The organism is Streptomyces albireticuli (genome assembly GCF_021228125.1).
GTDB classification, from domain to species: domain Bacteria; phylum Actinomycetota; class Actinomycetes; order Streptomycetales; family Streptomycetaceae; genus Streptomyces; species Streptomyces albireticuli.
The window spans coordinates 1-57,223 of the sequence record NZ_JAJQQS010000007.1 but is presented as its reverse complement, the minus strand read 5'-3'; the positions used below and the strand labels follow the sequence as shown (position 1 = coordinate 57,223).

Genomic DNA, 57,223 nt, shown 5'->3' with positions numbered 1-57,223 from the left:
CCGTGGCGTATGAGCACGGTGTGCCACGTGAGTACGAGTTGCGCGAGCACACTTACGCGGAATTGAAGGTGCGGGGGCTGGGAGCGCAGGCAGCCCAGCACACCATCAAGAAGGTCCGCGACGCCTACACCACCTTGAAGGCCGACACCAGGGCGGGGAACCTTGGCAAGAGGGGTTCCAAGCGCCGGATCAAAGCGGAGTCCAAGCCGGTCACCTTCCGGCCGAATGCTGCTCACCCCTATGACGACCGGTGTTTGTCGTGGCAGTACGACGCGCAGACGGTGTCCATCTGGACGACCGCCGGGCGCATGAAGAATGTCCGCTTCGCGTGCTCTGCCGACGCGCTCAAGATGCTGCGGGAGTGCCGGCAAGGCGAGTCCGACCTGATCGAGCGCGACGGTGTGTTCTACCTGGTTGCGGTGTGCGATGTTCCCGAGGTCGCCCCGTACGAGCCGGACGGTTTCGTTGGCGTGGATCTCGGTATCACCAACATTGCCACCACGTCCACCGGGTACCGGGCCGCCGGGCGCGGTCTGAACCGTTACCGCAAGCGGCAGCTCGAACTGCGCCGTAAGCTCCAGGCCAAGGGCACCAAGTCCGCCAGACGCTTGCTCAAGCGGCGCAACCGGCGGGAGCGGCGCCACGCCGCGAACCAGAACCACATCATCTCCAAGAAGATCGTTACCACCGCTGAACGCACCGGTCGCGGTATCGCACTCGAAGACTTGAGTGGGATTCGTGACCGGGTACGGCTCCGGAAGGACCAGCGGACCAAGCTGCACTCGTGGAGCTTCCACCAGCTCGCCGCCTTCACCGAGTACAAGGCGAAGCGGGCCGGGGTGCCGCTGGTGTACGTCGATCCCGCGTACACCAGTCGGCAATGCTCCGAGTGCGGTCACATCGACCGGAAGAACCGCGTCGATCAAGCAACGTTCGCCTGCCGGGCTTGCGGGGCCCTCATGCACGCGGACGATAATGCGTCCCACAACATCGGCCGCAAGGGTGAGGTTGCGTGGATCGCGGGGCGTGAGTCACGCGTCCCTGCCACCCCGTAGGGGTGCCTGGACGGAGGGGTTCCACCCAGCAGCCAGTTGGGCACTACCTCCAAGCCCGGTCCTTCAAGCCGGGCCAAGTTGACCGTTGCCTACGAGGAAAGGGAGTAGTGAGCCGGAGGCGGGATCACTGACCGCCGTTGATCTTGACTTCCTTGACGGCGCCGGCCTCGACGCCCCAGGTCTTGAGGACCTTTTCGTACGCACCGTTCTTGATGATCGCCTCAAGGGCGGCCTTGAGGGCGTCCCTCAGCTGGGTGTCGTCCTTGCTTACGGCGATGCCGTAGGGATTCGCCGCCACCTGGTCACCGATGATCTCGAAGTCCTTGCCGCCGCCGGAGGTGGCGGCCGCGTAGACCGCGGACGGGAAGTCGCTGGAGACGGCGTCCACACCACCGGCCTTCAGCCGGGTCTGGGCCTCCAGGTCGTTGTCGTAGGCCTCGATGGAGATCGGGTCCTTGTCGGACTCCTCGCACTTCTTGCTCTCGCCCTTGGCGAAGTTGTCCGAGACGGTGCCGCGCTGGACGCCGATCTTCTTCCCGCAGAGGTCTTCCCAGCCCTTGATCCCCTTGGTGTCGCCCTTCTTGGTGTAGAGCGACGCGCCGGCCGAGAAGTAGTCGATGAAATCGACGCCCTCGCTCGCCTTCTTGCCCGTCTTCGGGTCGATGCCCTCCTGCCGCTCCTTGGTGTCCGTCATCGCGGACATCGCGATGTCGTAACGCTTCGATCGCATTCCGGTCAGCAGGGCGTCGAAGACGCTGTTGTTGAACTCCAGCTTCACGCCGAGTTCCTTGCTGAGCGCGGCACCCAGGTCGAGATCGACGCCGACGTTCTTGCCGTTCTTCTTGAATTCGATGGGCGGGTACGCGATGTCGGACCCGACCTTGATGACCTTCGAGGCCTGGATCCGCTTGGGGAGCTTGTCGAAGAGCGGGGCGTTGGCGCCCTGCGGGGCGCCGGCGGACTCGTCACCGGTGCCGGGCTTGTCGCGCATATCGCCACAGCCGGACAGCAGCAGGGCGCCGGCGACCGCGATCGCGCCGGCGGCGGCCAAACGACTCCTGGCGGCAGCCGTGCGACGGGTGGTGCTTGCGGTCATTGCTGGTTCCTCCTGCGATCGAGGGGGTGGCCGACGGGATCGGACTGCAATTCACACAGGTCACACGAGGTCACGAGCACACATCGGCGGGCGCCGCGACCTCGTGTGATTGGGGCATCTTGCCATCTGGACTGCACCGTTCGGGGGGCTGTCTATGTCAAAATCGGATAACGGGTGATCCCCGTGCCGTACCGGCCCGCTTCGTACTACCGGACTTCGGCGCGCCTCTCCGGTACGAGACGCAAGTCACGCACCTCTTGTCTCACTCCATGGACTTCCGGCACCAGTTGACACGCTTTTGACGTGCATGTGTGGGTGCCGTGACCCGCGGCGGCGTAACTCACTCGTCGGCCGTAGCGCTCATCCGGTAGAAAGACCAGTCACACCCCGCACCCGGGGATCAGGGCACTTGTGCGCTTGTGCCCGGCGGCCCGCTACCTCGGGCGGCTACCCTCGACGGAAATCGACAAAGGGGTCAATGAAGTGGCAGCGGAGATTGTGAATCCTCGCGGCGAACGTGGTGCGGACGAAGCTCAGGACGAGCTCTTCGATCCGGCCTTCGCGTTGCACCGTGGCGGCAAGATGGCGATCGAGGCGACGGTGCCCGTGCGCGACCGGGACGACCTGTCCCTCGCCTACACGCCAGGTGTCGCGAAGGTGTGCAGCGCCATCGCGGAGCAGCCGGATCTGGTGCACGACTACACCTGGAAGTCCCAGGTCGTGGCGGTCGTGACGGACGGCAGCGCGGTGCTCGGCCTCGGGGACATCGGTCCCGAGGCGTCCCTGCCCGTGATGGAGGGCAAGGCCATCCTCTTCAAGCAGTTCGGCGGCGTGGACGCGGTGCCGATCGCGCTCGACTGCCGGGAGGTCGACGACATCGTCGACACCGTCGCCCGCCTCGCGCCGTCCTTCGGCGGCGTCAACCTGGAGGACATCTCCGCGCCGCGCTGCTTCGAGGTCGAGCGCCGGCTCCAGGAGCGGCTGGACATCCCGGTCTTCCACGACGACCAGCACGGCACGGCCGTGGTCACCCTGGCCGCGCTTCGCAACGCCGCGAAGCTCACCGGCCGCTCGCTGGGCCGGCTGCGCGCCGTGATCTCCGGCGCGGGCGCGGCCGGTGTGGCCATCGCCAAGATCCTGGTGGAGGCCGGCATCGGCGACGTGGCGGTCTGCGACCGCAAGGGCATCGTGTCCGAGGGCCGCGAGGACCTCAACCCGGTCAAGCGCGAGCTCGCCGGCTTCACCAACAAGGCCGGACTCAGCGGCCCGTTGGAGAAGGCGCTCGACGGCGCGGACGTGTTCATCGGCGTCTCCGGCGGCACCGTCCCGGAGGAGGCCGTGGCCACCATGGCGAAGGACGCGCTGATCTTCGCGATGGCCAACCCGACGCCGGAGATCCACCCGGACGTCGCCCACAAGTACGCGGCCGTCGTCGCCACGGGCCGCAGCGACTTCCCGAACCAGATCAACAACGTCCTCGCCTTCCCGGGCATCTTCGCGGGCGCCCTCCAGGTGCGGGCGTCGCGGATCACCGAGGGCATGAAGCTCGCCGCGGCGGAGGCGCTGGCGGCGGTCGTCGCGGACGAGCTGAGCGCGGAGTGCGTGATTCCGTCGCCGTTCGACGAGCGGGTCGCTCCGGCGGTGACGGCGGCTGTGGCGGCGGCGGCTCGGGCGGAGGGGGTCGCGCGGCGCTAGGTCTGTAGCGGCGTGCGGATCCGTGGGGTCCGCCGGGGCGGTTGCCGTCCTGGCGGGCCCCGCGCCGTTCTTGGGTGCGGGTGCGGGTGCGGGTGCGGGTGGGGGTGGGGTGCCGCTGCGTGAGGCCTTTCCCCAGCCCCGCCCCTTCCCGAAACCGGGGCTCCGCCCCGGACCCCGGTCCTCAAGCGCCGGACGGGCTGGATTTTCCAGCCCGTCCGGCGCTTGAGGACACTCGGGAAGGGGCGGGTAGGGGAAAAAGCCCCGCGCAGCGGCCCCTACCCCACCCGCCGCCAGAACACGTCATGCACCCCGTTCACATCCCCCGGCACCAAATTGCCCCCGGAGCTCCCGAACACCACCACCCGCCCCGCCAGATCCACCGACCCCCCACTCGCATCCCCGTCGTCCTGCGCCCCGTCCGGAGCCAGGTTCAGCCGCTCCACGGCCCCCGTGCGCAGGTCGCGTGCGAAGAGGTCCTGGTGGCCGTTGGTGTCGCCCGGGACCAGGTTCGTCGCCGTGGACGTGAAGTACGCCGTCCGGCCGTCGGCGCTCATGACCGCGCCGTCGTAGGAGCCCTCGTCCGCCTGGGAGCCGTCGGGGGCGACGCTGAGGCGGAGGGTGCGGCCGGTGCGCAGGTCCTTAGCGAAGACGTCCGTCTTCCCGTTGGTGTCGCCCGGCACGATCGAGGCCGAGACCGAGGAGTAGAGCGCGTACCGCCCGTCGGGGCTGAGCGCGATGCTCCCCGTGGCCGCCACGGCCCCGCCGTCGAGGGCCTGGGCGCCCCGCTGGGTGCGGCCGGTGCGCAGCTCGTGGACGTAGAACGCGCGGGCTCTCGGATGCGGCGCCAGGAGCCGGCCCCCCTCGTCCGGCTCGGGGACCAGCCGGGCCGCGCTCTTGAAGCCGACCGTGCCGCCGTCCGCGCTGATCACCGGGGAGGCGGAGAAGCCGTCCGCCTGGGAGCCGTCGGCGGCGACGCTCACCCGCCGGACGGTGCCCCGTACCCGGTCCTGGACGAAGACGTCCGCCACCTCGTTGGTGTCGCCCGGCACCAGGTCGCTCCGCGTCGACGCGAAGGCGACGAACCGCCCGTCGGCGCTGATGGACGGGTCGCGGTTGCCGGCCCGCGTCCCCGCCGCGTTGGTGAGCAGGGCATCCGTCCGGCCGGTCCGGCGGTCGCGGACGAAGACGTCGAGACCGCCCGCCGGGTTCTGGCCCGGCGCGAGGTTCCCGGCCTCCGAGGTGAAGACGACATACCGGCCGTCCCCGCTGATCGAGGCGTTGTACGAGGGCCCGTCGGCCCGGGTCCCGTCGGTGGCGACGCTCACCTGCTCCAGCGCGCCCGAACGCAGGTCCTTCACGTAGACGTTGCGGAGGTCGGGCTTCCCGGGCACCAGATTGGTGGCCCGGGACTCGAACACGGCGAACCGGCCGTCGGCGCTGACGCTCCCGACGAGCGACTCGCCGTCCGCCCACGTCCCGTCGGTGGCCGCGCTCACCACGCTCGTACGCCCCGGGCGCGCCGTACCGGCGGCGGACGTACCGGCGGACGTACCGGCGGCCGCGGCCGCCGTAGCGGGCAAGGCCGCCGCGACACAGCTTCCTAAGATCGCCACCACGGCGGTGACGCGTCCGGAGCGACGCATGGATCTCCCCCCTCGGGAACGAGCCCGTACGACACCGGTGCGACACGTGTGCGGGCCCGGAAAGCCAACCCGCCCACCGGGCGCCCGGTCAACGCGGAAGCGCACTCTCCGCCGCGGATACGGCCGTTGCCGGAGGGGCCCGTGGACACCCCGGTGACCGACGCGGCGCGTGTCACACCGGTGCCTGGTTCCGCCCCGCGCGTCCCGGGTCTAGGTTCGGATCATGTTCGCCGCCTATGCCGTACGCACCGACCGTGACCAGCCGCTCGAAGGACTCGAGTTGGGCCAGCGCCCCGAGCCCGAGGCGCCGCCCGGGTGGACGGTCGTCAACGTCAAGGCGGCGTCCCTCAACCACCACGACCTGTGGTCGCTGCGCGGCGTCGGCCTCTCCGACGAGGCGCTCCCGATGATCCTCGGCTGTGACGCGGCGGGCCTCGACGAGGACGGCAACGAGGTCGTCGTCCACTCCGTCATCGGCCAGAGCGGCCACGGCGTGGGCCCGCGCGAGCAGCGCTCCATCCTCACCGAGCGCTATCAGGGCACCTTCGCCGAGCGCGTCGCCGTCCCCGCGTGGAACGTGCTGCCCAAGCCGAAGGAGCTGTCCTTCGAGGAGGCGGCCTGTCTGCCGACCGCCTGGCTGACGGCGTACCGGATGCTGTTCACCAACGCGGGCGTCCGCCCCGGGCGGAGCGTCCTCGTCCAGGGCGCCGGCGGCGGGGTCGCCACCGCAGCGATCGCCCTGGGCGCCGCGGCCGGGCTGCGGGTCTTCGCCACCAGCCGGGACGAGGTCAAGCGCCGGCGCGCGGTCGAACTCGGCGCCGAGGGGGCCTACGAGCCGGGGGCGCGGCTGCCGCACCGCGTCGACGCCGTGATCGAGACCGTGGGCGCCGCCACCTGGTCGCACTCGGTCAAGTCCCTCAAGCCCGGCGGCACCCTGGTGATCTCCGGGGCCACCAGCGGCTCCAACCCGCCCGCCGCGGAGCTCAACCGCATCTTCTTCCTGGAGCTGAAGGTCGTCGGCTCGACCATGGGCACCAAGGACGAGCTCGCGGACCTGCTCTCCTTCTGCGCCGCCACCGGCGTACGACCCGTGATCGACTCCGTCCTGCCGCTCGACCGGGCGCGCGAGGGCCTTGAGAAGATGGCCGGTGGCGACCTGTTCGGCAAGGTCGTGCTGACGGTATGAACGGCGGATGCCTCCAAGACGCTTGCGCAAGGCGGCGCTGCTCGCCGTAGCCGCGGTCCTGGCACTCCTGGCACCGGGGGTACCGGCGGCGGCCCGTACGGACCACACGGCTCGTGCTGATCACACGGCCCGTACGGACCCGGGCATCCCGCCCCTCACCGACGACCGGGGCCGCGTCCTCACCGTCCGCGGCTGGAACCTCGCGGACAAGGAGCACCGCGGCGCCGACGCCCTCGCGGACATCACCGAGCGCTCGCTGCGCGACATGGCCGGGCGGGGCTTCGACCTCGCCCGGCTCGCGGTCTTCTGGGACGACCTGGAACCGCGGCCGGGACAGTACAGCGAGCGCTACCTCCGCAAGATCGAACGCGTGCTGGACTGGGCGCACGAGTACCGCGTGCGCGTCGTGATCGACGCCCACCAGGACGTCTACGGGCCCGCGTTCGGCACCCACCGCGGCATCCCCGCCTGGGCCACCCGCACCGACGGCCTGCCCTACCGGCCGCACCCCGACGACTGGTTCGCCGAGTACTTCGAGCCCGCCGTCCAGGCCGCGTTCGAACACCTCTACCAGGACGAGGACCTGCGGCGCGCCCAGGCCCGGATGTGGCAGGTCCTCGCGGGGCGGTTCGCGGACCATCCCGCCGTGTTCGGCTACGACCTGATCAACGAGCCGATGGGGCGGATGCGGGAGGGCGAGAGCATCCCGGACGCCGCCCGCCGCATCGAGTCCACGCGGATCACCCCGATGTACAACCGCCTCGCCGACGCGATCCGCCGCGTCGACCGCCGCCACCGGCTGTTCGTCGAACCCACCCCGGCCGCCGGCGAGGGCGTCCCCACCGGCCTCGGCCGTATCCACGACCCCAAGGTCGTCTACGCCCCGCACTTCTACAACGCGGCCATGGAGGCCGGGCGCGACTACGACCCGGCGGCGGGCTGGCTGCGCGCCTACGAGGCGGCCGTCGTCCACTACCCGCGCGCGATGCGGATCCCCCTCGTCGTCGGGGAGTGGGGGCCGATGAACAGCTCCCTGCCGAACATGGGCCGCTTCTACGAGGACGCCCTCACCTCCATGTCCCGCTACGCGAGCGGCTGGGCGAGCTGGCAGTGGTGCTACGGCGGCGGCTACTGCGCCCTCGACGCGCGGGGCCGCTACCAGCCCAACAAGGCCCGCACGGCGGAGCCGTACGCCCCCGCCGTGGCGGGCGCGGTACGGGACGCCTCGTACGACGCGCGGACGGGCGTCTACCGCCTGAGGTACACCCCGGCACGGCGCGGCCCGACGGAACTGACCCTGCCCCCGGCCCCCCGCGGCTGGCGCCTGACGACCGAGGGCCCGGCCCGCGCCGACACGACGGCGGTACGACCGGGGGAGCGCGGTGCGGTACGGGTGACGGCGGTGCCGGGGCGTGGCGAGGTCAGGGTGACGGCGGTGCCGGGGCGGGGCTGAGCGGCCGGGTCCCCGGTGTGAGGGTGGTGCGGGTGCCGGGGCCGCCCCGGCACCTGCCCGAGGCCTTCACGGGCCAGGGACCGAGCGGTCGGGGTCCGGCGGGCGCGGCGTCGCGGGCGCCGGCCGGGTGGGGCTCCCCCCGGCTCGTCTCGTGGTCACCGCGTCCTCGCCAGCACGCCGCAGTGGAAGGCGGCCGCCCGCGCCGGCGGAGCTGTCAGTGGGGTGCGGGGAGGCGGACGGGCCTTGGTGACCTGGGCGGGTGCGGCGCGTCGCCGGGTCCGCCCGTGGCCACCACGGCCCTCGCCCGCATGCCGTGGTGGAAGTCGGCCGCCTGTGCCGGTGGAGCTGACGCCCCGGCGGCCGGACGGGCCTCGGTGACCCGGGCGGGTGCGGCGCGTCGCCGGTGCCCCGCCCGGGAGCCCTCCCGGGCCCGGCGTCGGACGGTGCGGCCCCCGGCCGAGGTCCGCACCGCCCGTACGCCCCGGCGTCAGTCGCGCGGGGCGCGCAGTGCCGCGTCGATGCGGGCCGCCGCCTCCGCCAGGTGGCGGCGGGACTCGGCGAGCTGGGCCGGGGTCACTCCATGGTCGCGGGCCGTGTCGCGGATGCCGTCGCGGAAGCGGTCCAGCAGGCGGTCCAGGTCGCGGGCCGGGTCCTCGGAGGGGGCGGCCGGGGCCGTGGCCCAGTCCGGGGCGTGCCCGCCCGGACGCGGGCGCCCGGCGCCGGCCGTGTTCTCCCCGCTCTCCCCGTTGTTCTCCCCGTGCTCCCCGTTCTTGCCGCGCGGCTCGCGCGTCCCGTGGCCCGGGGCGTCCTTGCCCTCCGCGAGACGGCTGCCGAGGTCGCCCAGCTCCCGGGTCAGGACGCCGAAGCCCTCCGCGATGCCGGACGGCCAGCCCTCCTGGCGGACGTGCTCGCCGACCTCCCGCTGGACGCGCTCGGCGATCCGCAGGACCTCCTCGTAGGCCTCCTCGTGCGCCTGCTTGGCCTGGCGGCGGGCCTGCTGGGCGTCCTGGCGGGCGCGGCGGCTCTCCTCCTTCGCCCGCCGGGCCTGCTCCTTCCACTGCTCCTTGGCGCGTCTGAACTCCTCCTTCGCGCCCTGGAAGGGGTCGCCCCCCGGCGGCTCGGCGCGCGCCCGCCGGGCGTCCTCGCGCATGTCGCGGCGGAGGCCGTCCGCGGCTCCCCGGACGTCCTCGCGGATGTCGGAGGCGAGCGCGGAGACGGACTCGCGGATGTCCAGTTCGAGCTCGGCCAGCTCGCCCTGCCGGTCGGCGAGTTCGGCCCGGCCGGCGTCGGTGACGGAGTAGACCTTGCGGCCGCCCTCGGTGGCGTGCGTGACGAGGCCCTCGGCCTCCAGCTTGGCCAGCCGCGGGTAGACCGTCCCGGCCGACGGGGCGTAGAGCCCCTGGAAGCGCTCCTCCAGCAGCCTGATGATCTCGTAGCCGTGGCGCGGGGCCTCGTCGAGGAGCTTGAGCAGGTACAGCCGCAGCCGGCCGTGGGCGAAGACGGGGGGCATCAGAGGACCTTTCCCTGGGCGGGGACGTCGGCGGAGCCGGTGGGGGCGTCGGCGGGGCAGCCGGTGGGCGCACCGGCCGGGGCGCCGGCCGGGCCGTCGTACGGCCCGTCCGCGGTGTCCGGGCGGCGGAGCAGCGCGATCGCGCCCGTGACGGTGGCGACCCTGAGCTTCCCACTACCGGAGCCGAGCGTGCCGGTGACCTTCCGCGCGCCGAACCGGCCGCCGACGGCCAGCTCGTCGAAGGCGCAGGAGACCGCGCCGCCCATGGTGCTCGCCCGTACCTCCACGCCGGCGCCGGCCGGCAGCCGGACGGCGACCTCGCCGGCGACGCTGCCCAGGGCGACGTCCAGCCGCTCCGCGGCGGCCGCGGGGGAGTGGTCGACGACGACGGCGCCGGTGACCGTGTCGGCCTTGACGGTGCCGCTCGCGCTCTCGACCAGCGTGATGTCCCCGGAGACGGAGTCGAGGCGCAGGTCGCCGCGGAGGCCCTGGGCCTCCAGCCGCCCGGCCACGGTCTCGGCGCGCACCTCGCCGGTCAGCCCGACGAGCGTGGCGTCACCGGTGGCGCTCCGGATCTCCGTGCGGCCCGCGATGCCGGAGACGACGGCCTCCGCGGTGACGGTGCCGACCTCGACGCGGGTGGCGGCCGGGACGGTGAGCGTCACGGTGGCCGTGCGCTTCCTCGCGAGCCTGCCCGGGTCCCGGTCCAGGAGGTTCTTCCAGGACAGGTCCTCGTAGCCGACGGTGAGGGTGCCGTCCCGCAGCTCGACGGAGAGCGGCGGGCCGTCGAGCTCGGAGAGCCGGAGGGCCGCGGGGCCGGAGTCCGTGCCCACGACGTTGACCGTGCCACCGAGGATCCGCACGGCGAGGGCCGTGACCGGCTCCTCGAAGGTGAGCTGCTGCGGTGCGGACAGTGACCACTCCGACCGGACCTGCATGCCGGGCCTCCTTGCTCGTCGGGACGTGACCGGAAGCGTCCGGGGGACGCCCCGGGGGCGCCCGCGTCAGGCGTCCGCCCCCGACGCAACCTATCGCGTCTTACGGAAAACACGATATATCGCGGATGGGTGAAGTCAAGGGCCGCCCGTTTGGCATAGCGTGGACGCATGTCCTCCGCTAATGACCACAGCCGAGCGGCCGGGGTCCTGCTGCTCTGCCGGGCCGAGCCCGACCGCGTACGCCCCTCCGCGCAGCTCCTGAACGAACCCCTGCTTCTGGTACCGGCCGGTGAAGGATGGAGCGCGCTGATCCCCGGCGAGGACTCCTGGCGCTCCGAGGGCACCTCCCTGGCCGAGGCGACCGCGGGCTGGGCGCACGCCCTGGCCGTGGCCGAGTCCTGGCCCGTCGTCGGGCTGTGGTGGGACGCGAACGGCGCCGGGTTCGTGGTGGCGGCGGGGTTCCGCCGTACGGTCGGCTACCACTGGCTCACCGACGGCACCCCGGCCGGCGAGGAGTCCGTCATGGGCGCCCTGCGCTCGCGGCTCGGCCTCGACCCGGTGCTCGACGGCGCCGCCCTCGACGGGCTGACCCGCCCGGACTCCGACGCCGGGGCCGCCGCCCGGGTGCTCGGCCTGATCGCCGTCCTCTCCCGCACGGGCCTGACGCTGCCGCCGGGCCTCGCGCCCGGCGCGAGCGCCGCCCGGCTCCGGGCCGCCGCCGGGGTGCTCCCCGCCGCCGAGGCCGTCGACTGGCCGGGCTGGCGCCAGGCCGTACGGGCCGGGCTCGACGCCGCCGAACGCGGCACGCTCGGCGCGTGGACCCGAGGCCCCCGGGCCCGCGCCCTGGGCGCCGCCGAGCTCGCGGGCGGTCTCGCCCTGGCCTTCGGCGCCCGCCGAGCCGGGCGCCGGGGCTGGGCGGCCGTCGGCGCCGTGCTCGCCGCGGACGGCGCGCTGACCCTGGCCTACGACTGGTGGCGCGAGCGCACCTGAGAGTCCGAGGCCACCGCGCGGAGCGCGGAAGGGGGTCCGGGGGCTTGTCCCCGGTTACGGGAAGGGGCGGGGCCGGGGAAAGGCCGTCCGCAGGGCCCGGCCGCCCCCCGGCGTCTCAGAGGTCGTCGTCGTCCTCGTCGTCCAGCCGTGCCAGCCACGTCGCCAGCCGCTCCACCGGCACCTCGAAGTCCGGGTTCAGGTCGACGAAGGTGCGCAGCTGCTCGGCCACCCAGCCCAGCGTGACCTCCTCCTCGCCTCGCCGGTTCTCCAGCTCCTCGATGCCGCGGTCGGTGAAGTACAACGTGCTCTCCGTCAGGGGTAGTCAGGGTGTGCGGGGACAGTTTCGCAGGGCGCGGGACATACCCGCCCAGGATAGGCGGGCCTCGGCCACGGCCTCTCGCGGCCGTGCGGCCCGGGGCCGTCCCGCGCCCACGTGGTGGGGAACGGTGGGAAAAGGGGTCGGCCCCCGTCGCTTCCGCGACGGGGGCCGACCCCTTGGTCACCTCGTACGAGATCAGGCGTCGAAGACCTCGGCGACCAGTGCCTGCTGCTCCACCTGGTGGCGCTTGGCCGAGCCGACCGCCGGGGAGGAGGAGTGCGGCCGGGAGATCCGGCGCAGTCGCTCCCGGGCCGGGATGTCGGCACCGACGGCCAGGTCCAGGTGGTCGATCAGGTTGAGCGCGATGAACGGCCAGGCACCCTGGTTCGCCGGCTCCTCCTGCGCCCAGATGTACTTCTCGGCGCCGGAGTACTTGGCGATCTCCGCCTGGAGCTCGGCACCCGGCAGCGGGTACAGACGCTCGATGCGGACGATGGCCGTGTCGTTCGCGCCGCGCTTCTCCCGCTCGGCGATCAGGTCGTAGTAGACCTTGCCGGAGCAGAAGACGACCTTGCGGACGTCCGCCGTGGCGACGGTGTCGTCACCGATCACCGGACGGAACGCGCCGGTGGTGAACTCCTCCGCCTTCGACGCCGCGGCCTTCAGACGCAGCATCGACTTCGGGGTGAAGACGATCAGCGGCTTGTGGTGCGGGTTGTGGACCTGCCAGCGCAGCAGGTGGAAGTAGTTCGACGGCGACGTCGGCATGGCGACCGTCATGTTGTCCTGCGCGCAGAGCTGGAGGAAGCGCTCGACACGGGCCGAGGAGTGGTCCGGGCCCTGGCCCTCGTAGCCGTGCGGCAGCAGCAGGGTGACACCAGAGGTCTGGTTCCACTTCTGCTCGGAGGAGGAGATGAACTCGTCGATGATCGACTGGGCGCCGTTGACGAAGTCACCGAACTGGGCCTCCCACAGCACCAGCGCGTCCGGGCGGGCCAGGGAGTAGCCGTACTCGAAGCCCATCGCCGCGTACTCGCTGAGGAGCGAGTCGTAGACGTTGTAGCGCGCCTGGTCCTCGGACAGGTACAGCAGCGGGGTGTAGTCGTCGCCGGTCTCCCGGTCGACGAGCACCGCGTGCCGCTGGCCGAAGGTGCCGCGGCGGGAGTCCTGGCCGGCGAGCCGGACCGGGGTGCCCTCCATCAGCAGCGAACCGAAGGCCAGGGTCTCGCCCATGCCCCAGTCGATCGTGCCGTCCTCGACGCTGGCGGCGCGGCGCTGGAGCTGCGGCAGCAGGCGCGGGTGCACCGTGACGCCCTCGGGCAGGGTGACCTGGGACTCGGCGATCCGCTTGACGACCTCCTGGGAGATCGCGGTGTCCACGTGGACCGGGAAGCCGGTCTGCGGGGCCGGGACCTCCAGCGGGGCCGGGGCCGTGTCGGCCTGCCGGACCTCGATGAAGACCTTCTCCAGCTGGCCCTGGTAGTCCTGCAGCGCCTGCTCGGCCTCTTCCAGCGTGATGTCGCCACGACCGATGAGGGACTCGGTGTACAGCTTGCGCACCGAGCGCTTCTTGTCGATCAGGTCGTACATCAGCGGCTGGGTGAAGCCCGGGTTGTCGGACTCGTTGTGGCCGCGGCGGCGGTAGCAGATCAGGTCGATGACGACGTCCTTGTTGAACGCCTGGCGGAACTCGAAGGCGAGCCGCGCGACGCGGACCACGGCCTCCGGGTCGTCACCGTTCACATGGAAGATCGGCGCCTCGATCATCCGGGCGACGTCGGTGCAGTACATCGACGAGCGCGAGGACTCCGGCGGCGCGGTGAAGCCGACCTGGTTGTTGATGACGATGTGCACGGTGCCGCCGGTGCGGTAGCCGCGCAGCTGCGACATGTTCAGCGTCTCCGCGACCACGCCCTGGCCCGCGAAGGCCGCGTCGCCGTGCAGCTGGACGGGGAGGACCGTGAAGTCCGTGCCGGCCTTGCCGATGATGTCCTGCTTGGCGCGGGCGATGCCCTCGACGACCGGGTCGACGGTCTCCAGGTGCGAGGGGTTGGCGGCCAGCGAGACCTTGATCTGCTCGCCGTCCAGGCCCGTGAAGGTGCCCTCGGCGCCCAGGTGGTACTTCACGTCGCCGGAGCCGTGCATCGACTTCGGGTCGAGGTTGCCCTCGAACTCGCGGAAGATCTGCGCGTAGGACTTGCCGACGATGTTGGCGAGGACGTTGAGGCGGCCACGGTGGGCCATGCCGATGACGACCTCGTCCAGGCGCGACTCGGCGGCCGCGTCCAGCACCGCGTCGAGCAGCGGGATGACGGACTCGCCGCCCTCCAGCGAGAAGCGCTTCTGGCCGACGTACTTCGTCTGCAGGAAGGTCTCGAAGGCCTCGGCGGCGTTCAGCCGGCGCAGGATGCGCAGCTGCTCCTCGCGCTCCGGCTTGGAGTGGCCGCGCTCGACCCGGTCCTGGATCCACTTGCGCTGCTTCGGGTCCTGGATGTGCATGAACTCGATGCCGGTGGTGCGGCAGTACGAGTCGCGCAGCACGCCCAGGATGTCGCGCAGCTTCATCATCGCCTTGCCGGCGAAGCCGCCGACCGCGAACTCGCGCTCCAGGTCCCACAGGGTGAGGCCGTGCTCGGTGATGTCCAGGTCGGGGTGCTTGCGCTGGCGGTACTCCAGCGGGTCGGTGTCGGCCATGACGTGGCCGCGGACCCGGTAGGAGTGGATCAGCTCGAAGACCCGGGCGGCCTTGGTGACGTCGTCGTCGTGGGAGACGTCGATGTCGCGCAGCCAGCGGATCGGCTCGTACGGGATCCGCAGGGCCTTGAAGATCTCGTCGTAGAAGCCGTTCTCGCCCAGCAGCAGCTGGTTCATGACCCGCAGGAACTCGCCGGAGGCGGCGCCCTGGATCACGCGGTGGTCGTACGTCGAGGTCAGGGTCATGACCTTGGAGATGCCCAGCTTGTTCAGGGCGTCCTGCGAGGTGCCCTGGAACTCGGCGGGGTAGTCCATGGCGCCGACGCCGACGATGAGGCCCTGGCCGGGCATCAGGCGCGGCACGGAGTGCACGGTGCCGATGCCGCCGGGGTTCGTCAGCGAGGCGGTGACCCCGGTGAAGTCGTCCATCGTCAGCTTGCCGACGCGGGCGCGGCGGACGATGTCCTCGTAGGCCTGCCAGAACTCGAAGAAGTTCATGGTCTCGGCCTTCTTGATGGCCGCGACCACGAGCTGGCGGTCACCGTTCGGCTTGACGAGGTCGATCGCCAGGCCGAGGTTGACGTGCTCGGGCTTGACGAGCGTCGGCTTGCCGTCCTTCTCCGTGAAGGAGTGGTTCATCGACGGCATCAGCTTCAGCGCCTGCACCATGGCGAAGCCGATGAGGTGCGTGAAGGAGACCTTGCCACCGCGCGCGCGCTTGAGGTGGTTGTTGATGACGATGCGGTTGTCGAACAGCAGCTTCACCGGGACCGCGCGGACGGACGTGGCCGTCGGCAGCTCCAGGGAGGCGTTCATGTTCTTGGCGACGGCGGCCGAGGGGCCGCGCAGCGTCACGTACTCGGGGCCGGCGGGCGCCTCGGTGGCCGGGGCGGCCTTCTCCGGGGCCTTCGCGGCGGGCTTCGCCGGCGCGGCCGCGGCCGGCTTGGCGGGAGCCTGCCGCGGGGCGGCCGGGGCCTGGGCGGCCGGAGCGGCCTGGGCCGGAGCCGCCTGCGCGGGGGCGGCCGGGGCGGCGGCCGGAGCCGCCTGTGCCGGGGCGGGCGCGGCGGCGGGCCGGGCGGGCTGCGGGGGCGTGGCCCCCGTCAGCGCCGTCGGCGGCGCGGCCGCGGCCTGGCCGGGCTTGTAGTCGGCGAAGAAGTCCCACCAGGCTCGGTCGACCGAGTTCGGGTCCTGGAGGTACTGCTGGTAGATCTCGTCGACGAGCCACTCATTGGAGCCGAAGACATCGGCAGGGCTCTTGCCCTGCCCGTCCTGGCCGGTCGAGACGCTCGAGGTGTTGGGGGACTGTGGCGACACGGCGGCAACCGCCCTCTTCCGCTTCACAAGGTGATGGACAGCGGAAATAAAGGCTACGCCTGTCCGGCCGGTTGATGCAGGCCACCCGGGCCAGCAGTCGCGCAAGTCACATTCCTCGACGGGTTTCGAGGCATGACTTGGCGGGAAACACACCGGGTTCCGCTTGGTCCGGGGTGGGACCGAGGACATCAGGGTTCGCCGGAGCGGGCCCCACACTCCCTCGAATGTGTGCTTCCGCCATCGACCCTACGTCAACTTTGATCACGGGGCTTTCCCGGAAGAGTGACCTGTATGCGACAGCCCTGGGGGGATTCGGCCACCCCGATGCTGCCGCCGTGCAGATCCACCGCCCACCGGGCGATCGCCAGGCCCAGGCCCGTACCGCCGTCCGTGCCCGGCCCCTGCTGGCCCGAGCCGCCCCGGTTGAACCGCTCGAAGACCCGGTGCCGCTCCGCCTCCGGAATGCCCGGCCCCTCGTCCAGCACCTCCAGCGCCAGCGACTGCGCCCCCTCGCCCCGGCGCGCCCGCACCGTCACCCGCCCGTGCGGAGGGCTGTGCTTGACGGCGTTGTCCACGAGGTTCGCCACGACCTGGTGCAGCCGCTCCGCGTCCGCGTGCGCGGTCAGCTCCGGCGGCGACACGTCCAGGTGCAGATGGACGTCCTTGCGCGCGTTGGGGGAGGAGCCCGAGCCGTTGGCCATGCTCGTCTCCTTGAGCACCCCGGCCAGGTACGGCCACACCTCGAAGCGCCGGGCGTGCAGCGGCACCACCCCGTTGTCCAGCCGGGACAGGTCCAGGAGCTGCTCCACCAGCCGCCCCAGCCGCTCGGTCTGCCGCAGCGCCGTGCGCATGGTCTCCGGATCGGCCGCCGACACACCGTCCACCACGTTCTCCAGCACCGCCCGCAGCCCCGCGATCGGGGTGCGCAGCTCGTGCGAGACATTGGCCACGAGTTCCTTGCGGTGGGTGTCCACGGCCTCCAGGTCGGCCGCCATCCGGTTGAAGGCGTTGGCCAGGTCGCCGAACTCGTCCCGCCGTCCGGCCCCCACCCGGCGGGTGTAGTCACCCTGCGCCATCGACCGGGTGACCTCGGTCATCTCGTCCAGCGGCGCGGTCAGCCCGTGCGCCACGAACTGCGTTATCAGCAGCGAGGCGATGATCGAGAAGACCGTGATCACCCGGAGCTCGGTGGCCGAGTGGATCGCCACGAACACCAGGAACGTCGTTATCACCACCGAGCCGATGACCAGCGCGCCCAGCGCCGCCTTCACCGACCGGTAGGGATCCAGGGGCCGCAGCGCCTCCCAGACCCGGCCGCCCAGCCCCGCCGGGGCCACCGGCCGCTCACCGGCCCGCGCCCGGCCCTCGCCGGCCCGGCCGGGGCACGGACCCTGCCCGCCCCGCCGGTCGCCCCCGCGCTCGGCGCCGCAGCCGGTCATGCCGCCGGGGTCTCCAGCGCGTACCCGACGCCGTGGACCGTACGGATCCGCTCCGCGCCGATCTTCCGCCGGAGCGCCTTGATGTGGCTGTCCACGGTGCGGGTGCCGGAGGCGTCCGCCCAGTCCCACACCTCCGCGAGCAGCTGCTCGCGGGAGAGCACGGCCCGCGGCGTGTTCGCCAGACAGACCAGCAGGTCGAACTCGGTCGGCGTCAGGTGCACGTCCTCGCCGCGCACCCGCACCCGCCGCTGCGCGTGGTCGATCTCCAGCTCGCCCAGCCGCAGGATGCCGCTGCGCGGGGTGTGCGCGGCGAGCGCCGCCCGCTCCACCCGCCGCAGCAGCACATGCACCCGCGCGGCCAGCTCCCGCATGGAGAACGGCTTGGTCATGTAGTCGTCGGCGCCCACGCCCAGCCCGACGAGCATGTCCGTCTCGTCGTCGCGGGCCGTGAGCATCAGCACGGGCACCGGTCTCCTGGCCTGCACGCGCCGGCAGACCTCCAGGCCGTCGAAGCCCGGCAGCATCACGTCCAGGACCAGCAGGTCCGGCTGCCACGCCTCGGCGGTGTCCACCGCCGCGGGCCCGTCACCGGCCGTCCGCACCTGGAACCCCTCGGCCCGCAGCCGGGCCGCGATGGCGTCGACGATCGTCCGGTCGTCCTCGACGACCAGGACCCGGCGCTGGGCCCCCGCGGAGCCCGCGGCGCCGCTCGGGCTGATGTGTGTCTGCTCCATGCGCCCCGCCCCTAGCGTCTTCCCGTGTCGCTTCCCGGCCAGTCCCTTGCCACTGTGGCAAGCAGAGTACGGGCAGGTGGCGGGGGACGGCTACGCGGCACGGAGCGCGAGGTGGACGACGTCCGGGACGCCCCGGGCAACGGTGATCTCTTCGGTTCTTACCCCTTCGAACCCGGCATTCCGGAGGGCTTCCTCGAACTCCTCCGACGGTCGCGCGGACCATACGGCCAGCACTCCGCCGGGCGTCAGCCGCTCCCGGCACGCCGCGAGCCCGGCGGGGGAATAGAGGCCGCCGTTGTCCTCGGTGACCGTCCAGCCCGGCCCGTTGTCGATGTCCAGACAGAGCGCGTCGTACACCGCCGTGCCCGTTCGCACGTGCCCGACCAGGTCGGTGAGGAGGATCTCGGTGCGCGGGTCGGCGAACGCCGCCGCCGAGACCGCGCCCAGCGGTCCGGTCAGATGCCAGTCGACGACCGCGGGCTCCCGCTCCACGACCGTGATCCGCCCCCAGCGCGGCCCGGCCGCCGCCCGCGCCAGCGAGAAGCCGACCCCGAGCCCGCCGATCAGCACCGACGGGCGCTCCCGGCCCGGCGGCAGGGCGGCGAGCGCGGCGTCGACGAGGAGCCGCTCGGAGCGGCCGTCGGAGGTGTCCATCAGGAAGCAGCCGTTGGCGATGATCTCGTGGACGTCACCCCGACGGCGCAGCGCCACCTCGCCGTACGGGCCGTCGCGGCGGTCCAGGGTCACCGGGGGCTCCGGGGCCGGACGGGTGTTCCGGGCTTCCTGGGTGGTCATGGGCGGGCCTCCGGGTGATCGGATCGCTCGACGGACGCAAGGGGTGGAGCCGGGGTTGAGAGAGGTGACGGGAGTCACCAGGGGGAGGTGATTCGACGGACCTCCGTGGACTTTAATGTTGCGGGTGCGGGCGGCGCACCCGTGTTTGTCCCGGTGCGGCGCGAGTCGCTCGGGAGACGAGCGGGCCGCCCGCCGGAAACCCGTGGGGCACCGTGGGAAAGGGGTCTGGCCGAGTGAGTGTGGTGGACCCTCCCCGTGCCCCCGCCCCCGGCGCCCGGGAGCCCGGCAGGGCGCGCCGCCTGCGGTGGGCGCCCCGGCGTGCGGGTCGGTGTTCTCGGCCGTGGCGGCTGCTCCCGACGCCCACCGGCACGCCCTTCAGCTTCGTCTACGGCCTGATCCTCCTCGCCACCGCGCTCTACACCGAGTTCGGCGACGAGGCCACGGTCGACCAGCTGCTCCGCGACTCCAGCACCGACGCCGCCAACCTCGCCGACCGGCCGCTCGTCGTCCTCGTCGCGAGCGCCCTGTGGGTCGCGGGCGGCTTCTACTCCGCTTACGGCGTCCTCTTCGCCTTCGTCGTCAGCGCCCTGGAGCGCCGGGTCGGCGCCGCGCGCACCGCCGGTGTCTTCCTCCTCGGCCATGTGCTGGCCACCCTCGCCACCGAGCTGCCCGTGGCCGGGGCGGTGGCCGCGGGCCGGCTGCCGGAGGCCTCGCTGCACCGCCTCGACTACGGCATCAGCTTCGGTGTGATGGCCTGCATAGGCGCGCTGGGCGTGCTGCTGTCCCGCAGGGCGGCCTGGGCCGTCGTCGGCCCGGCCGCCCTGGCGTGCGCCCAGGACCTCGTCGAGCTCGCCGACCCCCTCGCCAGCTGGGGCCACCCCATCGCCCTGCTCACCGGCATGGCCTGCCGCCCGCTCCTCCGCGACGGGCGGGAGACCGGGCGGGAGGGGCAGGAGGTGCCGGAGCCGGCCGGCCGCTCAGCGGACGGTGCCGTCCCAGGCCCACTCCACGCGCCGGCCGTGCCCGGGCAGCGTGCCCCGGCCGGTGGCCCACCGAAGGGTCTCCGCGGGGGAGTGCCCGGGCAGCGCGTCGTCCGGGAGCTCCGGGAACAGCCGGGCGAGGACGGGCGCGCAGAGCTCGTCGGGCAGCCGCCACCCGATCCCGAGGCCGCGCGCGAGGTCGTCGGTGTGCACCAGGGTCTCGACCAGCCCCATGGCGGCGAAGCCGGTCGCGTCGGAGTGGCCCCAGGGGTGCCAGGCGCGGTCCCGGGGGTCCGCGCCCCGGACGGTGGCCGCCAGCAGCGCCGCGGCGATGCGGATGCCCTCCAGACGGGCCGGTAGCGGCGCTTCCGGGTCGAGCGAGGCGAACAGCGCGATGTAGCGGTCGGTGGGCCGGGCGGTGAGCAGCCCGGCGTAGCCGACGAGGCCCAGCGCCAGGTGGTCCAGGGTGGCGCGGCAGGACCAGTCGAGCCCGTGGGCGGGCCGCGTCCAGTCCTCCTCGCGCGACGCCTCCGCGAGGACGGCGGTGCACAGGCCGGCGGTCTCCGTCAGCATCGCGGCCCACTCGGCCGCGGTGGGTGCCGGGGCGCTCGTCAGGGCCGCCGGGTGGGTGACGCTCACGCCCGGCCCCCGTTCCGGACGACGTCGATCAGGCGCGCGTAGCTGTCGCCGCCGTAGCCGGCCGCGATCCCCTGCTCCATGAACGCCTTGAACAGCCCCGGCAGCTCCACGTCGAGACCGCGCGCCGCGCTGGCGTGGACGAGGTGCTCGACGGACGCGAGGTGCACGTCGAGGGTGGCGTCGTCGCCCGGGTACGCGCCGGCGTCGATCTGCGGCGCGTAGGTGCTCATGAAGCCGCTGACGGCCGTCAGCCAGCGGACGGCGACCGGGGTGAACGCGGTCGCCGCGATCCCGTCCGCGCCGGTCAGCGCCACGCCCTGGAGCCAGCCGCCGAGCGTCGCCCACATCATGCCGAGCAGCGCGGTGTCGTAGAGGGAGGCGGTCCCCGCGTCGTCACCGAGGTGTACGGCGTCGCCCAGGCTCCGCAGGGTGCCCTCGTGCGCCGCGAAGGCGGCCGGTGAGCCGCTGTACAGGAGCATGATCGCGGAGTTCCCGATGCCCGGCGGGGTCGACATGATCGCGCCGTCGACGTAGTCGATCCCGTGCCCGGCGGCCCAGTCGGCGGTCTCGCGGGCCTGCTCGGGCGAACCGGAGGTGAGGTTCACGAGCGTACGGCCGCGCAGGGTCCCGGCGCTGTCGGCCAGGACCTCGCGGACGACGTCGTAGGTCGAGAGGCAGACGACGACCAGCGGACTCGCTGCGACGGCCTCGGCGGCGCCGCCGGCGAGCGCGGCGCCGCGCGCGACCGGGCCGTCGGCCTTGCCGGCCGAGCGGTTCCAGACCGTGGTCGGGTGGCCGGCGGCCAGGAAGGCGTCGGCGAGGGCGGTGCCCATCTGTCCCAGGCCGAGAACGGTGACGCTCATGGGTGGTTTCTCCCCGTGCGGTGCGGTGGATCGCCGGATCGCCGGATCGGCGGATCCGCGGAAGTGGATCAAGTGAGAACCACCCTCGCAGCGGCCGGAACGGCCGGACAGTGGCAGAACTGACTACTGTCGAACCATTCCTGCCAATAGGCTGGCGGCATGAGCGCCGGAACCGTGGCAGTGGCCGTGATCGACGACGACGTCCCGTTCTGGGACCTGTACGAGCTGGGGGTCGTCACCACGGTCTTCGGCATCCCGCACCGGGACCTGGCCGACCCCTGGTACGACATGCGGCTGTGCGCGGTGGGCGCGGACCGGGGCGAGGCGGCGTCGGCCCACGGCTTCGGGCTGCGCACCCCGTACGGGCCGGAGGGACTGCTCGGCGCCGACACCGTGATCGTCCCCTCGGTGCCGGAGGCGTGCGTCGAGGGCGGCCGGGAGCTGCCCCCGGAGCTGATCGCCGCCCTGCGCGAGGCCGCCGCCGGAGGCGCCCGGATGGTGTCGCTGTGCGCCGGGGCCTTCGCGCTCGCCGAGGCGGGCGTCCTGGACGGCCGCCGGGCCACCTGCCACTGGATGCACACCGAGGAGCTCGCCCGCCGGTACCCGGCGGTGGAGGTCGACGACTCGGTGCTCTACATGGACGACGGCGACGTCCTCACCAGCGCCGGGGTCACCGCCGGGCTCGACCTGTGCCTGCACCTGGTCCGCCACGACCTGGGCGCGCACGTCGCCAACCAGCTGGCCCGCCGTCTGGTCGTCCCCGCGCACCGGCCCGGCGGCCAGGCGCAGTACGTCGACCTGTCCGTCCCCGCCGCCGGGGACGACGGCCTCGCGCCCGTGCTCCAGTGGGCCACCGAGCACCTCGACCGCCCGCTGACCGTCGACGACCTGGCCCGCCGCGCCGGCATGAGCCCCCGCACGTTCTTCCGCCGGCTGCACGCCGCGACGGGCGAGCGGATCGGGGAGCGGAGCGGCCTGGGCACGGGCACCAACCTGCGGCGGCACTTCGCCCAGCACCTGGGGGTGTCGCCGACGGACTACCGGCGGGCGTTCCCGAACGCCGCGTAGGGGGCCCTTCCGGTCTTCCGGTCTCCCCGCCTCCGGATCCGATCGCTCAGAGCGAACACCCCGAGGGGAACATCCGGCGGGGCAAGGACATTGAGTCGACATAGCTCAACTTGCCTGCCGAAGGGGAGATCATGGCTTTCACGTCCGCACCGCTCACCCTGCCCGTCCTGCCCCTCGACGACGAGGTCGTCCTGCCCGGCATGGTCGTCCCCCTCGACCTGTCCGACGCCGAGGTGCGGGCCGCCGTGGAGGCCGCACAGGCCGCCGCCACCGGGGATGACAAGCCGCGGGTGCTGCTTGTTCCCCGGATCGAGGGCTCCTACGCGGGCACCGGCACGCTCGGCCGCGTCGAGCAGGTCGGCCGGCTCTCCGACGGCGACCCCGGCGCGCTCATCCGGGGGCTCGCCCGCGTCCGCATCGGGGCCGGGACGACCGGGCCGGGCGCGGCCCTGTGGGTCGAGGGCACCCGGATCGAGGAGACCGTCCCGGACCCGCTGCCCGGCGCGGTGGCCGACCTGGTGAAGGAGTACAAGGCCCTGGCCACCAGCTGGCTGCGCAAGCGCGGCGCCTGGCAGGTCGTGGACCGCGTCCAGCAGATCGACGACGTCGGCCTGCTCGCCGACAACTCCGGCTACTCCCCGTTCCTGGGCCTGGCCCAGCGCGTAGAGCTGCTGGAGACCGCCGACCCCGTGGCCCGGCTGAAGCTCGCCGTCCGCCGGCTCGGTGAGCACCTGGCCGAGCAGGACGTCGCCGAGTCCATCGCCAAGGACGTCCAGGAGGGCGTCGACAAGCAGCAGCGCGAGTTCCTGCTCCGCCGCCAGCTGGAGGCCGTCCGCAAGGAGCTCGCCGAGCTCGACGGCGACCCTTCGAGCGAGCCGGACGACTACCGGGCCCGCGTCGAGGCCGCCGGGCTTCCCGAGAAGGTCCGCGAGGCGGCCCTCAAGGAGGTCGACAAGCTGGAGCGCGCCTCCGACCAGAGCCCCGAGGGCGGCTGGATCCGCACCTGGCTCGACACCGTCCTGGAGCTCCCCTGGAACGAGCGCACCGAGGACGCGTACGACATCCCCGGCGCCAAGGCCGTCCTCGACGAGGACCACGCGGGCCTCGCGGACGTCAAGGAGCGCATCACCGAATACCTGGCGGTGCGCAAGCGCCGTGCCGACCGCGGCCTGGGCGTCGTCGGCGGCCGGCGCGGCGGCGCGGTGCTCGCGCTGGTCGGGCCGCCCGGTGTGGGCAAGACCTCGCTGGGCGAGTCCGTGGCCCGCGCGATGGGACGGAAGTTCGTCCGGGTCGCGCTGGGCGGCGTCCGCGACGAGGCCGAGATCCGCGGCCACCGGCGTACGTACGTGGGGGCGCTGCCCGGCCGGATCGTGCGGGCGGTGAAGGAGGCCGGTTCGATGAACCCGGTCGTCCTGCTCGACGAGATCGACAAGGTCGGCTCGGACTTCCGCGGCGACCCCGCGGCGGCCCTCCTGGAGGTCCTGGACCCGGCCCAGAACCACACCTTCCGGGACCACTACCTGGAGGTCGAACTGGACCTGTCCGACGTGGTCTTCCTGGCCACGGCGAACGTTCTGGACTCCATCCCGGAGGCGCTCCTGGACCGCATGGAGCTGGTCCGCCTCGACGGCTACACCGAGGACGAGAAGGTCGTCATCGCCCGTGACCACCTGCTGCCCAGGCAGCTGGAGCGCGCGGGCCTGGCGAGCGACGAGGTGGTCCTGGAGGACGAGGCCCTGCGCAAGCTCGCCGGCGAGTACACCCGGGAGGCGGGCGTCCGCACCCTGGAGCGCGCGGTGGCCCGGCTGCTGCGCAAGATCGCGGCCGAGCACGAACTGGGCGAGCGGGAGCTGCCGTTCACGGTGGGCGCGGAGCAGCTGCGGCCGCTGATCGGGCGGCCGCACCACACCCCGGAGTCCGCCCAGGACCCGGCCGAGCGCCGTACGTCGGTGCCCGGCGTGGCGACGGGTCTCGCGGTCACGGGCGCGGGCGGTGACGTCCTGTTCGTCGAGGCGTCCCTGGCCGACCCGGAGACGGGCGGCGCGGGCCTGACCCTGACGGGCCAGCTGGGCGACGTGATGAAGGAGTCGGCGCGCATCGCCCTGTCCTTCCTCCGCTCCCACGGCGCGGAACTGGAGCTGCCGGTCGGCGACTTCAAGGAGCGCGGCGTCCACCTGCACGTCCCGGCGGGCGCGGTCCCGAAGGACGGCCCGAGCGCGGGCGTCACGATGACGACGGCCCTGGCGTCGCTGCTGTCGGGCCGCCGGGTCCGCCCGGACGTGGCGATGACGGGCGAGGTCTCCCTGACCGGCCGCGTCCTCCCGGTCGGCGGCGTCAAGCAGAAGCTCCTGGCCGCCCACCGGGCCGGCGTCACGACCGTCGTCATCCCCAAGCGGAACGAGGCGGACCTGGACGACGTACCGGCGGAGGTGCTGGCGAAGCTGTCGGTGCACCCGGTCTCCGACGTACGCCAGGTCCTGGACCTGGCGCTGGAGCCGGCGAAGACGCGGGCGGAGGTGAAGGCGGCGGCGTGACGCCCCGCTTCCGGCGGTGAGACGGAGCGCCCCCGGCCCGCTCGCGGGTACGGGGGCGCTCCGCCCGCGCGCATCCGGGTACGCGGCGGCCGTCGCGAGCCCCCGCCGTACGCCCGGCCGCCGCGCGACGGCCCCGCCTGGCGCCCCGTCACCCCGTGACCAGGACTGCCCCTTGCCCGCCGGCGGCCCCATGGTGATGATCTGCTGAGTGTCCGGCGGCCCGCGGCGGGCCGGGCCGGATCGGAGCGCCAGTGGCGGAACAGCAGAACCTGGAAGCACGGACGGAACAGCAGGCGCCACCGCCACCGGGAACGCGGCAGGATCAGGCGGATCCCGCACCCCCTCCGCACCGCTCCAGGCGCCGCTTCCTCACCTACCTCCTCGCCGCCCCCACCCTCGCCGTCGCCGCCGGCCTCGGCCCGGAGGGAGCCGCCCCGGCCGCGGCGGCCGGGGCGGACGGCGTCGTACCCACCCTCCCCGGCCCGGCCGACCTCCTCGACCTCGGCGACGTCCTGATCCTCGCCGGTGCCCCCACCGCGCACCTGCTGGTGCTGACCGTCGGCGAGGACGGCACCGTCACCTTCCGGCTGCCCAGGGAGGAGGTCGGACAGGGCCTCACGACGGCCGTCGCGATGCTCGTCGCCGAGGAGCTGGACGTACCGCTGGCACGGGTCCGGGTACAGCTCGACGACGCCCGGCCCGAGCTGCTGTTCAACCAGTTCACCGCGAGCTCCAACTCCATCCGCTCGCTCTACGACCCCGTCCGGCACACCGCCGCCGCGGCCCGCGCCCGGCTGGTGGCCGCCGCCGCCGACCGGTGGGGCCTCAAGCCGGGGAAGCTCACCACCCGCGACGGCGCGGTCGTCGCACCGGACGGCCGCACCGCGCCGTACGGCACCCTCACCGCCGCTGCCGCCTCCCGGCACCTCGTGACGCTCACGGCCCGGCCCAAACCGGAGTCCGCGCACACCCTCGTCGGCACGCCCACTCCCCGCGTCGACGCGCGGGCCATGGTCACCGGCCGCCAGTCGTACACCCTGGACCTCGACGTCCCCGGCGCCAAGCCGTGCATGGTGCGCAGACCGCCCACGGTCTACGGCACGGTGCGCGCGGTGAACAACGAGGCGGCCGTCCGCGCCATGCCCGGCGTCCTGGCCACGGTCGTGATCCCCACCGGTGTCGCCGTCGTCGCGGAGACCTTCGGCCAGGCGCTCGACGCCAAGAACGCCCTTGACGTGACCTGGGGACCCGGCACGATCGACGGCTACTCCGACGACGGCATCCGCGCCCGGCTCCGGTCGGCCGTCTCCTTCCCGCCGCTCCCGCCGCCGCTCACGCGGCACCTCGACGCCGAGTTCGACTTCGCGCCCGTCAGCCACGCGCCCCTGGAGACCAACGCCGCGGTCGCCGACGTCCGGGCCGACCGGGCGACGGTCTGGTCGGGGCTGAAGGCGCCGATCGTCGCCCAGCAGACCATCGCCAAGGAACTGGGGCTGCCCGTCGGGAAGGTCACCGTCCATGTGGTGCAGGCGGGCGGCTCCTTCGGCCGGCGGCTCTTCTTCGACGCCGCGCTGGAAGCCGCCCAGGTGTCCAAGGGGTGCGGGCGGCCCGTGCGGCTGATGTGGTCGCGCGTCGACGACATGCGGCACGGCCGGATGCGGCCCGCCACTCACCACAAGATCCGTGTCTCCTACGCCTCCGGGCGGGTCGTGGCCCTCGACCACCGGGTGGCGGCCGTCGAGACCGACGTCCGGCACGGCCTCGGCGAGATCCTCACCGCGACCGGCACCAAGCTCCCCGGCGGCCTGGGGAACGCGGCCTTCGCCCAGGGCCTCTTCCACCTCACCGTGAAGTCGCCGTACCACTTCGGCGTCACCGGACAGCACCTCACCGAGGTGCCGCTGCGGATGCCCACCGCCTCCTGGCGGTCGGTGTACTCGGCCAACACCCGGGGCGCCGAGGAGATGCTGATCGACGAACTCGCCGCCAGGATGGGCAAGGACCCCGTGGAGTTCCGGCGGGACTTCCTCAAGAACAGCGGCCAGCGGGCCGTCCTCGACAAGGTCGCGGGCGAGGGCGCCTGGGGCCGACCGATGCCCGCCGGGCACGCGCAGGGCATCGGCTTCCACGAGGAGTACAAGTCCCGCACGGCCTGCCTCGTCGAGATCGACGCGACCGACCCCCGGCACCCGCGCGTCACCAAGGCAGTGATCGCCGCCGACGTCGGCCGGGCCGTCAACCCCCGGGGCCTGGAGGCCCAGCTGCTCGGCGGGCTGACCGACGCGATCTCCACCACCCTCACGGCCGGACTCCACATCGACAAGGGGCTGCCGCTGGAGGGCAGTTACTCGCAGTTCCACTACGCGCGGCAGAAGGACACGCCCCCCGACGTGCGGATCTTCGTCATGCCGGCCACGGGAGAGCCGGGCGGCGCCGGGGAGCTCGGCGTCCCGGCCGCGGTCGGCGCCGTCGGCAACGCCTACGCCCGGGCAACCGGAACCCGCCCCCGCCGCTTTCCGGTCAACTTCGACGTCGACTTCACCCCCTTCCCCCGCTAGCTCCAGGAGCCCCGCCCGTGCCCTCCCACTCCTTCACCGTCAACGGCCGCCCCGTCACCGTCGACGCCCCCGACGACCTGCCCCTGCTCTGGGCGCTGCGCGACCTGCTCGGCATCCGCGGCCCGAAGTACGGGTGCGGCATCGACGTCTGCAAGGCGTGCACCAGCCACCTCGACGGTGAGGCCGTCCGCCCGTGCGTCGTCCCGGTCGCGGCCGCCGCCGGCCGCGAGGTCACCACCATCGAGGGCCTCGCCGACGGCGACCGGCTGCACCCCGTACAGGAAGCCTGGCTCGAACAGGACGTCGCCCAGTGCGGCTACTGCCAGCCCGGCCAGATCATGGCCGCCGTCGCCCTCCTGAAGCGCACCAGGAACCCCACCGACGCCGAACTCGACGCGATCGCCAACGTCTGCCGCTGCGGCACCTACTTCCGCATCCGCGAGGCGATCCGCAGCGCGGCGGAGAAGATGGGCTGACCCCGGTCGGCTCCGGCCGGCCCCGGCCGGACAGGCCCGGCGGCGGCGCGCCCCGGCGCCGGAGGCCGAAAGCCGCCCTTGGGCCCTTACGCCCCGTTGATCTCCCCGCGTCCCGTGGGTTGCATGTCCCCCGACCAAGATGTTCCGGCGTTCCGGCACTACGGAGGGGGAAAAACCTTGCGTAAGTCCAGAGTACGTTCAGGAAGACCGGCCGCGAAAAGCGGGATAGCGGGGGCGGCAGCGCTGTTGGGCGCTGCCGCCCTCGTCGTCTCCGCGATGCCCGCACAGGCCGCCGCGCCCGCCCCGGACAAGGCGGAGGTGATCCCCGGGACGGGCACCGCGACCCCCGCCCTGGTGGACGGGATCCGCGAAGCGGTGAAGGCGGGCGGCAGCGCGGCCGACGCCGCGCGCGGGCACCTCGCCGAGAAGCAGAGCCGCTACCGCATCGACCGGCCGGCGCGTGACCTCGTGCCCGTACGGACCCAGGCGGCCGGCGCGGCGGAGACCGTGCGGCTCCAGCAGAAGCACCGGGGCGTGGAGGTCCTCGGCGGCCAGTACGTCGTCCGGATGGAGAACAAGGACGGCAAGCGCGTCGTCACCGGCACCTCCGGCAAGTACTTCACCGGCCTCAAGGTGGGCACCACCGCGGAGATCGGCGAGGAGCTCGCGGTCCAGCGGGCCGTCGGCGCCACCCTCCGCGACCTCGGCGGCCACCGGCTCGACCGTACGGACGTCACCGCCTCGAAGGGGGCGCGGTCCAAAGCCGCCGAGTCGCTGACCGGCACCGCGCGCGGCCTGGTCGTGCTGCCCAAGGGCGCCGGCGTCCTCACCCAGCACGTCACCGTCCGCGGCACCGACCCGGCCACCGGCCGGCCCGTGCTGCGCGAGGTCTACATCGACGCCAAGGCCGGCTTCCCGGTGCTCCAGTACAGCGGGATCAAGACCTTCGGCAAGGATGCCGCCAAGGATTCCGCCAAGGGCGCCGCCACCGACGGCACCCGCGAGAAGGCCGCCTCCCGGGCCGCCGCGAAGGCGGCGAACCGGTCCGGCGTCGCCGACGGCGGCGGGGTGAGCCCCGGCATCCTCGGCTCCGGCGTCAAGTACGACGGCACCACCGTCGAGCTGGGCCTGTACAAGGACACCGCCCGCAACGAGTACGTCATGACCGACCACGCCCGGATGTGGGACACCAGCAAAAACCTGCTGACCACCTGGGACGCGCGGGGCACGGACGTCGGCGAGGTCTCCGGCCGCTGGCCCGGCGGCATCAAGGAGTTCGGCTCGCCCGGCCCGCAGTTCGGCAAGGAGGCCACCGAGGCCGGCGCGGTCGACGCGCACTGGGCCGCCGGCAAGGTCTACGACTACTACAAGAAGACCCACGGCCGGGACAGCCTCGACGGCCGGGGCATGACCATCAACTCCCTGGTCGGCGTGACCGAGTTCGGCGACGCGTACGTCAACGCCTTCTGGGACGGCACCAAGATGGTGTACGGCGGCGGCGACAGCGAGTACAAGACGCTCTCCGCCGACCTCGACGTCGTCGGCCACGAGATGACCCACGGCGTCGTGGAGAACTCCGCCAACCTCGTCTACGCCGGCCAGTCCGGTGCCCTGAACGAGGCGATCGCCGACTACTTCGGCAACGCCATCGACGTGGACGCCGCCGGCCTCGCCATGGACGACCCGAACGCGGGCCTCCTCGGCGAGAGCCTGTGCCGCACCAAGTCCCCGCGCGAGTGCGCCTTCCGCGACCTCAACGACGGCGCGACCACCTCCAAGAACTTCCTGGGGGTGAGCTTCGGCTCGGACAACGGCGGGGTGCACCTCAACTCCACCATCTTCTCGGGCGCCCTGTGGGACATCCGCGAGGACCTCGGCCGCACCCTCGCCGACAAGATCGCCTACAAGGCGCTGACGGAGTACATGACGCCGCTCGACGGCTTCACCGAGGGCCGCAACGCCGTCCTCGCGGCCGCCAAGGCGCTCAAGGTCTCCGCGAAGGACCTGAACGTCGTCAAGCGCTCCTTCAACGCCCACGGCATCGTGCCCAACTGGGAGCAGGCGCTCGGCGTCGACACCGACCTGCTGCTGCCCCGCCTCAACACCGCGGGCGCGGGCCTCGGCGCCGGCGGCGGCTGGTACGCGACGTCGAAGTCCAACGACGACGGCTCCGAGGCGTACTCGGTGTGGGCCGGCCGGGTGGACGGCAAGGGCGCGCCCAAGCTGATCAGCCCCAACGACGGACGCTTCCACGTCTACCCGGCGACCGACGGCAGGACGGTGGTCTGGGCGGCGTACGGCCAGACCGGCGTCGACGTCCTGGCGCGCCCGCTCTCGGGCGGTCTGGCCAAGAAGCTCTACAGCACCCCCAACGGCTTCAGCGGCCTTCGGGTCGAGGGCGACGTCGTCGTCCTGGAGTCGATGGACAACTTCGGCGGCCGGCACGTCGGTTACCTCCGTACCGGCGACAAGGAGCCGACCTGGGTCGACGAGGGGCGCTACGAGCTGGGCACGGCCCTGCCGTCCCTGAACGGCGGCCGGATCGCCTACGCGAAGCTCTACCCGCAGGGTGACGCCTACCGGATCGGCACCGAGGTGCTGGACCTCAAGACGGGCAGGAAGACCCTGACGGGGCAGAGCGGCAACCCGGAGTCCATCGGCCAGACGGGCCTCAACGGCACCCACGTCTTCTGGCTCGCGGACGAGGTCCAGGACGAGGGTCAGCTGGCCGTGCGCCGGGCGAACCTCGACGGCACCGGGGTCAAGGACCTCAGCGCCGAGAAGGGCGCGGACGCCCTCTTCCCCTTCGACCTCACGGCCTCCGACAGCGCGGTGACCGTCACCTCCGCGCTGCCGGACACGCGGTACCGCAACGAGTCGATGCCCAAGCTGTGGCAGTTCGCCGCGGACGGCTCGGGCAAGGGCCGGGTCTCCTGCAACCGCGGTGAGCAGTCCTCGGCCGCCGCGGCCGGCGGCAAGCAGGTGGTGTGGATCGACGGCACCACCGGCTACACCGACCTGGTGACCCGCACCCGTCCGGCGGGCGCCTGCGGCTAGGCACCACCGGTCCCCGTGGGGAAGGACCGGGCCCCCGGCGCCGATAGGCCGGGGGCCCGGCGTCCTGCCGGGCGGATGGGGACGGCCGTGGACGGCCGCGGCTCGTGGGAGGCCCCGCGTCAGCCGTTGGCGAGTGCCTGGAGCCTGGTGTACGTGCCGTTGAAGCGGTTGTGGTCACCGACCACCGGGCCGGTGTCCGTGTACTGCCAGAAGGTGTGGAAGCCCCAGCCGGCCGGGAGCTCCCCCGCGGAGGCCCCGTACCGGGGGATCCAGAGCGGGTTCACGGCACCGAAGCCCGCGTAGTTGCCGGTGCACTGCTTCCACCAGGTCGTCGAGGTGTAGATCACCGCGTCCCGGCCGGTGCGGGCCCGGTAGGTGGCGAAGAAGTCCTTGGCCCAGTTGACGAGCTGGCTCGCGCTCATGCCGTAGCAGGCCGCCCCCTCGGGGTTCCACTCCAGGTCGAGCACGCCCGGCAGCGTCTTGCCGTCGCGCGACCAGCCCCCGCCGTGCGAGACGAAGAAGTCGGCCTGCGCGGCACCGCTGGAGCTCGCGGGCTGCGCGAAGTGGTACGCGCCGCGGATCATGCCGGCGTTGTACGAACCGTTGTACTGCTGGGCGAAGTACGGGTTGGTGTAGCTGGTGCCCTCGGTGGCCTTGGAGTAGGCGAACCGGACCCCGCTGTCCCAGAGGGTGGACCAGGCGACGTTGCCGTTGTGGCTGCTGACGTCCACGCCCTCGACGGTGGCGAGGGGCGGGATCGGCCCGGGGTTGTCGTCCGGGGTGCCGGGCTTCTCGTGGGACCGGATGGTGGAGCCCAGCCAGTGCCGCTCGGGATGGGCGGGCGGCTTGCCCCGCGCGCCGTCCGCGGCGGCGGGCCCGGGGAGGGTGAGGAGGAGGGCCAGCGAGGCGAGGAAGGTGAGGAGTGCGAGAAAGGGGCGGACGGGCCTGACGGTTAACGGTGGCCGGACGCCGCGGGCCGTCGCGTGCGCGCGACGCGCCGGGCCTTGTCTGAGCTCGGGCATGGGTGCCTCCGGGCAGCTCGTACGACAGAGGAAGGACGCCGAATCGGAAATGACGTCATTGGTGTGACCATGTCATACCCAAAATTATGAGTGCGGACGCGCCAGGCATAGAGGGACGCGGTGCCGCCGTTGGTCTATTCCTGCGAAATACTGACGTAGCTGCGGTGACGAGCCGCGGCTGGATGAAACTTTCACCAGCCGGAAAAGCCGGAGAGGGCCCGACGTGCACCAGACGACACAGCCGCCCGCCGAGGAGGGCGGAGCGCGCGCCGAGGACGGCAGTGGTATGGACCAGGCATACCTCTCCCTCGAACGGGAACTCGCCGTGTTCCTGCGCCGCGCCCGCGCCTCCTCCGGCGAGATGGCGCGCGCCGTCCACCCCGACCTGGAGCCCGCGGCCTACGGGCTGCTGGTCCGCCTGGAGGACGCCGGGCGGCAGCGCGCCACCGACCTCGCCGGGTACTTCGGCGTCGGCAAGGCCACGATGAGCCGTCAGCTGCGCGCCCTGTGCGACCTCGGCCTCGTCACCCGCGAACCCGACCCGGCCGACGGCCGCGCCTCCCTGGTGCGGATCACCGAGGAGGGCCGCGCCCGCTTCACCCGCGTCCGTGACGCCCGCCGGGCGCAGTATGTGCGCAAGCTCGCCGACTGGGACCGCGGCGAGGTCGCCGAGCTCGCCCGCCTCCTGCGCCAGCTGAACACGAGCGCCGAGGGCTGACCGGGGGCGGGGCGCCGCCCGGGACCGCCCGCGCCGCGCTCCCGCCCGTCACAGCTCCGCGTAGAGCGCCGTCGCGTCGTCGTGCGGCTTGCCGCGCCGCCCCGGCGTCGCGCGCTCCGCCTCGCGGACCCGGTCGATCAGGGCCTGCGGGCCCTCCTTCGCCAGCACGCCGAAGCAGGCCGTCCAGTCCCCCGCGCGGAAGACCTCCACCCAGCGGCCCGCCCCGTCGGTGAGCGCCGCCAGCGCCGTGACCTCCGCGCGGGGCGTCACGCCCGTCACGGCGCGGTCGGCGACGGACGGGTCCGCGGCCGCCGTGAAGAAGCCGCCCTCGGCGTTGCGCTGCGCGTCCGTCACCGGGCCCAGCGCGCTCAGCCGGTCGATCCGGTCGTCCAGGACGGGCGTGACCGTGCCGTCCGGGGCCGCCAGCAGCAGGGCGGAGTCGGAGAGCACCAGGTGCTCCACCCGCCCGGCGTCCCAGCGCGCCACGACGACCGTGGCCTGCGGGGTGCGCCGGTGGGTGAGGTCGCAGGTGGCGCGATGGGCGTCCGCCGTGCGGGAGACGGCCTCGGCGAGACACGAGGCGAGCGTCATGTCCCGCCGGGACCCCGCCAGTTCGAGCAGCGCGCCGCCCAGCCGGGCCGTGAACCAGGGCACGTCGTGCGCGCAGCCGGTGTCGCCGTCGGGCGGTGGGGTCACGCCGTCCAGCAGGACCAGCGCCCCGCCGTCACCCGAGGCCGGCAGGGCCACGGACGCGAAGTCCTCGTTCGGGTGGTGCGGTTCCCCCGGGTGGGTGGCGAGTTCGATGCGCATGAGGTCAGTGTGCCGGATGTCGGAAATCTACGACTGCGTGCGCGCATCCTGTCGGCCGCCGAAGCGTTCTTGAAGTGACGTACCGCAGGGGGGTGTCGGTGCGCGCCGAGCGGCCCCCTGACATATGTCGATGGTCAATTTCAAATTGATATTCACTCCTTCGAGTGGCCGGGCGGTCGAAGGGCGCCTGCCCCTCAGAGGTGCTGAAAGGGTCAAATCAGTACCAGGGGTGGGACGAGAGAAGATTGAGAGCACCGGTGCGGAAGAAGCGGCTTCGGGGCGGCGAGCGTGAGCAGCGGTCCACGGCGGTGCGGGAGCGCACCGCCCGGGTGCGTAACCGGCTGACCGCCTCCGTCGCGGTCACCGCCCTCGCCGTCCTCGGCGGAAGCGCCCTCGGCGTCGTCGACGCCGCCCGTGAACTCGGCCAGGACCGCAAGCTCGTCGCCCGGGCCGAGGACACCGGCCCGGCCCTCGCCCTCGCCCACTCCCTCGCGGACGAACGCGACGCCATGACCCAGTTCGCCGCGGCCGGCCGCGACGGCGCCGCGGCGGCAGGCGTCTCCAAGGACCAACGGGCCCTCGTGGACCGGCAGATCGAGGAGTACGTCCCCTCCGCGCCCGCCTCCGTGCGCAGACTGCTCGACGGCCTCCCCGCCACCCGTGAGCAGGCGCTCTCCGGCGGCGACGCCCTCACCGTCCACACCGCCTACACCACCACCGTGCAGGCCCTGCACCGCGCCGGCGACGCGGCCGGCACCGGCGGGCCCGCGGCCCTGCTGCCGCTCGGCCGCGCCGTCGAGGAGGCCTCGGCCACCCGCGCCCTGCTCCTCGCCGCCCTCACGGCGAAACCCGCGCAGACGGGCGACGCGCAGACCGCCCGGGCCGGCCGCCAGACCTTCGCCGCGGCCGCCCGGCGCACCGCCCAGCGCGAGCAGGACGCCGTCGCCGACTTCCGCCGGCTCGCCGGGGCGGACGCCCGCGACACCTACGACCGGACGGTCGGCGGCGCCGAGGTCACCGTCGCCGAAGGCCACCTCACCCGCCTCCTGCGGGACTCGGCACCGGAAGGCCCCGCCGACCCCGTCCGTACCGCCCTCACCGTCCGCCTCGACCGGATGCGCGGCGTCGAATCCGTCCTCGTCGCCGGTGAGCTCGGGCGCCTCCAGCGGCTGCGGGCCGGCGCCCTCACCGACCTGGAGCTGCGCGCCGCCGCCGCGGCCCTCTGCCTGCTGACCGCCCTCGTCGCGGGCGTCCGCGCCGGCCGCTCCGTCACCCGGCCCCTCGACGTCCTGCGCCTCGGCGCCCGCCGCGTCTGCGCCGACCCCGCCGCCGAACGGCCCATCGCCTTCAAGGGCCGCGACGACGAATTCGCCGAGACCGTGCGCTCGGTGAACGTCCTCCGCGAGACCGCCCACCGGATGCAGGAACGCATCGCCGTCCTGGAGGGCGAGCGCACCCGGCTCGTCGCCTCCCGCAGGACGCTCGCCGAGGAGCGCGAGGCCCTGCGCGCCCAGCACCAGGAGCTCACCGACCAGCTCTCGGAACAGCCCGCCGAACGGCCGGCGGACCCCGCGCGCGAGCGCGCGCACGGCCTGCACGTCGGCCTGTCGCTGCGCACCCTCCGCCTGGTCGAGCGGCAGCTGGCCGTCATCGAGGGCATGGAGGCCCACGAGACCGACCCCGAGCGCCTGGAGACCCTCTTCACGCTCGACCACCTCGCCACCCGGATGCGCCGCAACAGCGAGAACGTCCTCGCCCTCGCCGGCGCCGAGACCGGCACCGGCCGCACCGCGCCCGTCCCCCTGCTCGACGTGCTGCGGGCCGCCGCCGGTGAGATCGAGCGGTACCAGCGGGTGCGGATCCAGTCCCTTCCCCCGCACGCCCGCCTCGCCGGCTACGCCTCCGAGGACATCAGCCACCTCATGGCGGAACTCCTGGAGAACGCCACGGAGTTCTCCCCCTCCGAGGCCCATGTGCAGCTCTCCGGCTGGCTCCTGGAGACCGGCGAGGTCGTCCTCTCCGTCCAGGACGAGGGCATCGGCATCACCCCCGGCCGGCTCGCCGGCCTCAACGCCCTCCTCGCCGACCCCGATCCGGAGCCCCCGGCCCCCGCCGCGGCCGGCCGGGCGGGCCACCCGGAGCCGCGCGGCGAGCGGGGCGACGGGGAGCAGGGCCAGGGCCTCGGGCTGCACGTCGTCGCCCGGCTCGCGGGCCGGCACGGCGTCCACGTCCAGCTGCGGGAGCAGATGACCGGCGGCACCGCGGCGGTCGTCGTCCTCCCGCTGCCGGTCCTGGCCGAGAGCTCGCCGACCGTCACCGGCCTCGCCGACGCCCCGCCCGCGCCGGGCACCGCGGCGTCCCCGAGGGTCCACCTCCCCGGCAGCCTCGCCGATGCCAACTCCCACGCCCTGCCCGGCCGCCCGCAGCGGGCCGTCCCCGGACAGGGCTCCGGCCAGGGCGCCGGCCGGCTCACCGGTCCGGCCGCCGGACTGATCGCCGGACACCCCGCGCCCGTACCGCTGCCCGCGCCCGTCCACCCCGCCGACCCGCCGGCCCTGCCCCCGGGCAGCCCGATACGGGTCACCGGGCTGCCCGTCGCACCGGCCGTCGCCACCGGCCGGCACGCCCGCCTGCCGGCCCCCGCCGACCCGTCCGTCGGCAACGGCCTGCCCAAGCGCACGCCCAAGGCCGTCCCCCAGCAGCCCGCACCGCCACCGGCCCGCGGCAGCGTCGATGCGGAGGCGCTGCGCCGCAAGCTGTCCGGCTTCCAGCGGGGCGCGACCGCCGGACGGCGGGACGCCGAGGCGGAGTGGGCCGGGCGCACCACCGATCGGAACGCAGCGGGGTCGCCCGCCCAGGGCGGCACTGTCGAGGAGGCACGCGGTTGACCGCAATTTCCCGGGGGGCGACCCCCGTCACCCCAGTCGGCCCCGTCGCCTTCGGGCTGAGCCACGAGGCCCGCAATCTGCAGTGGCTGCTGGCCGGCCTGGTCGAGGAGGTGCCCGGCGTCCGGTCGGTCGCCGTGGTCTCCTCCGACGGCCTGCTGCTGCTCTCCTCCGACCCGGACCGGCCGGCCTACCCCGGCACCGGCCGGCCGGAGGGGCCGCGCGGCTCCACCGGCGACCTCGCCACGATCGTCGCCGGCCTGGGCAGCCTCACCACGGGCGCCGCCAGCCTGATGGACGGCGGCGCCGTCAAACAGACCATGGTCGCGATGGACGAGGGCAGCCTCTTCGTCATGACCATCAGCGACGGCTCCCTGCTGGGCGTGCACACCTCGCCCGACTGCGACATGAGCGCCGTCGCCTACCACATGGCGCTCTTCGTCGGCCGGGCCGGCCACGTCCTCACCCCCGCCCTGCGCAGGGAGCTGCGCCAGTCGGTGGAGGCGGTCGAATGAGCCGGGCCGCCGCGCTCCGCCGCAGCCCGGCCCGGGTCCGCCCGTACTCACTCACCGGGAGCCCGCCGCACCGCTGCCGCCCGCTGCTCGTCGAGACCTTCGTCGCGGCCAGCGACGACCCCGACGCCCCGGCCGACTACCGGGCCGGCGCCCCTTCCGGCCCGCCCGGCGGCGGCCCCTGCCCGCGCGGGGTGCCCGAGGCGCGCGCGGTGGTCGAGCTGTGCCGCAGGCTGCGCACGGTCGCGGAGATCGCCGCGCTGCTGAGGATGCCGCTCGGCGTGGTGCGGGTCCTGCTGCTCGAACTGGCCGACGAGGGCAGGATCCGCGTCTTCGACAGCGACCACGGCACCGGCCGGCCCGACCGGGCACTGCTGGAAAGGGTGCGGGGTGGACTTCACCGACTCTGACCCCGGGGACGTCAGGAGCGGGACGGGGCGCGCGGCGGGCGCCCCCGGGGCCCGAGGGCCCGAGGCCGCCGGTGAGAGCGGAGACGCCCGGTCCGCCGGGAGTGCGCGGGGCGTGGACACCTGGGACGCCTGGGGCGTCGAGGCCCCGCGGAAGGCCGGGGGCGGTCCCCGCGAGGGCGACGCCGGGGACGGCCCTGTAGGCGAGGCCGTCCGGTCCCGGGCCCCCGGCGCCATCGGTGCCGCACTCGCCGTCCGGGAGGCCCCCGCGCCGCACCCCGTGGAGCGTGGCTGGCAGACGGACCGCACCCGCGCCCCCCACGCCACCAAGATCGTCGTGGCGGGCGGTTTCGGCGTCGGCAAGACGACCTTCGTCGGCTCCGTCTCCGAGATCACCCCGCTGCGCACCGAGGCCGCCATGACGGCCGCCGCCGAGACCCTCGACGACCTCACCGCCACGCCCCGGAAGACCACCACCACGGTCGCCATGGACTTCGGCCGCATCACCCTCGACGCCGACCTGGTGCTGTACCTCTTCGGCACGCCGGGCCAGAAACGATTCTGGTTCATGTGGGACGACCTGGTCCGGGGCGCGATCGGCGCCGTCGTGATGGCCGACACCCGGCGGCTCGCCGAGTGCTTCCCCGCGCTCGACTACTTCGAGACCTCCGGGCTGCCCTACATCGTCGCCCTGAACCACTTCGAGGGCTCGGCCCGCCACGAGCCCGAGGCGGTGCGCGAAGCCCTCGCCCTCCCGCGCCAGGTGCCCCTCGTGACCATGGACGCCCGGCAGCGGATCGCCGTCGTCGACACCCTGCTGATCCTCGTCGGCAGGGCCCTCGACGCCACACCCGGATGAGAGACCCACGGGCCCCGAGGGGTCCGCGGGGTCCATGGGATCTACGGGACCTACGGGCCCCACGGCAGGGGGAGCGGACCCGTGCGGAGCATCCTCATCGTCGGAGCCGGCCAGTCCGGACTCCAGCTGGCACTCGCGCTCCAGGCCCGGGGGTACGACATCACGCTGATGTCGAACCGCACGCCCGAGGAGATGCGCTCCGGCCGGGTGCAGTCCACCCAGTGCCTCTTCCCCACGGCGCTGCGCCATGAGCGCGAGCTGGGCCTGGACTTCTGGGCCGACCGCGCCCCCCGCATCGAGGGCCTGGGCGTCTCCGTGGCCGGCCCCGCCGACCTCCCGGGCGGCGGGCACCGCCGCCTGCTCGACTGGGTCGGCCGGTTCGACGGCTGCGCCCAGTCCGTCGACCCCCGGCTGAAGATGGCCGGCTGGCTGGACACCTTCGCCGACCGCGGCGGCCGCCTCGTCATCCACGGCGCGACCGTCTCCGACCTGGACTTCCTGGTGCGCCGCTACGACCTCGTCCTCGTCGCCGCGGGCAAGGGCGAGCTCGCGGAGCTGTTCGGCCGGGACGCAGGCCGCTCCCCGTACACCGTCCCGCAGCGGGCGTTCGCCGTCGCCTGTGTGCACGGGCTCGGCCCGCGCCCGGAGCACCCGGGGTTCGAGGCGGTCCGCCGCAATCTCGTGCCCGGCGTCGGCGAGCTCCTGGTCGTCCCCACACTGACCCTGTCCGGGCGCGCCGACGTCCTCTTCTGGGCGGGGGTGCCCGGCGGCCCGCTCGACGTCTTCCAGGACCTCAGGAGCCCCGGCGAGCACCTGGCGCTGACCCTGGAGCTGCTGGAGCGCTTCACCCCGTGGGAGTACGCGCGGGCCACCGCCGTCGAGTTGACGGACGCGGGCGCCACGCTGGCCGGGCGCTACGTCCCCACCGTCCGGCACCCCGTCGGGCGGCTGCCGTCGGGCGGGCTGGTCCTCGGGGTGGCCGACGCCGTCGTCGCCGACGACCCCGTGGCGGGCCAGGGTGCCAACGCCGCGGCCAAGTGCGCGGCCTCCTATCTGGAGTCGATCACCGAGCGCGGTGCGCTGCCCTTCGACGAGGAGTGGATGACCGGCGCCTTCGCCCGCCACTGGGAGCGGGCCCGGCACGCCACCCGGTGGACCAACGCCATGCTCGCGCCGGCGGGCGCGCACGTCATGGAGCTGATGGGGGCGGCGGCCGGGCACCCGCCCGTCGCGGACCGCTTCGTACGCGGGTTCGATGATCCGTCCGACTTCGAGGACTACTTCTACGACCCCGAGCGGACGGCGGCCTACGTGGCAGGGGTCGTGGCGGAATCCGGCGCCGGTGCCACCGCCGCGGGGAGCGCCGAGCCCCCGGGCGGCCGTGCCGCCGGTGGCGCGTAGTCGCGCAGCGGGGCCTCTCCGGCGTCCGGGCGGACGGCCCCCAGCAGCGGGTTCGAGGCGATCGGTGAGATCTTCACGGCCGTGCCCGGCCGCGGGGCCTGTATGACGAGGCCGTCGCCGATGTAGAGCGCGACATGCGTGGCGTCCTCGAAATAGATCACCAGGTCGCCGGGGCGCAGACGGTCCAGGGAGACCCTCGGCAGCGTCCGCCACTGCTCCTGGCTCGTCCGGGGAATGAGGTCGCCCGCGTGTGCCCACGCCTGCGAGGTGAGGCCGGAGCAGTCGAAGGAGTCGGGGCCCGCGGAGCCCCACACATATGGCTTGCCGAGCTGCGCGTACGCGTACGCCAGCGCCCTGCCGCCGGCCCGGGACGGCGCCCGCGCGCCGCTCAGCCGGCCGGAGGAGAGGAGGGTCCGCTGGGCCTTTCCCACCGTGCGCCGCTCCAGGCCGCGGAGCTCCGCGAGCTGCTCGGCGGTGAGGGAGGCCAGCAGCTTCTCCACCTGGGCCAGGCTGTCGTTTATGGTGTCGCGCTGCTTCTTCTGCCGGGCGGCCAGCTTCTGCCGCGCGTCGAGGGCCTTGCGGGCCCTGACCGCGAGCTCCTCCGCCCGTCTCTCGTCGCGGGTGAGCCGGTGCACGGTCGCGGCGCGGTTGCTCGCGGCGCGGGTGATCTGGTGGCTGCGGTCGAAGGCGTGCCGGGCGTCGGGGCTGAGCAGGAAGCCGAGGAAGGGGGAGAAGGCGCCGCCGGCGGCGCGGTACTGCTCCCGGGCGATGCGGCCGGCGTCGTCCCGGCTGTCGGTGAGGGCACTCCGGGCGCGGGTGAGGTCGGTGCCCAGCCGGGCGGCCTCCTCGCGCTGCTCCTTGAGCTTCTCCTCGGTGGCGTTGTACGTCTCCGTGGCCTCCTCCGCCTTGCGGTAGAGGGCCTGGAGCCGGGCGAGCAGGGCACTGACGGACTGGTCGGGCGGGTCGGCCGGCGCGGCGGTCGCCGGGGGCGCCTGCAGTGCGAGCGACGCGGCGCCGGCCATCAGCGCCGCCGTGCACACAGAGCGCACGAACCGTCCTGACACGGGCTCACCTCCATTACTGGGCGTGATCGTTTGCCCACGGAGGATCGTGGCACGGCCGGTCGTACTTACGGCAGTGGGCATGGGCGAATCCGCCTAACCCGCTCACTCCTGAGGTGCCCCCACATCACCCACACGGAGGGGCGCGCGATTCCCGGCGCGCGCCACCTCCGGGCCCGTCACTTCCCCGGACGCGTCCATGGCCACTTGAGGCCGCCCGCCGGTACGCCCTCGGGGTCGTACACGTACTTCCACCCCTTCGGCAGCCCGAGCCGTCGCGTCGTGCCCGCCGTCTCCCTGCGGTACACGTGCACGGCCGGGGCCCCGCCGTCCCCGGCCGGCACCGGTACCTCATAGATCTTCGGCGGATGCCCGGTGACGCCCAGGAGTACCGGCAGTACGCGCCCGTCCAGGGGCCCGCCCTCGAAGGGCGTATTTTCGCTTTTCACGCCACCAGTCTCCGTCAGACGGGGGACGGGCCTCCGGTCGTAGCGGGGCCGTACGGGTCAGCCGCGCTTCCCGCGCGGCACGGGGAGGCGGGCATACGCTTCCGGATCACCCGGGGGTCGGCGGGCGCCCGCTACGGACCGCACACGGGGGGCGGGGGAGAGGGAAGGGTTTCCGGACCGGAGACGCTCCTGCCGGTGTCCTCGCCGGCCCCTTCGTCCCCGGCGGCGGCCTCGTCCTTTCCGCCGGCCTGGTCGTCCCCGCGGGGCCCGTCCTCCTCCGCGGCCGTCGCCGGCTCCAGCAGGTGCCCCGAGTCCGCCACGACCCCGGCCACCCCCCGGGCCAGCCGTCCCACCGGCCCGTCCGCCGCCTCCAGCTCCAGCGCCGCCCGGGTGACGGCCGCCGCCTGGCCGTCGCTCGCCGCCGTCGCGACGAGCAGCGCCACGAAGTGGTCGACCAGCCGGTCGCGCATCTCCGCGGCCGGTAGCAGCTTGTCCTCGTCCAGCCAGATCAGCGACGCCGCCTCCACGGCGGCGATCCAGGTGCGGACCATCATCCGCAGCCGGGGGCCCGGCGACCCCACGGCCAGGTGGGCGAGGATGTGCCCGGCCGCCGCCCGCCGCACCCCGTCGACGATCGCGCCCGTACGGGACGTCTCGGCGACGCTGCCGCCCTGGAGCAGGGCGCTGAACCCGGCGTCGTGCTCGTCGACGAAGCCCAGGTAGCGGTCGAGCGCGGCGGCGAGCCGCTCGCTCAGCGGGCCGGTCGGCGGCTCGGCGAAGCACAGCTGGAGATCGTCGGCCGCGCTGCGCAGCGCGGCCTCGTAGAGCTGCGGCTTGCCGCCGGGGAAGTAGCGGTACACGAGGGGCCTCGACACCCTGGCCGCGGCCGCCACGTCGTCCAGGGACACGTCCTCGGGAGCGCGGTGCGCGAAGAGCGTGAGCGCGGCGGCGATCAGCTGGGTGCGGCGCTCCTCGACGCTGAGCCTGCGGTAGGCGGCGCGCGGGGCGGGAGTCGGGGCTGCCGGGGCGGTTCCGCTGCCGTTCATGCACCGCAGCGTAACCGCCGCGCGGGAACGCGAAACCGTGGATCCGGCCCGTCCGTTCAGACGAGCAGCCCCGAGCTGCGCCACAGCCGGCGGCCCGTCCCGCGCATCAGCCCCATGTCGTCCAGGAAGTCCGTGAGCCGCTTCGCGCCCGCCTGCATCACCTCGCGCCGGTGACCGCTCGCCCGCACCTGGGCCACGGCCTCGTGGCTGTCCAGGCCCACATGGGTGTAGACGGCGGGGTTGACGAACGCGAGGGAGAAGACCCGGGCGGCCTCGCCGGCGCTCAGCCGGGTCAGCCCGGCCTCCCAGCGCGGGCAGCGCGCCATCTGCCGGCGCAACTCCTCCCGCGCGTACCGCACATGGCGCGCCTCCTCCACCACATGGATGCGGGTGACGCCCCGGACGAGCGGCTGGACGCGCTCGTCGGGGAAGGTCAGCCGCTGCATGTAGTCGAGAATCTCCTCGCCGAGGAGGGTGCAGGCGAACGAACCGGGCGTGGTGGACACCGTCTTGAGGACGCGGGCGAGGCCGTGGTGCAGCCGGGACACCGGGTACTCCGGGGCGCCGGACTTCTCGATCATGCGGGCGAACATCTTCGAGTGCCGGCACTCGTCGGCGATCTCGGTCAGCGCGTAGCGGACGTGCGCGCTGGTGAGCGGCTTGTCGTAGAGGTGGCGCACCAGCAGCTGCATCAGGATCACCTCGAACCAGATGCCGAGGGAGGCGAGCGCCGCGGCCTCGTGCCGGGACAGTTCGACGCGCTGTTCCTCGGACATCCTCCGCCACAGCGGGGTGCCGTAGAGGGACAGTAACTCCGGTGGCCAGAACCACTTGCCCTCGACGAGCGGCGCGTCCCAGTCCAGTTCGGTGTCCGGGTCGAAGGAGTGCCGGGCGGAGGACTCGAGCAGCCGCTCGGCGACCTTCTCGCGGTCCTTGAGCGGGCCGAGCGCGTCCCGGAGCGGCCGGGTGCGCGCGGTCGGGGCCGCGGTCCGGGAATCGGTCCGGGAATCGGCCCGGGACGCGGTTCGGGATGCGGTCCGGGGGGTCACGGCTGTCATGGCTGAGGACACCTCGTCTGTGAGTTACCCATGTGAGTTACCCGGGGTCACGCTTTATGAGACTGCTTGTCAGCAAGGACGTCAATCCCCCGGGGACACCCGGCTTCCGGTCATTGACCCGGCGGTAACCGGCGTGTGAGCCTGCCCATGAGTCAGGCGCGCGAGGGACACCCTGGACAGCGAGGGACAGGAGGCGTCGATGACGACGCGAGAGTTCTACGCACACGAGCCGGCCGAATCCGTGTGGGAGGTGCCCGCCTCCGGGTCCGCCCGCTTCAGCTGGGACTACCAGGACGGCCGCGAACGACTGCTGTCCCTGTACCAGAAGGGCAAGGACAAGCAGTGGGACGCCACCACCCGCATCGACTGGGACCTGCCGGTGGATCCGTACGACCCGCTGGGCATCCCCGACGAGAACCTGCCGGTCCACGACACCCCGTACTGGGACCGGATGACGGACAGGAACAAGGACGAGCTGCGGCGGCTCTTCGCCTCCTGGCAGTTCAGCCAGTTCCTCCACGGTGAGCAGGGCGCCATGGTGTGCGCGGCCCGCATCGTGGAGTCCGTGCCGGACCTGGACGCGAAGTTCTACTCCGCCACCCAGACCATGGACGAGGCACGCCACGCCGAGATCTTCGGCCGCTTCCTCCACGAGAAGGTCGGCCTGGTCTATCCGGTCGACGACAACCTCCAGGCCCTGCTGGGCGACACCCTGCGCGACTCCCGCTGGGACATGCCCTACCTCGGGATGCAGGTCCTGATCGAGGGCCTCGCCCTCGCCGCCTTCGGCATGCTCCGCGACACCACCGACAAGCCGCTGCCCCGGCAGATCCTCGCCTACGTCATGCAGGACGAGGCCCGCCACGTGGCCTTCGGCCGGATGGCCCTGCGCGACCACTACGCGCAGCTCACCGAGAAGGAGCTGCGCGAGCGGGAGGAGTTCGTCATCGAGGGCTGCTACCTGATGCGGGACCGGCTGCGCGGCGAGGTGGTCCTCACCGACTTCGGGCTGCCCGCCGCCGACGCCGCCGAGCTGAGCGAGCGCTCCTCGTACCTGAGGCTCTTCCGGAAGCTGCTCTTCAGCCGCATCGTGCCCTGTGTGAAGGACATCGGCCTGTGGGGCGAACGGCTCCAGCGCGCCTATGTCGACATGGGCGTCCTGGAGATGGGCGACTCCAGCCTGGACCTGCTCATGGCCCAGGACGAGGAGCTGGCCGAGCGCTTCGACGCGGAGCGCTTCGCGGCCGAGGAGGAGGCGCGCCGCGAGGAGGTGGCGGCCGTGATCGCGGCGGGTGCGGGAGCCTCCGAACCGGAGGTGAAAGAGGGTCCGAAGGGGCGGGGATGAAGTGATCAATTCCCCGAAACCCCGGTCGTGACCAGTCCGTTAACACATCGCCGAACGACTCGTGCCTTCTTGGAACCTTCTTTTCGGTGGCGACGTCTTCGGGTGCACCAACGGCTACGAGCGTGTGCGCATGAGCACGCGCGCATAGCCACGCGGGGATCCGGAGCACACACCGAGGGAGGGGAAGTGCATGGCACGACTGACCGCTCGGAGGCGTCACCTCACGATGGCGGCGGTATCGGTCCTGGTGCTCGCCGCGACGATACCGGGCTGCGTGGCCATGGCCACGGAGGACTCGGGAAAACCTGAACAGACCCAAGGGAAGAGCCCGTCCGGCAGCGGGACGGCCGGGAGCACCGGGGCGGACGGGAAGCCCGTGGCGTCCGCCACGCCGTCACCGCCGGAGCGGGTCTCCGCCGAGCTCACGCGCGGCAGCGAGAGCCCGGGGAAGGCGGTCAACCTCACCATCGACGACGGCCCCGAGCCGGGCTGGACGGTGAAGGTGCTCGACGTGCTGAAGAAGAACGGCGCCACGGCCACCTTCTGCATCGTCGGCTCCCGCGCGAAGGAGTACCCCGCCCTCGTCAAGAAGGTCGTCGCGGCCGGACACCGGCTCTGCGACCACTCCGTCGACCACAACGTGGCCATGGACAAGCGCTCCGAGGCGTACCAGCGGCAGCAGGTCCTCGACGCCCGGAAGATGATCGAGGACGCCGCGGGCGGCGGCGCCAGGGTCCTCTACTACCGCGCCCCCGGCGGCGCCTTCACCCCGTACAGCCGAGAGGTCGCCGCCTCCCACGGCATGCGGCCCCTCGGCTGGAACGTCGACACCCACGACTGGAAGAACCCCGGCACCGACAAGATCGTCGCCACCGTGAAGCGCGATCTGCGCGAGGGCCCCACGATCCTCTTCCACGACGGCGGCGGGAACCGCGGGCAGACCGTGGCGGCCCTCGAACAGCTGCTGCCGTGGCTGAGGGAGCAGGGGTACGCGTTCGGCTACCCGAGGATCCGCTAGTCCGGGAAACCTTTCGCCGGGCGGCTCCCCGGCGAAAGGTCTCCGGCTACCAGCGGAACGCGTCCGAGATCCCGGCCGGCGGGGCGGAGGCCGGACCCCGCAGCGGCGCGGCGTTGCGGGGATGCCCCGGGTCGAGGAACCACCGGTGGGCCGAGACCAGCCACCAGATCCCGGAGAATCCCAGCACGGCCGCCACCGCGATCGGCGCGTAGTTGAACGTGTCGACCGTGACCGGCCCGGACTGCGGCAGCATGAACAGCACCGTGATCAACGCGACCCAGGAGATCGCCACGATGCCGACCGGCCGCGACCAGCGGCCCAGGTGCCAGGGCCCGCGCTCGAACGCGTCGCCCTGGCGCAGCCGCAGCAGCGTCGGCACGGCGTAGGCGAGGTAGAGGCCGATGGTGGCGATGGAGGTCACGGCCGCGTACGCCGTGGAGTTGACCAGATACGGCAGCCCGAGGACGAAGGCGCCGCCCGCCGCCAGCCACACGGCGTTCGTGGGCGTACGCGTCTGCGGGTTGATCCGGTGCCAGACCCGGGAGAACGGCAGGGCGCCGTCCCGGGAGAAGGCGTAGATCATCCGGGAGTTGGCCGTCACGGAGGCCATCCCGCAGAACAGCTGCGCCACGATCACCACGAGCAGCAGCAGCTTCCCGGCCGAGGCGCCGAGCGCGTCCAGGAAGATCTGGGCCGGCGGTACGCCCGTCGCGGTGCCGACCGTGCCGCGCCAGTCCTGGATGGCGTAGGTCAGCCCGGCCAGCAGCACGAAACCGGCGATCCACGACACCCAGATCGACCGTACGATCCCGCGCGGACCGGCCACGGCGGCGTCGTTCGTCTCCTCGGTCATGTGCGCGGACGCGTCGTAGCCGGTGAAGGTGTACTGCGCGACCAGCAGCGAGATCAGCCCCACGTACAGGCCGGAGCTCCAGCCCGTCTCGTTGACGAAGTGGGTGAAGACGAACGACGTCGACCGGTGGTGGTCGGGCACGAGGGCCAGCGCCCCCACGATCACCACCACGCCGATCAGGTGCCACCACACGCTCACGGAGTTGAGGAACGCCACCAGCCGCACACCGAAGGTGTTGAGCACGGCGTGCAGCAGGAGCACGGCGCCGAAGAGCGCGATGGTGTGGCCGGGGGTGGCGGCGAAGCCGAACTGGAGGTCCAGATAGGCGTTGAGGAAGGACGCGGCGCCGAAGTCGATCCCGGCGGTCACCGCGACCTGCCCCAGGACGTTGAACCACCCCGTGAACCACGCCCACGCGGCCCGCGACCGCTCGGGCGCCATCCGGTGGGCCCAGAAGTAGAGCCCGGCGGAGGTCGGGTACGAGGAGCACACCTCGGCCATCGCCAGCCCGACGACCAGGGTCATCGCGCCGACGACGACCCAGCCCCAGGTGAGCATGGCGGGGCCGCCGGTGCGCATCCCGAAGCCGTACATGGTCAGGCAGCCGGAGAGGACGGAGATGATGGTGAACGAGACGGCGAAGTTGGCGAAGCCGGACATCCGGCGGGCGAGGACCTGGGTGTAGCCGAGCTGCTGGAGGCGCTCTTCGTCGGAGGCGCTGGGGACGTCGAGTGGCACGCGATTCTCTCTCTCGTGGACACGGTCAAGGAATGTGCGGTGCGCGGTGCTCAGCGGAACGTGGCGGTACTCAGGGAGAACGGGGCGGTACTCAGGGGGAACGTGGCGGTGCCTAGGGGGAACGGGGCGGTGCCTATGGGGAACGGGGCGGCCGGACGGCGCGCAGGGCCCACTCCCGGTGGCGCAGGAAGAGCTCCTCGGCGTCGCCGCAGTAGGACCAGGGGACGTCCGAGGCGTACGGGCCGATGGCGCGGAACACCTCGTACGCCTCGGCGTGCCGGCCCGCGAACGCCAGGGCGTGCGCGAGGTAGTTGGCGTCGTCCATGAACTGGGCGTGGGGGAGCGGGGGCCGGTGCCGCCACCAGTGGTCCAGCACATGGTCGATATGCGGGCAGTCGACCCAGGGGTGGATGCTCAGACCGTAACTGCCGGCCTCGGTCTCCATCCGGTGCCGGTGCGACTCGGCGAGCGCCACCAGCGGCAGCGTGGCGAGGGGCAGGCCCCGGGGCGCGGTGTCGGCTCGTTCCTGCGCCCAGTGGAACATCTCGGCGCCCGAGCCGTGGTTGCGGCTGAAGAAGTAGGTGAGCACCTCGTGGTGGGCCTCGCGGTTGTACGGGTCCCGCGCCTCGACCTCGGTCCAGACCTGCCGCAGCATGTCACGGCCGGGCGCGTGCACCCGGATGAGGGCGAGCATCACCACCCAGGGCGAGGGGTCGGCGGGCCCGGCCTCGGCGGCGGCGAGGCAGGTGGCCCAGGCCCCCTCCATCTCCGCCCGCCCCTCGGCCACCCCGCTGATGATCGACCGCAGGGCCCGAACGTGCGCCAGCAGCGCCAGCGCGTCCGCGGACCGGGGCTCGGCCCGCGCCCAGGTGTCGGCGAACCGGAAGCGCGCCCCGGCCCGCGCCAGCACCTGGAGCCGGAAGATCCGCCGGTCCCAGTCCCGCCCGCTCGCGGCCAGCAGATCCCGGGGCCCCTCCCAGCGCCCCATGGCCGCGTCCTCCAGCACCCCTCGCAACGGCAGATCGTCCCGCGCGGGATGCCGGTCCACCGCCGGCCGCTGTCCGTCGCCTCGCCGCAATCTCATGCGGACTTCCTCCTGATGAGCCATCAAGAAGGCAGGGCGACAGGCGACTTGCCGTAACCGGCCGTCACGTGATGCCCCCCGGGGCGGCACCCTACCCCGCGGGAGCGGAGGGATGGCGTCGAACGACCGGGGCCGATGAGATTGAATTTTCGACAGAGAAACCCGAGAGCCCCCGCGCCCGGAAGCACCCCACGAGGCGCCCCCGGCAACACCCTGGAACCCGACCAGGGAAGGAAACCCCGGAAACGGCAAAGAGCCGGACCCAATGGGTCCGGCTCTCGATGTCCGGCACTTCGGTGAACCGGCGCCCTGACGGCGCCGACTGAAGCGAAGTGCCCCCGGCAGGATTCGAACCTGCGCACACGGCTCCGGAGGGGGTGGTCACTTATGCTTGGGGGACGCCTCTGAGCTGCGTAGATGAGCCTTCTAGATCACGCAGATTTGCATCTCACTCGCCGCTCACTCGGAGACTGGTGTGCCAGCCTCCGAACGTCCGTGGGTCGGCTCAGGCGGGTTGCGGAGCGCGGGGGCGTGCGTTCGTGGCCCTTCCGATCAAAGGCGTGAGGCCGGCGAGCGTGGGAAGAACGACCGGGAGCAGGTCTGCGGGCACTTTGAACAGCACCACGACGATGACCACTACGACCCCCCAAGGGGTGGCATGGGGTCCGACAGCCCCGATGATTGGGCTGTAACGTCCCCTGGGCTCGTGCTGGGCGGGCGGCGGTTCGATAGCCTGAGGGTGGGTCATCTGGTCTCCTTGAACACGATGACAGGGGCGGCTTCCTGGGCCAACAGGGGCCGCCCTTCGTGTAACCAGGATGAGGGACGGTCTCTTTGGTGATTGTCAGCATCGTGCTGACACTCGATCGGCATGATGCTGGTATGAACTCGGCTCCCGGCGAACGACTGCACAACCTCTTGATGGCCTTAGCTGACGCGGCATTGGAGCTTGCGACGGACGGTGTCGCAGCAGCAGACCCTTGCGACGGTCCTGCCTACGTCCTGGCCTACGGATCAGGCATGGCGAGGAGGGCGCTCCGCGTCGAAGCGTTGGCGTCTGCGGTCCTTCGGCATGGGGGGATGTCCTGGGACGCAATGGCTGGTCGGCGTGAGGTCACTCGGCAATCACTTCACCGCCGCCTCTCTGCGCGGAGCGACCGCGAAGCTGAGGCGGCTCAGCGGTACGCCGGGCTGCACTCCAGTGATTTCTACGAACGACTGGAACGCCTCGAATCGATGATTGCCCGGTTGAACGAGGACTTTGATGAGGAATTGGCCCATGCTCCCGCGATTTGGGAGGCGCGGCGCAAGACGCCAGGCTGGTGGTGGCGAGCAGAGGAAGAGGACGAGTGACCTGCGAAAGCCAGATATCGAGGGAAGCCGCATGGCGGCTGACATCTGCGCGGTTCATCGGGGCAGTGTTGGAAGAATATGGAAGGATCTCGCTGCTCAGCAGCTAGGATAACTGGGCGTGCAGAGACTGGCGTTCTTCGACCTCGACAACACCCTCATTGACCGGCAGAACGCTCTATCAGGCTGGGTGAATGAGTTCTGCATCTCACGTGACCTGAGCGACTCTGCATGTATCAAGATGTGTGAGGAACTTAGCGTCCGTGCCTACCCGGCAGACTTTGTCCGGCTACGGCGAGAGTTGCAGCTCGCCGAGTCAGCGGATGAGCTGTGGAAGTCCTACGTCCGCGGTATTGCGGCCCGCGTGACGTGTCGGCCCGGCACAGCTCAGAGGCTCGGAGAGCTGCGAGCCGCAGGATGGTCCCTGGGTGTAATCACCAACGGTGCGGTGGACATTCAGCAAGCGAAGCTGAAGCAGACGGGCTTGCTCGGCGCCTTCGACATGGTGTGCATATCTGGTGAGGTGGGGGTTCGAAAGCCGTCTCCCGAGATATTCGAGGCGGCAGCACGCCGATGCGCCCTGCCGCTCGACGGCTGGATGGTTGGCGACAACCCCGCCACTGACGTGGGTGGAGGGCAGGCCGTCGGGCTGCGAACGCTCTGGATATCCGGCGGCCGGGAGTGGCCGGCGGGCGCTCGCAACCCGGACAGCATCGCCGAGGACGCATCAGCCGCGATCACGTACCTCCTGGAGTGGGGCTACGGGCGTCAGCCTCAGTCTTCTGGGATCTTGTGAAGCCACCCCAGCGCCTCTGAAATCTCCAAGGGCAGATCCTTCGAATCCGCCCAGCGGTCCATGACAGTTGCCGCCGCTTCCGCCAGCTCTGTCGGTAGGCACGTCTCTGAAAGCGCGCTCACCGCCTCCCGCATCTCCGGCGCCCAGCGCCATGACCGCGAAGCCACCTTGGGGATGTACTCGATTTCTGCGAGGTAGCTGGCTGTGCGGCCCTTCGCTACATCGAGCAGCTCGTTCTCGACGCCGTAGTCCCGAGCTAGTGCGTAGGAAACCGCCGCGAGTACACGGCTCGTCTTCTGGAAGGTGCTGTACGACAGCTTGAGCGCCGACGCGCGCCCGATGCCACCGGGCAAAGGGCGGGCGTCCACAGCCGTTTCGCCGAAGAGTTCGGCCACCTTGACCACTGAGGGCCCGGGCCCGGACAGGTAAAGCCGCGTCGTCTTCGCGGCGGATGGCGGTGAGCCGATGACAGAGCCGTCGACCACCTCGGCATCAGCTCGCATCATCACGGCACTGATCATCGCCATGCTGGCGGGCGAGACAGCATTGGCGTCCACGTAAATGCCTGAGAAGGAGTGCGCGGCGACCGACCCGGCGACCTCTTCGGCGTTGGCCGGCGGGCAGAGACTCAGGATGATTTCAGCGCGCTCGGCCATCTCTCCGATACCCGAGACCGCGCTGAACCCGGCCCTTTCAGCCCTGTCTCGACTGGCGTTGCTCCGCCCCTCCGGACACCAGAGAACTTCTACGCCCCGCCCCCTGGCCTGCGCTGCCACCGCCGTGCCCATGCTGCCGGGGTGCAGGATGCCCAGAACCGTCATGCGACCAACCGCCTGATATCGCGGGCTGTGGCCTCCACCGCACCGGTGACGGCTTGGTCAATAGTGTGAGCCGCCTCGGACGGGCTGAGCTGATCGGTTCTCAGCACCAACGACCACGAGTTGTCGGCATGGCTCAACAGGTCCTGCTGCGTTTCGTGCCACACCTGGAGCCGCGCCTCCACGTCATTGTCTCCGCGCTCGGCGCAGCGTGCTGCCGTGACGTTGAGGGGGCACCACAGCAGCACCTGTACCCAGTGGAGCGGGAAGACCTCAACAGCGGTCGCTCCTTCTACCTGCCCCATGTGCAGCACGGGCGTGCGGCCGCCTTCAACCAAGGCCGTGAGGCCGCCCCGATCAATGGCGTATTCGGCTTGGTACCGGGAGTTGCGGTAGAGCACTTCTCCGGCCTGGTCGAGGTCCTCGATGTGCTCCACCGACGTCATGCGGTACCCGGTCGTCCGGCCGGCTCCTGCCTTGAGTCGCTCGAAGAGGGAATAGGAGCCGCTGCGATTCAGCTCGGCAGTGATGGTGTCCTTACCTACCCCTGGCGGGCCGTACAGGATGACGCCGACGGCTGTCACAGGCCACCTCCACTGAGGACGTCGCGGGCCTGATCGGCCATGGCGATTGCCGCACCCAGACGGTTATTCACGACAAAATGCGGGCCTTGAGGTCGCATCTCCAGGTCTATAGTGGCCAGGTACTCTTCCCAAGCCTCCATTTTCCAGCTATCACGGGCCGCTCCCCGGAATTCGATATATTCCCGCATGGAATCGGGGTCGCACTCCACCCAGATGGTGGCGACTGAGACCCTTTTTGATTTGCATCGGTTGTGGAAGCGCTGCATCCATGAGGCTTGCGAAAACTCCGAGACAAACGGTGCATCGAGGATCGTGGAGACGCCGCAGTCGACGTTGTCCCATGCCGCCTCCATGAGGCAGCGATATTCGAGAGGGCGGATTTTCTCTCGATAGAGCTCCGAACTCCTGTCGTTGGCTTCTCCGCCGAGGGCGACGAGAAGCTGATCCACCAGAGGGCGAGTCAGGGAGTCCTTGTCGAGGATTGGCCACCCAGTGAGACGACCAAGGAATTTAGCAAACTCCGACTTGCCGGAGCCTGCGAACCCGCCGACCAGTACAACCGAGGGACTTTGGCCGGTGGTCCACTCGCTGTGGGCGCGCCATGCGCCGAGGAGCCGGTTGCGCAGGTCTTCCCCGTCGACATCGTCAGTTCCCTCGCGGATGCTGCCTAGGGCGGCGCGGACCGCTTCCAACTGATCTGAGGGGCGCGTCTCCGACATGGTGGGGCTAGGTGCCACCTGAGCTTCCTCTCCGGGGAGGGCTCGACGGAAGCCGAGTTCAGCTTCATTGAGGCCGTAGAGAATGCAGTACGCCCGACGATAGTGAGGGCCGGGATAGATATTGTTCTCGTGGCCCCAGACCGTTTGGAAATTTGCCGCGATGTTGAACTTGTGGCGCTCGGCGATTTCTCGCAGCTTTTCCCCGGTCTCTTCTAAGGTGAGGCTGTGCTTTTCTCGCTGCTCGCGCAGGAGAGTTGCATTCCAATCAGGTCGATGCCGAGCCATCTTCCCCTCCTAGATAGCTAATCCAAACCGTGAGTGTAGCGACGTGCGGACCTCATGAAAAGTAGTGATAGAGGATGTGTAAGCGAACGTGTAAAAACGGGGAAAATCTGTCAGGTAAGGGAGCGTGATACCGACTCTGCGCCCTAGGAGGTGAACTGATTGCACGTCCCGATCAAGGAGGTGGTCAGGTGTCACCGCAAGTGCCGCGTGGCGCTGCTCGTCGCCCGGTTCGCCGGCTGCTCGTCACGTCTCCAGCTCTTCCAGTCGCTCCCGCAGTCTTCCGACTTCGTGCTTGAGCTGTTTGATCTCCTGCCGGAGCTCCTCGACCGCGGCCTGCGGGTCGTTCTGCCGCGCAAGGGTGGCCGAGTCTGAGGTCAGGAAGGCGCCCTTCCCCTGGTGGCTCACCGCGAGCCCGTCGGACTTGAGCGCCCTGATCGCGTCGCGCGCCACGGTGATGGTGACCTTGTAGCTCTCCTGGAGCTCTGCGAGTGACGGTAGCCGCCCAGACTCCTTGAACTCCTCGGCGGCGATTCGCCGTCGAAGGTCTTCCGCCACCTGCTGGTAGGCGGGTTTGCCGGTCCACTCGACCATCTGCACCCCAAGCTCCGTCTCGGTCTCTGCCTCATAGTGCCTAAGCGGCTGAGGGAGAACCAGCGCGCCGACCTGCATGTTCCGCGAAGAGGGTTGACGTACTCTGCCTCAGAGTGCACTCTGAGGCAGAGCTAGCCCGAGGTGTTCACCTCTCGCCAGAGCAGGTGAACACCCCTGGAAAGCCTGCTTGACCTGCACCAGGAAGCGCCCGGAGGGCTCCGTGAAACGGGTCCAAAGGCAGCGTTCGTTCATTGAGAACTGAACAGTGTGCGGCCCCAGTCACCTGCACATGGGTGATCGATGGGGTCCGCCTCCGGCCCTGCGATACCGGGCTTGGAGGGCGCCTCCAGCCCTCACAAGGTTCGGGAGGCCGCCCGGAGTGATCCGGGCCGCAGGATGCCGCCCCCTGCATAGGGCGGTCCGGGGCGACTCTCCTCCCCGGGGTGAAAAAGGAGCGCCGTCTACTGATCTTTCGGGAGTAGGCGGGGGTCGTCACCGCGCCGGCCTTGATGCCGCCGCGCTGACGGTTACGGATCACCCGAGGTCCAAACCACTGAAAGGGGCCCGCCATGGGTCACCGATGTACGCGGGCGCCGCTGTGGCCGACCGGCACAGCGAGCGCCGCTCACCACCCCGTCCGTGAGCTGAACGAAGCCTGGCAGCGGACCACCGGTCGAACCCCACCGCCACGCAGCCGCTAGCGCTGCGCCGGTTGCCTCCTCCGTCCGTCCGGCGTTCTTGGCGCTGTACGGGCGGGGTTGAGGGGAGCCGGGGCCGTTCGGCCGGGTTCCGTACCTTCCATGCCTACGTCTGGAGTTCGCATGTTCGGCAAGAAGTCGCAGTGTGAGACCGAGGACCTGACCACGCCTGAGGCGGTTGCCCGGGGTCAGAAGGTCTACGACCGGATCGTGGCCGGTAAGTGCAAGGACGTCGAGGCGGAGCTGGACGCCGTCCACTGCCGGGGTCGCCAGAGCAAGCGCGCGAGCTGAGATCGGGAAGGCGCCACCGCCCCGATGGTCGCAGGCCGGGTTCGACTCCCGGCCGGGGCGCTCGCCTGCCGCTGTGCGGCATGGCTGTCAGCGCCGATGCGGCGGCACTCCCGGATACCGGCAGTCTGCCGCCGTCGTCCTGCGCGTCCCTTTCATGGATCAAGGAGATCCGTCATGACTGAGCGCACTTTCGTCTCGCAGTCCGCCGGCCCGGTCGTCCTGGGGCTGGACCTGCCGATGGGCAGCATCCACGTCCAGGTCCTGGGCAGCGTCCAGAGCGCGTACGTGGTCGTGCGGACGGAGGACTCCTCCGGCCCGGCCGCCGACGCGGTCAACCGGGCCCGCATGAACCAGAACGGGCAGGCCCTCTCGGTGGAGGTTCCCGAGATCCCCGGCAACGTGATGATGCAGAGCACCCGGGGCGGCCGGGTCGTCCAGAGCATGGGCACCGTGTACGGGTCGGTCACCGGCATGACGATCGTCAACGGCCGGATCATCCAGGGTGGCGGGACTGGCACGCTGGAGACCGTCAGCCCGGTCCAGGCCCGCGTGGTGCTCCCGGTCGGCTCTTCCCTCGCTGTGGTCACCACCTCTGCCCACACGACCGTCTCCGGCACGCTGGAGCGAGCGGAGTTCCGCTCCATCTCCGCCGACCTGGACCTTGATGGCGCCCGCAGCCTGAGCGCGGTGACCACGTCCGGCGACATCCTCACCGGGCACCTGACCGAGGGCATGTCTGCCCGGTCGGTCTCCGGCGACATCCGCGTGGGGGCGTACAGCGGGTCCGGGGGCCTCGCGGAGACCACCTCCGGCGACGTGGAGAGGACGGCGTCGATCCGAAGTTCATTCAGGAGCAGGTCGGCCACCTCTACGCGTCCACGACCGCCCTCTACACCGCGGTCAGCGACGACTTCGCCAACGCGATGATGCTCAAGGCCATCGACCTGGCCTTCGACAACGACCCCGGGCGCCGGGCCCTGGAACGGAGTGGACGACGATGACGGCGAAGCTCGACTACAAGTGGCACCTGCGCGAGGTCATGGCCACGAGGGGCATGTTCTCCACCACCGACCTGCGGCCTCTGCTGGCCGAGCGGGGTATCGACCTGTCCGCCAGCCAGATCTACCGGCTGGTGGTGGAGGTCCCGGAACGGCTCAACATCAAGGTCCTGATGGCCCTGCTGGACATCCTTGACTGCTCGATGGAGGACCTGGTCGAGCCGGTCGCCGCGGGCAGGCTGCGGGCGAAGAAGGCCGCGGACGGTACCGAGACCACGGGTGTCGGCGATTTCCGGCCCAAGCGAGCCCGGATTTCCCGGTCGTGACCGCGTCTGCCCGGACTGCTGTCGGCCCGCACGCGGTGATTCGCGAACTGGTCGCCGTGGTCGAACCGGATCTGCCGTCCGAGACCGTCCAGGTCGCGATAGCCCAGGCGGTCCGGTCCAAGGCGGCCGCCGTCCGCCTGGCCCAGGTCCTCGAAGGCGATCCCGGGCTGCTGACCTCGGGCCGGGCGGAAGGCCCGGCCTCGGTCGAACGCTTGATCCGCCACCTGGAGGAGGGCGGCGCCGTCCGCGTCGTCCGCCCGCCTTGCGCGCTCTGCGGCAAGCTCGCACCGCTGGGGAATACCCACGACTCCGGGCTGCGGATCTGCAATGGGTGCAGCAACTACCGCACGCGGGCGAAGGGCTGGGCCTGCACGGCCTGCGGCAACGGCCAGACCCCGCGCTACGGCCTGGACCGTTTCGGCCGTGAGGTCTGCCGCTCCTGCTTCAGGGCCGACTGCACCGAGGACCCGGCCGCCGACCTGCTGAGGCACCTGTCCGGCCTCGGGCTCGACCAGACCGTGCTCCAGCCGGTGATCACCGAGGTCACCGGGGGGAAGACCTCGGTCGCCCGCCGGCTGCTCTGGGACTTGCAGAACGAGCCGGGTCTTCTGACAGGGCAGGCTCCCCACCACGCTCCGCGGACCGTGGTGCTGGTCGACCGGCTGCACCGGGCCGGAGCCGAGGGCGTCCCGGCGCCGAAGTGCCCGCACTGCGACCGCGTGGTCCGGTTGACGCACTCGATCAAGCGGATGCGCGTCTGCGGGACCTGCTACGACCGCGCGAAGGCCGAGCCCTGCAAGTGGTGCGGACGCCACCGCCCGGTCGCTGGCCGCGACGATGCGGGCGCCCCGATCTGCGTCACCTGCCGCCGGGAGGAGCCCGCCTACCAGGAGAAATGCGGTGTCTGCGGTCGGTTCGACGCCGTTTGCGCCCGCACCGCCGACGGGCCGCTCTGCGCTGTCTGCAGCAAACCGCCGACTGTCCTTTGCGGCTCCTGCGGCAAGCTCCGCGGCTGCCTCTTCGCCAAGACCGACTCGCCTCGCTGCCGGGCGTGCTCACGCAAGCTGGAGCCCTGCGCCGACTGCGGGCGCCCCTCGCGCGTCACCGCCAGGACGGCACGGGGGCCGATCTGCGAGAACTGCTGGGAGAAGGCGCCGGAGGCCCATAAGCCGTGCCAGCAGTGCGGGGTGGTCGAGCGGCTGTTCCACTTCGGCCTCTGCCGCCGATGCGCCGGCGAGCGCCAGCTGCGGACACTGCTGACGCCGCCCGACGGCGAGCGCCGTCCCGAGCTCGACAGAGTCGCTGCCGCGCTGCTGGACCACAACCCCCGGCGGACTCTGAACCGTTCCGACTTTCCTGCCGGTGGTTTGTTGGCCGGTGATCAGCCGGCTACTGGTTCTGTGTCAGCGTAGTGTGCTGCTTCGTACTCGGTGGGACTGGTCATGCCCAGACTTGAGTGCAGTCG

Annotated in this window: 46 protein-coding genes and 2 pseudogenes (1 of these 48 cut by a window edge); 25 read left to right on the top strand and 23 right to left on the bottom strand. The window is 72.2% G+C overall.

The window, feature by feature from the left end; translation table 11 throughout:
- Window positions 1–1,055, top strand: partial view of an RNA-guided endonuclease InsQ/TnpB family protein gene (locus LUZ64_RS15200; RefSeq protein WP_095581432.1) — the 3' portion only. Its footprint begins 103 nt before the window's first position; only the last 1,055 of its 1,158 coding nucleotides appear in the window; the start codon falls outside the window, past its left edge; its stop codon occupies window positions 1,053–1,055.
- Window positions 1,056–1,179: 124 nt separating this feature from the next.
- On the opposite strand, the gene LUZ64_RS15195 is transcribed toward LUZ64_RS15200, so the two are convergent.
- Window positions 1,180–2,151: an ABC transporter substrate-binding protein gene (locus tag LUZ64_RS15195; RefSeq protein WP_095581431.1), complete on the bottom strand. Its 972-nt coding sequence runs from the start codon at window positions 2,149–2,151 to the stop codon at window positions 1,180–1,182.
- A 483-nt stretch (window positions 2,152–2,634) separates the two neighbouring features.
- On the opposite strand from LUZ64_RS15195, the gene LUZ64_RS15190 reads away from it, so the two are divergent.
- A complete protein-coding gene (locus LUZ64_RS15190; RefSeq protein ID WP_095581430.1) occupies window positions 2,635–3,846 on the top strand; it encodes an NAD(P)-dependent malic enzyme in 1,212 nt (403 codons plus the stop codon).
- 275 nt (window positions 3,847–4,121) lie between these two features.
- On the opposite strand, the gene LUZ64_RS15185 is transcribed toward LUZ64_RS15190, so the two are convergent.
- Window positions 4,122–5,489 carry a TolB-like translocation protein gene (locus tag LUZ64_RS15185; protein WP_232390237.1) on the bottom strand — a complete coding sequence of 456 codons (1,368 nt, stop codon included), beginning with the start codon at window positions 5,487–5,489 and terminating at the stop codon, window positions 4,122–4,124.
- A 223-nt stretch (window positions 5,490–5,712) separates the two neighbouring features.
- Here LUZ64_RS15185 and LUZ64_RS15180 point away from each other — a divergent pair, with 223 nt between their 5' ends.
- Window positions 5,713–6,675 (top strand): zinc-binding dehydrogenase, encoded by a 963-nt coding sequence (locus LUZ64_RS15180; protein ID WP_095583642.1) that lies wholly within the window; start codon window positions 5,713–5,715, stop codon window positions 6,673–6,675.
- Between the two features lie 7 nt (window positions 6,676–6,682).
- A complete protein-coding gene (locus LUZ64_RS15175) occupies window positions 6,683–8,128 on the top strand; it encodes a cellulase family glycosylhydrolase (protein WP_095583641.1) in 1,446 nt (481 codons plus the stop codon).
- Between the two features lie 487 nt (window positions 8,129–8,615).
- On the opposite strand, the gene LUZ64_RS15170 is transcribed toward LUZ64_RS15175, so the two are convergent.
- A complete protein-coding gene (locus LUZ64_RS15170; RefSeq protein WP_095583640.1) occupies window positions 8,616–9,638 on the bottom strand; it encodes a PadR family transcriptional regulator in 1,023 nt (340 codons plus the stop codon).
- Complete coding sequence (locus LUZ64_RS15165; protein WP_095583639.1) at window positions 9,638–10,576, bottom strand: DUF4097 family beta strand repeat-containing protein; 939 nt, start codon at window positions 10,574–10,576, stop codon at window positions 9,638–9,640. Before LUZ64_RS15165 ends, LUZ64_RS15170 begins: the two co-directional genes overlap by 1 nt.
- A 168-nt stretch (window positions 10,577–10,744) precedes the next feature.
- Here LUZ64_RS15165 and LUZ64_RS15160 point away from each other — a divergent pair, with 168 nt between their 5' ends.
- On the top strand, window positions 10,745–11,566 hold the full coding sequence (locus LUZ64_RS15160; protein WP_095583638.1) for a hypothetical protein: 822 nt from the start codon (window positions 10,745–10,747) through the stop codon (window positions 11,564–11,566).
- A 115-nt stretch (window positions 11,567–11,681) separates the two neighbouring features.
- Here the strand turns inward: LUZ64_RS15160 and LUZ64_RS15155 are convergent, their stop codons facing one another.
- From LUZ64_RS15155 to LUZ64_RS15135, 5 genes are all read right to left on the bottom strand, one after another.
- Entirely contained in the window at window positions 11,682–11,867 is a 186-nt protein-coding gene (locus LUZ64_RS15155) for a DUF6104 family protein (protein ID WP_087926290.1), read from the bottom strand.
- Between the two features lie 213 nt (window positions 11,868–12,080).
- Entirely contained in the window at window positions 12,081–15,893 is a 3,813-nt protein-coding gene (locus tag LUZ64_RS15150; RefSeq protein WP_232390916.1) for a multifunctional oxoglutarate decarboxylase/oxoglutarate dehydrogenase thiamine pyrophosphate-binding subunit/dihydrolipoyllysine-residue succinyltransferase subunit, read from the bottom strand.
- A gap of 251 nt (window positions 15,894–16,144) precedes the next feature.
- Complete coding sequence (locus LUZ64_RS15145; protein ID WP_232390601.1) at window positions 16,145–17,332, bottom strand: HAMP domain-containing sensor histidine kinase; 1,188 nt, start codon at window positions 17,330–17,332, stop codon at window positions 16,145–16,147.
- On the bottom strand, window positions 17,329–18,066 hold the full coding sequence (locus LUZ64_RS15140; RefSeq protein ID WP_095585186.1) for a response regulator transcription factor: 738 nt from the start codon (window positions 18,064–18,066) through the stop codon (window positions 17,329–17,331). Before LUZ64_RS15140 ends, LUZ64_RS15145 begins: the two co-directional genes overlap by 4 nt.
- Before the next feature lie 90 nt (window positions 18,067–18,156).
- On the bottom strand, window positions 18,157–18,861 hold the full coding sequence (locus tag LUZ64_RS15135) for a spermidine synthase family protein (protein ID WP_095585187.1): 705 nt from the start codon (window positions 18,859–18,861) through the stop codon (window positions 18,157–18,159).
- 212 nt (window positions 18,862–19,073) lie between these two features.
- On the opposite strand from LUZ64_RS15135, the pseudogene LUZ64_RS37510 reads away from it, so the two are divergent.
- Window positions 19,074–19,727 (top strand): annotated as a pseudogene (locus LUZ64_RS37510) (rhomboid-like protein); the annotation flags it as partial.
- A 111-nt stretch (window positions 19,728–19,838) separates the two neighbouring features.
- On the opposite strand, the gene LUZ64_RS15130 reads toward LUZ64_RS37510, so the two are convergent.
- Together LUZ64_RS15130 and LUZ64_RS15125 are read right to left on the bottom strand one after the other, a co-directional pair.
- Window positions 19,839–20,414 carry a maleylpyruvate isomerase N-terminal domain-containing protein gene (locus LUZ64_RS15130; protein ID WP_095585201.1) on the bottom strand — a complete coding sequence of 192 codons (576 nt, stop codon included), beginning with the start codon at window positions 20,412–20,414 and terminating at the stop codon, window positions 19,839–19,841.
- A gap of 62 nt (window positions 20,415–20,476) precedes the next feature.
- Window positions 20,477–21,343: an NAD(P)-dependent oxidoreductase gene (locus LUZ64_RS15125; RefSeq protein ID WP_095585188.1), complete on the bottom strand. Its 867-nt coding sequence runs from the start codon at window positions 21,341–21,343 to the stop codon at window positions 20,477–20,479.
- 174 nt (window positions 21,344–21,517) lie between these two features.
- On the opposite strand from LUZ64_RS15125, the gene LUZ64_RS15120 reads away from it, so the two are divergent.
- The 5 genes from LUZ64_RS15120 to LUZ64_RS15100 all read left to right on the top strand — a co-directional run bounded on the left by LUZ64_RS15120 (window position 21,518) and on the right by LUZ64_RS15100 (window position 31,036).
- Window positions 21,518–22,411, top strand: coding sequence for a GlxA family transcriptional regulator (locus LUZ64_RS15120; RefSeq protein ID WP_420877606.1), 894 nt, complete (start codon window positions 21,518–21,520; stop codon window positions 22,409–22,411).
- Between the two features lie 131 nt (window positions 22,412–22,542).
- A complete protein-coding gene (gene lon, locus LUZ64_RS15115) occupies window positions 22,543–24,945 on the top strand; it encodes an endopeptidase La (RefSeq protein ID WP_095585190.1) in 2,403 nt (800 codons plus the stop codon).
- Window positions 24,946–25,196: 251 nt separating this feature from the next.
- Complete coding sequence (locus LUZ64_RS15110; RefSeq protein WP_232390600.1) at window positions 25,197–27,503, top strand: xanthine dehydrogenase family protein molybdopterin-binding subunit; 2,307 nt, start codon at window positions 25,197–25,199, stop codon at window positions 27,501–27,503.
- A gap of 17 nt (window positions 27,504–27,520) precedes the next feature.
- A complete protein-coding gene (locus LUZ64_RS15105; protein WP_095585191.1) occupies window positions 27,521–27,979 on the top strand; it encodes a (2Fe-2S)-binding protein in 459 nt (152 codons plus the stop codon).
- Window positions 27,980–28,156: 177 nt separating this feature from the next.
- A complete protein-coding gene (locus LUZ64_RS15100) occupies window positions 28,157–31,036 on the top strand; it encodes a M4 family metallopeptidase (protein WP_443728954.1) in 2,880 nt (959 codons plus the stop codon).
- A 119-nt stretch (window positions 31,037–31,155) separates the two neighbouring features.
- On the opposite strand, the gene LUZ64_RS15095 is transcribed toward LUZ64_RS15100, so the two are convergent.
- Window positions 31,156–32,058 carry a lysozyme gene (locus LUZ64_RS15095; protein WP_095585193.1) on the bottom strand — a complete coding sequence of 301 codons (903 nt, stop codon included), beginning with the start codon at window positions 32,056–32,058 and terminating at the stop codon, window positions 31,156–31,158.
- Between the two features lie 286 nt (window positions 32,059–32,344).
- Here LUZ64_RS15095 and LUZ64_RS15090 point away from each other — a divergent pair, with 286 nt between their 5' ends.
- The gene (locus LUZ64_RS15090) at window positions 32,345–32,776 is read left to right on the top strand and encodes a MarR family winged helix-turn-helix transcriptional regulator (RefSeq protein WP_095585203.1); all 432 of its coding nucleotides are present in this window, start codon (window positions 32,345–32,347) and stop codon (window positions 32,774–32,776) included.
- Window positions 32,777–32,824: 48 nt separating this feature from the next.
- Here LUZ64_RS15090 and LUZ64_RS15085 read toward each other — a convergent pair whose 3' ends face one another.
- Window positions 32,825–33,586 carry a protein phosphatase 2C domain-containing protein gene (locus LUZ64_RS15085; RefSeq protein ID WP_095585194.1) on the bottom strand — a complete coding sequence of 254 codons (762 nt, stop codon included), beginning with the start codon at window positions 33,584–33,586 and terminating at the stop codon, window positions 32,825–32,827.
- A 257-nt stretch (window positions 33,587–33,843) separates the two neighbouring features.
- Between LUZ64_RS15085 and LUZ64_RS15080 the strand changes: the two genes are divergently transcribed.
- The 5 genes from LUZ64_RS15080 (at window position 33,844) to LUZ64_RS15060 (ending at window position 39,650) form a co-directional block, all read left to right on the top strand.
- The gene (locus tag LUZ64_RS15080) at window positions 33,844–36,474 is read left to right on the top strand and encodes a sensor histidine kinase (RefSeq protein WP_232398571.1); all 2,631 of its coding nucleotides are present in this window, start codon (window positions 33,844–33,846) and stop codon (window positions 36,472–36,474) included.
- Window positions 36,471–36,986 carry a roadblock/LC7 domain-containing protein gene (locus LUZ64_RS15075; RefSeq protein WP_095585195.1) on the top strand — a complete coding sequence of 172 codons (516 nt, stop codon included), beginning with the start codon at window positions 36,471–36,473 and terminating at the stop codon, window positions 36,984–36,986. The genes LUZ64_RS15080 and LUZ64_RS15075 overlap by 4 nt, the downstream gene beginning before the upstream one ends.
- A complete protein-coding gene (locus LUZ64_RS15070) occupies window positions 36,983–37,393 on the top strand; it encodes a DUF742 domain-containing protein (RefSeq protein ID WP_095585196.1) in 411 nt (136 codons plus the stop codon). Before LUZ64_RS15075 ends, LUZ64_RS15070 begins: the two co-directional genes overlap by 4 nt.
- Before the next feature lie 232 nt (window positions 37,394–37,625).
- Complete coding sequence (locus LUZ64_RS15065) at window positions 37,626–38,249, top strand: GTP-binding protein (protein WP_095585205.1); 624 nt, start codon at window positions 37,626–37,628, stop codon at window positions 38,247–38,249.
- 81 nt (window positions 38,250–38,330) lie between these two features.
- A complete protein-coding gene (locus LUZ64_RS15060) occupies window positions 38,331–39,650 on the top strand; it encodes a styrene monooxygenase/indole monooxygenase family protein (RefSeq protein ID WP_095585197.1) in 1,320 nt (439 codons plus the stop codon).
- Here LUZ64_RS15060 and LUZ64_RS15055 read toward each other — a convergent pair.
- The 4 genes and pseudogenes from LUZ64_RS15055 to LUZ64_RS15040 all read right to left on the bottom strand — a co-directional run bounded on the left by LUZ64_RS15055 (window position 39,557) and on the right by LUZ64_RS15040 (window position 43,264).
- On the bottom strand, window positions 39,557–40,672 hold the full coding sequence (locus tag LUZ64_RS15055) for a C40 family peptidase (RefSeq protein ID WP_232390604.1): 1,116 nt from the start codon (window positions 40,670–40,672) through the stop codon (window positions 39,557–39,559). The two genes, LUZ64_RS15060 and LUZ64_RS15055, sit on opposite strands and share 94 nt — an antisense overlap.
- 218 nt (window positions 40,673–40,890) lie before the next feature.
- Entirely contained in the window at window positions 40,891–41,160 is a 270-nt protein-coding gene (locus LUZ64_RS15050) for a DUF8847 domain-containing protein (RefSeq protein WP_095585199.1), read from the bottom strand.
- 296 nt (window positions 41,161–41,456) lie between these two features.
- A pseudogene (locus tag LUZ64_RS37145) lies at window positions 41,457–42,206 on the bottom strand (TetR/AcrR family transcriptional regulator); the annotation flags it as partial.
- A 56-nt stretch (window positions 42,207–42,262) separates the two neighbouring features.
- A complete protein-coding gene (locus LUZ64_RS15040) occupies window positions 42,263–43,264 on the bottom strand; it encodes an AurF N-oxygenase family protein (RefSeq protein ID WP_095583484.1) in 1,002 nt (333 codons plus the stop codon).
- A 199-nt stretch (window positions 43,265–43,463) separates the two neighbouring features.
- On the opposite strand from LUZ64_RS15040, the gene LUZ64_RS15035 reads away from it, so the two are divergent.
- Together LUZ64_RS15035 and LUZ64_RS15030 are read left to right on the top strand one after the other, a co-directional pair.
- Window positions 43,464–44,609 carry a ferritin-like domain-containing protein gene (locus LUZ64_RS15035; RefSeq protein ID WP_095583483.1) on the top strand — a complete coding sequence of 382 codons (1,146 nt, stop codon included), beginning with the start codon at window positions 43,464–43,466 and terminating at the stop codon, window positions 44,607–44,609.
- A gap of 190 nt (window positions 44,610–44,799) precedes the next feature.
- Window positions 44,800–45,627: a polysaccharide deacetylase family protein gene (locus tag LUZ64_RS15030; protein ID WP_232390598.1), complete on the top strand. Its 828-nt coding sequence runs from the start codon at window positions 44,800–44,802 to the stop codon at window positions 45,625–45,627.
- A 46-nt stretch (window positions 45,628–45,673) separates the two neighbouring features.
- Here LUZ64_RS15030 and LUZ64_RS15025 read toward each other — a convergent pair whose 3' ends face one another.
- Entirely contained in the window at window positions 45,674–47,218 is a 1,545-nt protein-coding gene (locus LUZ64_RS15025; protein WP_232390597.1) for an amino acid permease, read from the bottom strand.
- A gap of 133 nt (window positions 47,219–47,351) precedes the next feature.
- A complete protein-coding gene (locus tag LUZ64_RS15020; RefSeq protein WP_232390596.1) occupies window positions 47,352–48,302 on the bottom strand; it encodes a hypothetical protein in 951 nt (316 codons plus the stop codon).
- Between the two features lie 837 nt (window positions 48,303–49,139).
- On the opposite strand from LUZ64_RS15020, the gene LUZ64_RS15015 reads away from it, so the two are divergent.
- Entirely contained in the window at window positions 49,140–49,655 is a 516-nt protein-coding gene (locus LUZ64_RS15015) for a hypothetical protein (protein WP_143593386.1), read from the top strand.
- Between the two features lie 118 nt (window positions 49,656–49,773).
- Window positions 49,774–50,448 carry an HAD family hydrolase gene (locus tag LUZ64_RS15010; RefSeq protein ID WP_170116874.1) on the top strand — a complete coding sequence of 225 codons (675 nt, stop codon included), beginning with the start codon at window positions 49,774–49,776 and terminating at the stop codon, window positions 50,446–50,448.
- Here LUZ64_RS15010 and LUZ64_RS15005 read toward each other — a convergent pair.
- The 4 genes from LUZ64_RS15005 to LUZ64_RS14990 form a co-directional block, all read right to left on the bottom strand.
- Window positions 50,427–51,269 carry an NAD(P)-dependent oxidoreductase gene (locus tag LUZ64_RS15005; protein ID WP_095583479.1) on the bottom strand — a complete coding sequence of 281 codons (843 nt, stop codon included), beginning with the start codon at window positions 51,267–51,269 and terminating at the stop codon, window positions 50,427–50,429. The genes LUZ64_RS15010 and LUZ64_RS15005 overlap by 22 nt on opposite strands.
- Entirely contained in the window at window positions 51,266–51,850 is a 585-nt protein-coding gene (locus LUZ64_RS15000; protein WP_095583478.1) for an AAA family ATPase, read from the bottom strand. Before LUZ64_RS15000 ends, LUZ64_RS15005 begins: the two co-directional genes overlap by 4 nt.
- Window positions 51,847–52,854 (bottom strand): AAA family ATPase, encoded by a 1,008-nt coding sequence (locus tag LUZ64_RS14995; RefSeq protein WP_170116873.1) that lies wholly within the window; start codon window positions 52,852–52,854, stop codon window positions 51,847–51,849. Before LUZ64_RS14995 ends, LUZ64_RS15000 begins: the two co-directional genes overlap by 4 nt.
- A gap of 243 nt (window positions 52,855–53,097) precedes the next feature.
- Window positions 53,098–53,445, bottom strand: a complete 348-nt coding sequence (locus tag LUZ64_RS14990; protein WP_232390603.1) for a winged helix-turn-helix domain-containing protein — start codon at window positions 53,443–53,445, stop codon at window positions 53,098–53,100.
- 821 nt (window positions 53,446–54,266) lie between these two features.
- Between LUZ64_RS14990 and LUZ64_RS14985 the strand changes: the two genes are divergently transcribed.
- The 4 genes from LUZ64_RS14985 (at window position 54,267) to LUZ64_RS14970 (ending at window position 57,170) form a co-directional block, all read left to right on the top strand.
- Entirely contained in the window at window positions 54,267–54,434 is a 168-nt protein-coding gene (locus LUZ64_RS14985; protein WP_170116871.1) for a hypothetical protein, read from the top strand.
- Between the two features lie 174 nt (window positions 54,435–54,608).
- On the top strand, window positions 54,609–55,361 hold the full coding sequence (locus LUZ64_RS37505) for a DUF4097 family beta strand repeat-containing protein (protein WP_170116870.1): 753 nt from the start codon (window positions 54,609–54,611) through the stop codon (window positions 55,359–55,361).
- A 70-nt stretch (window positions 55,362–55,431) separates the two neighbouring features.
- Window positions 55,432–55,758 (top strand): helix-turn-helix domain-containing protein, encoded by a 327-nt coding sequence (locus tag LUZ64_RS14975; protein WP_095583475.1) that lies wholly within the window; start codon window positions 55,432–55,434, stop codon window positions 55,756–55,758.
- The gene (locus LUZ64_RS14970; RefSeq protein ID WP_211305118.1) at window positions 55,755–57,170 is read left to right on the top strand and encodes a hypothetical protein; all 1,416 of its coding nucleotides are present in this window, start codon (window positions 55,755–55,757) and stop codon (window positions 57,168–57,170) included. Before LUZ64_RS14975 ends, LUZ64_RS14970 begins: the two co-directional genes overlap by 4 nt.
- The last annotated feature ends 53 nt before the right edge of the window (window positions 57,171–57,223 follow it).

Excerpts from the sequence above, each read along its gene's own strand:
- LUZ64_RS15195 (WP_095581431.1), bottom strand. The coding sequence starts at position 2,151 with ATGACCGCAAGCACCACCCGTCGCACGGCTGCCGCCAGGAGTCGTTTG.
- LUZ64_RS15185 (WP_232390237.1), bottom strand. The coding sequence starts at position 5,489 with ATGCGTCGCTCCGGACGCGTCACCGCCGTGGTGGCGATCTTAGGAAGC.
- LUZ64_RS15180 (WP_095583642.1), top strand. The coding sequence starts at position 5,713 with ATGTTCGCCGCCTATGCCGTACGCACCGACCGTGACCAGCCGCTCGAA.
- LUZ64_RS15175 (WP_095583641.1), top strand. The coding sequence starts at position 6,683 with ATGCCTCCAAGACGCTTGCGCAAGGCGGCGCTGCTCGCCGTAGCCGCG.
- LUZ64_RS15170 (WP_095583640.1), bottom strand. The coding sequence starts at position 9,638 with ATGCCCCCCGTCTTCGCCCACGGCCGGCTGCGGCTGTACCTGCTCAAG.
- LUZ64_RS15165 (WP_095583639.1), bottom strand. The coding sequence starts at position 10,576 with ATGCAGGTCCGGTCGGAGTGGTCACTGTCCGCACCGCAGCAGCTCACC.
- LUZ64_RS15160 (WP_095583638.1), top strand. The coding sequence starts at position 10,745 with ATGTCCTCCGCTAATGACCACAGCCGAGCGGCCGGGGTCCTGCTGCTC.
- LUZ64_RS15145 (WP_232390601.1), bottom strand. The coding sequence starts at position 17,332 with ATGACCGGCTGCGGCGCCGAGCGCGGGGGCGACCGGCGGGGCGGGCAG.
- LUZ64_RS15140 (WP_095585186.1), bottom strand. The coding sequence starts at position 18,066 with ATGGAGCAGACACACATCAGCCCGAGCGGCGCCGCGGGCTCCGCGGGG.
- LUZ64_RS15135 (WP_095585187.1), bottom strand. The coding sequence starts at position 18,861 with ATGACCACCCAGGAAGCCCGGAACACCCGTCCGGCCCCGGAGCCCCCG.
- LUZ64_RS15130 (WP_095585201.1), bottom strand. The coding sequence starts at position 20,414 with ATGCTGACGGAGACCGCCGGCCTGTGCACCGCCGTCCTCGCGGAGGCG.
- LUZ64_RS15125 (WP_095585188.1), bottom strand. The coding sequence starts at position 21,343 with ATGAGCGTCACCGTTCTCGGCCTGGGACAGATGGGCACCGCCCTCGCC.
- lon (WP_095585190.1), top strand. The coding sequence starts at position 22,543 with ATGGCTTTCACGTCCGCACCGCTCACCCTGCCCGTCCTGCCCCTCGAC.
- LUZ64_RS15095 (WP_095585193.1), bottom strand. The coding sequence starts at position 32,058 with ATGCCCGAGCTCAGACAAGGCCCGGCGCGTCGCGCGCACGCGACGGCC.
- LUZ64_RS15090 (WP_095585203.1), top strand. The coding sequence starts at position 32,345 with ATGGACCAGGCATACCTCTCCCTCGAACGGGAACTCGCCGTGTTCCTG.
- LUZ64_RS15085 (WP_095585194.1), bottom strand. The coding sequence starts at position 33,586 with ATGCGCATCGAACTCGCCACCCACCCGGGGGAACCGCACCACCCGAAC.
- LUZ64_RS15070 (WP_095585196.1), top strand. The coding sequence starts at position 36,983 with ATGAGCCGGGCCGCCGCGCTCCGCCGCAGCCCGGCCCGGGTCCGCCCG.
- LUZ64_RS15055 (WP_232390604.1), bottom strand. The coding sequence starts at position 40,672 with ATGGCCGGCGCCGCGTCGCTCGCACTGCAGGCGCCCCCGGCGACCGCC.
- LUZ64_RS15040 (WP_095583484.1), bottom strand. The coding sequence starts at position 43,264 with ATGACAGCCGTGACCCCCCGGACCGCATCCCGAACCGCGTCCCGGGCC.
- LUZ64_RS15035 (WP_095583483.1), top strand. The coding sequence starts at position 43,464 with ATGACGACGCGAGAGTTCTACGCACACGAGCCGGCCGAATCCGTGTGG.
- LUZ64_RS15030 (WP_232390598.1), top strand. The coding sequence starts at position 44,800 with ATGGCACGACTGACCGCTCGGAGGCGTCACCTCACGATGGCGGCGGTA.
- LUZ64_RS15020 (WP_232390596.1), bottom strand. The coding sequence starts at position 48,302 with ATGAGATTGCGGCGAGGCGACGGACAGCGGCCGGCGGTGGACCGGCAT.
- LUZ64_RS15005 (WP_095583479.1), bottom strand. The coding sequence starts at position 51,269 with ATGACGGTTCTGGGCATCCTGCACCCCGGCAGCATGGGCACGGCGGTG.
- LUZ64_RS14995 (WP_170116873.1), bottom strand. The coding sequence starts at position 52,854 with ATGGCTCGGCATCGACCTGATTGGAATGCAACTCTCCTGCGCGAGCAG.
- LUZ64_RS14990 (WP_232390603.1), bottom strand. The coding sequence starts at position 53,445 with ATGGTCGAGTGGACCGGCAAACCCGCCTACCAGCAGGTGGCGGAAGAC.
- LUZ64_RS14985 (WP_170116871.1), top strand. The coding sequence starts at position 54,267 with ATGTTCGGCAAGAAGTCGCAGTGTGAGACCGAGGACCTGACCACGCCT.
- LUZ64_RS37505 (WP_170116870.1), top strand. The coding sequence starts at position 54,609 with ATGACTGAGCGCACTTTCGTCTCGCAGTCCGCCGGCCCGGTCGTCCTG.
- LUZ64_RS14975 (WP_095583475.1), top strand. The coding sequence starts at position 55,432 with ATGACGGCGAAGCTCGACTACAAGTGGCACCTGCGCGAGGTCATGGCC.